This is a genomic window from Pseudomonas lundensis (assembly GCF_001042985.1).
GTDB classification, from domain to species: domain Bacteria; phylum Pseudomonadota; class Gammaproteobacteria; order Pseudomonadales; family Pseudomonadaceae; genus Aquipseudomonas; species Aquipseudomonas lundensis.
Window position 1 is genome coordinate 57,672 of the sequence record NZ_JYKY01000015.1, and the last position, 57,671, is coordinate 115,342.

The 57,671-nt window shown below is 58.3% G+C and carries 50 protein-coding genes, 1 tRNA gene and 4 pseudogenes (2 of these 55 cut by a window edge); 19 read left to right on the forward strand and 36 right to left on the reverse strand.

The genetic code is table 11. From position 1 onward, the window contains the following. Positions 1–189, forward strand: the 3' end of a protein-coding gene (locus TU74_RS13595; RefSeq protein WP_048376839.1) for an ABC transporter permease. The gene continues 930 nt to the left of window position 1, outside the view; 189 of the gene's 1,119 nt are visible here — the last part of the coding sequence; the start codon falls outside the window, past its left edge; the stop codon is at positions 187–189. 92 nt (positions 190–281) lie between these two features. Here the strand turns inward: TU74_RS13595 and TU74_RS13600 are convergent, their stop codons facing one another. Further along, complete coding sequence (locus tag TU74_RS13600) at positions 282–686, reverse strand: flagellar basal body-associated protein FliL (RefSeq protein WP_047291789.1); 405 nt, start codon at positions 684–686, stop codon at positions 282–284. Between the two features lie 249 nt (positions 687–935). Here TU74_RS13600 and TU74_RS13605 point away from each other — a divergent pair, with 249 nt between their 5' ends. The 3 genes and pseudogenes from TU74_RS13605 to TU74_RS23520 all read left to right on the forward strand — a co-directional run bounded on the left by TU74_RS13605 (position 936) and on the right by TU74_RS23520 (position 3,508). Next, on the forward strand, positions 936–2,522 hold the full coding sequence (locus tag TU74_RS13605; RefSeq protein WP_157315166.1) for a hypothetical protein: 1,587 nt from the start codon (positions 936–938) through the stop codon (positions 2,520–2,522). Positions 2,523–2,540: 18 nt separating this feature from the next. Continuing rightward, positions 2,541–3,251, forward strand: a pseudogene (locus TU74_RS23515) (S-type pyocin domain-containing protein); the annotation flags it as partial. Then, complete coding sequence (locus TU74_RS23520; RefSeq protein WP_080963730.1) at positions 3,248–3,508, forward strand: bacteriocin immunity protein; 261 nt, start codon at positions 3,248–3,250, stop codon at positions 3,506–3,508. The pseudogene TU74_RS23515 and the gene TU74_RS23520, both read left to right, overlap by 4 nt. A 263-nt stretch (positions 3,509–3,771) precedes the next feature. Here the strand turns inward: TU74_RS23520 and TU74_RS23140 are convergent, their stop codons facing one another. Next, a complete protein-coding gene (locus TU74_RS23140; protein WP_139048362.1) occupies positions 3,772–4,191 on the reverse strand; it encodes a TonB family protein in 420 nt (139 codons plus the stop codon). Positions 4,192–4,514: 323 nt separating this feature from the next. On the opposite strand from TU74_RS23140, the gene glpT reads away from it, so the two are divergent. Continuing rightward, the gene (gene glpT, locus TU74_RS13615) at positions 4,515–5,858 is read left to right on the forward strand and encodes a glycerol-3-phosphate transporter (protein ID WP_048376841.1); all 1,344 of its coding nucleotides are present in this window, start codon (positions 4,515–4,517) and stop codon (positions 5,856–5,858) included. Here the strand turns inward: glpT and TU74_RS13620 are convergent. Next, on the reverse strand, positions 5,855–6,502 hold the full coding sequence (locus TU74_RS13620) for a gamma-glutamylcyclotransferase (protein ID WP_047272822.1): 648 nt from the start codon (positions 6,500–6,502) through the stop codon (positions 5,855–5,857). The two genes, glpT and TU74_RS13620, sit on opposite strands and share 4 nt — an antisense overlap. A gap of 240 nt (positions 6,503–6,742) precedes the next feature. Here TU74_RS13620 and TU74_RS13625 point away from each other — a divergent pair, with 240 nt between their 5' ends. After that, a complete protein-coding gene (locus tag TU74_RS13625; protein ID WP_169838104.1) occupies positions 6,743–7,222 on the forward strand; it encodes a sn-glycerol-3-phosphate transporter in 480 nt (159 codons plus the stop codon). A gap of 91 nt (positions 7,223–7,313) precedes the next feature. Here the strand turns inward: TU74_RS13625 and TU74_RS13630 are convergent, their stop codons facing one another. The 5 genes from TU74_RS13630 to trxA form a co-directional block, all read right to left on the reverse strand. Next, a complete protein-coding gene (locus TU74_RS13630; protein ID WP_048376842.1) occupies positions 7,314–8,282 on the reverse strand; it encodes a CDP-6-deoxy-delta-3,4-glucoseen reductase in 969 nt (322 codons plus the stop codon). Beyond that, positions 8,282–9,748 carry a 4-hydroxy-3-polyprenylbenzoate decarboxylase gene (gene ubiD / locus TU74_RS13635; RefSeq protein ID WP_047272820.1) on the reverse strand — a complete coding sequence of 489 codons (1,467 nt, stop codon included), beginning with the start codon at positions 9,746–9,748 and terminating at the stop codon, positions 8,282–8,284. Before ubiD ends, TU74_RS13630 begins: the two co-directional genes overlap by 1 nt. Positions 9,749–9,836: 88 nt before the next feature. Continuing rightward, positions 9,837–11,819 (reverse strand): acyltransferase family protein, encoded by a 1,983-nt coding sequence (locus TU74_RS13640; protein WP_048376843.1) that lies wholly within the window; start codon positions 11,817–11,819, stop codon positions 9,837–9,839. 122 nt (positions 11,820–11,941) lie between these two features. Further along, positions 11,942–13,201 (reverse strand): transcription termination factor Rho, encoded by a 1,260-nt coding sequence (gene rho, locus TU74_RS13645; protein WP_047291176.1) that lies wholly within the window; start codon positions 13,199–13,201, stop codon positions 11,942–11,944. A 234-nt stretch (positions 13,202–13,435) separates the two neighbouring features. After that, positions 13,436–13,765, reverse strand: coding sequence for a thioredoxin TrxA (gene trxA / locus TU74_RS13650; RefSeq protein ID WP_016783018.1), 330 nt, complete (start codon positions 13,763–13,765; stop codon positions 13,436–13,438). Positions 13,766–14,040: 275 nt separating this feature from the next. On the opposite strand from trxA, the gene ppx reads away from it, so the two are divergent. Next, positions 14,041–15,543, forward strand: coding sequence for an exopolyphosphatase (ppx, locus tag TU74_RS13655; RefSeq protein ID WP_048376844.1), 1,503 nt, complete (start codon positions 14,041–14,043; stop codon positions 15,541–15,543). A 46-nt stretch (positions 15,544–15,589) separates the two neighbouring features. Here the strand turns inward: ppx and ppk1 are convergent, their stop codons facing one another. Beyond that, positions 15,590–17,821, reverse strand: coding sequence for a polyphosphate kinase 1 (gene ppk1 / locus TU74_RS13660; protein ID WP_047291174.1), 2,232 nt, complete (start codon positions 17,819–17,821; stop codon positions 15,590–15,592). 451 nt (positions 17,822–18,272) lie between these two features. Here ppk1 and TU74_RS13665 point away from each other — a divergent pair, with 451 nt between their 5' ends. Together TU74_RS13665 and elbB are read left to right on the forward strand one after the other, a co-directional pair. After that, positions 18,273–18,890, forward strand: coding sequence for a DedA family protein (locus tag TU74_RS13665; protein ID WP_048376845.1), 618 nt, complete (start codon positions 18,273–18,275; stop codon positions 18,888–18,890). Positions 18,891–19,093: 203 nt separating this feature from the next. Continuing rightward, positions 19,094–19,762, forward strand: coding sequence for an isoprenoid biosynthesis glyoxalase ElbB (elbB, locus tag TU74_RS13670; protein WP_048376846.1), 669 nt, complete (start codon positions 19,094–19,096; stop codon positions 19,760–19,762). Here elbB and TU74_RS13675 read toward each other — a convergent pair whose 3' ends face one another. From TU74_RS13675 to TU74_RS13695, 5 genes are all read right to left on the reverse strand, one after another. Then, a complete protein-coding gene (locus TU74_RS13675; protein ID WP_047272813.1) occupies positions 19,763–20,215 on the reverse strand; it encodes a YaiI/YqxD family protein in 453 nt (150 codons plus the stop codon). Positions 20,216–20,292: 77 nt separating this feature from the next. Further along, positions 20,293–22,188, reverse strand: a complete 1,896-nt coding sequence (locus TU74_RS13680; protein ID WP_048376847.1) for a cytochrome c/FTR1 family iron permease — start codon at positions 22,186–22,188, stop codon at positions 20,293–20,295. A gap of 66 nt (positions 22,189–22,254) precedes the next feature. Further along, positions 22,255–22,887: a LysE family transporter gene (locus TU74_RS13685; RefSeq protein WP_047279809.1), complete on the reverse strand. Its 633-nt coding sequence runs from the start codon at positions 22,885–22,887 to the stop codon at positions 22,255–22,257. A 105-nt stretch (positions 22,888–22,992) separates the two neighbouring features. Further along, the gene (locus TU74_RS13690) at positions 22,993–23,550 is read right to left on the reverse strand and encodes a mechanosensitive ion channel family protein (RefSeq protein ID WP_047272810.1); all 558 of its coding nucleotides are present in this window, start codon (positions 23,548–23,550) and stop codon (positions 22,993–22,995) included. Beyond that, positions 23,550–25,460 (reverse strand): ATP-binding cassette domain-containing protein, encoded by a 1,911-nt coding sequence (locus TU74_RS13695; RefSeq protein ID WP_048376848.1) that lies wholly within the window; start codon positions 25,458–25,460, stop codon positions 23,550–23,552. The genes TU74_RS13690 and TU74_RS13695 overlap by 1 nt, the downstream gene beginning before the upstream one ends. A 50-nt stretch (positions 25,461–25,510) precedes the next feature. Between TU74_RS13695 and TU74_RS13700 the strand changes: the two genes are divergently transcribed. Then, complete coding sequence (locus tag TU74_RS13700; protein WP_047291166.1) at positions 25,511–25,975, forward strand: TIGR02444 family protein; 465 nt, start codon at positions 25,511–25,513, stop codon at positions 25,973–25,975. Here TU74_RS13700 and TU74_RS13705 read toward each other — a convergent pair. Further along, entirely contained in the window at positions 25,972–26,919 is a 948-nt protein-coding gene (locus tag TU74_RS13705) for an AlgP family protein (protein ID WP_048376849.1), read from the reverse strand. The genes TU74_RS13700 and TU74_RS13705 overlap by 4 nt on opposite strands. 259 nt (positions 26,920–27,178) lie before the next feature. Between TU74_RS13705 and TU74_RS13710 the strand changes: the two genes are divergently transcribed. Next, positions 27,179–27,844: an FKBP-type peptidyl-prolyl cis-trans isomerase gene (locus tag TU74_RS13710; protein WP_048376850.1), complete on the forward strand. Its 666-nt coding sequence runs from the start codon at positions 27,179–27,181 to the stop codon at positions 27,842–27,844. Between the two features lie 66 nt (positions 27,845–27,910). Here the strand turns inward: TU74_RS13710 and TU74_RS13715 are convergent, their stop codons facing one another. The 8 genes and pseudogenes from TU74_RS13715 to TU74_RS24580 form a co-directional block, all read right to left on the reverse strand. Then, positions 27,911–28,402 carry an Rsd/AlgQ family anti-sigma factor gene (locus TU74_RS13715; protein WP_047279814.1) on the reverse strand — a complete coding sequence of 164 codons (492 nt, stop codon included), beginning with the start codon at positions 28,400–28,402 and terminating at the stop codon, positions 27,911–27,913. 192 nt (positions 28,403–28,594) lie between these two features. After that, positions 28,595–29,122 (reverse strand): disulfide bond formation protein B, encoded by a 528-nt coding sequence (locus TU74_RS13720; protein WP_048376851.1) that lies wholly within the window; start codon positions 29,120–29,122, stop codon positions 28,595–28,597. A 220-nt stretch (positions 29,123–29,342) separates the two neighbouring features. Then, complete coding sequence (locus TU74_RS13725) at positions 29,343–30,584, reverse strand: heme biosynthesis protein HemY (protein WP_048376852.1); 1,242 nt, start codon at positions 30,582–30,584, stop codon at positions 29,343–29,345. Next, positions 30,581–31,708: a uroporphyrinogen-III C-methyltransferase gene (locus TU74_RS13730; protein ID WP_048376853.1), complete on the reverse strand. Its 1,128-nt coding sequence runs from the start codon at positions 31,706–31,708 to the stop codon at positions 30,581–30,583. Before TU74_RS13730 ends, TU74_RS13725 begins: the two co-directional genes overlap by 4 nt. Positions 31,709–31,724: 16 nt before the next feature. Then, complete coding sequence (locus TU74_RS13735; RefSeq protein ID WP_047279817.1) at positions 31,725–32,492, reverse strand: uroporphyrinogen-III synthase; 768 nt, start codon at positions 32,490–32,492, stop codon at positions 31,725–31,727. Continuing rightward, a complete protein-coding gene (gene hemC / locus TU74_RS13740) occupies positions 32,489–33,430 on the reverse strand; it encodes a hydroxymethylbilane synthase (protein WP_048376854.1) in 942 nt (313 codons plus the stop codon). The genes TU74_RS13735 and hemC overlap by 4 nt, the downstream gene beginning before the upstream one ends. 125 nt (positions 33,431–33,555) lie before the next feature. Next, the gene (locus TU74_RS13745) at positions 33,556–34,302 is read right to left on the reverse strand and encodes a LytR/AlgR family response regulator transcription factor (protein WP_047272798.1); all 747 of its coding nucleotides are present in this window, start codon (positions 34,300–34,302) and stop codon (positions 33,556–33,558) included. Beyond that, positions 34,299–34,445: pseudogene (locus tag TU74_RS24580) on the reverse strand (sensor histidine kinase); the annotation flags it as partial. The pseudogene TU74_RS24580 and the gene TU74_RS13745, both read right to left, overlap by 4 nt. A gap of 241 nt (positions 34,446–34,686) precedes the next feature. Here TU74_RS24580 and argH point away from each other — a divergent pair. Then, positions 34,687–36,081, forward strand: coding sequence for an argininosuccinate lyase (gene argH, locus TU74_RS13750; RefSeq protein ID WP_047291153.1), 1,395 nt, complete (start codon positions 34,687–34,689; stop codon positions 36,079–36,081). Positions 36,082–36,185: 104 nt separating this feature from the next. Here argH and TU74_RS13755 read toward each other — a convergent pair whose 3' ends face one another. Beyond that, positions 36,186–36,845, reverse strand: coding sequence for a glutathione S-transferase family protein (locus TU74_RS13755; protein ID WP_048376855.1), 660 nt, complete (start codon positions 36,843–36,845; stop codon positions 36,186–36,188). 124 nt (positions 36,846–36,969) lie between these two features. On the opposite strand from TU74_RS13755, the gene TU74_RS13760 reads away from it, so the two are divergent. Continuing rightward, positions 36,970–37,254, forward strand: a complete 285-nt coding sequence (locus tag TU74_RS13760) for a hypothetical protein (protein WP_048376856.1) — start codon at positions 36,970–36,972, stop codon at positions 37,252–37,254. 8 nt (positions 37,255–37,262) lie between these two features. On the opposite strand, the gene dibA is transcribed toward TU74_RS13760, so the two are convergent. Continuing rightward, entirely contained in the window at positions 37,263–39,185 is a 1,923-nt protein-coding gene (gene dibA / locus TU74_RS13765; RefSeq protein WP_048376857.1) for a phosphodiesterase DibA, read from the reverse strand. A 149-nt stretch (positions 39,186–39,334) separates the two neighbouring features. Between dibA and desA the strand changes: the two genes are divergently transcribed. Continuing rightward, positions 39,335–40,519 (forward strand): delta-9 fatty acid desaturase DesA, encoded by a 1,185-nt coding sequence (gene desA, locus TU74_RS13770; RefSeq protein WP_048376858.1) that lies wholly within the window; start codon positions 39,335–39,337, stop codon positions 40,517–40,519. Between the two features lie 43 nt (positions 40,520–40,562). On the opposite strand, the gene TU74_RS13775 is transcribed toward desA, so the two are convergent. The 4 genes from TU74_RS13775 to gabD all read right to left on the reverse strand — a co-directional run bounded on the left by TU74_RS13775 (position 40,563) and on the right by gabD (position 44,824). Next, positions 40,563–41,777: a response regulator gene (locus TU74_RS13775; protein ID WP_048376859.1), complete on the reverse strand. Its 1,215-nt coding sequence runs from the start codon at positions 41,775–41,777 to the stop codon at positions 40,563–40,565. Between the two features lie 144 nt (positions 41,778–41,921). Further along, a complete protein-coding gene (gene gabT / locus TU74_RS13780; RefSeq protein WP_047279823.1) occupies positions 41,922–43,205 on the reverse strand; it encodes a 4-aminobutyrate--2-oxoglutarate transaminase in 1,284 nt (427 codons plus the stop codon). 8 nt (positions 43,206–43,213) lie between these two features. Then, positions 43,214–43,345, reverse strand: a complete 132-nt coding sequence (locus TU74_RS24925) for a hypothetical protein (RefSeq protein WP_255164129.1) — start codon at positions 43,343–43,345, stop codon at positions 43,214–43,216. Between the two features lie 36 nt (positions 43,346–43,381). Beyond that, positions 43,382–44,824 (reverse strand): NADP-dependent succinate-semialdehyde dehydrogenase, encoded by a 1,443-nt coding sequence (gabD, locus tag TU74_RS13785; RefSeq protein ID WP_047279824.1) that lies wholly within the window; start codon positions 44,822–44,824, stop codon positions 43,382–43,384. 347 nt (positions 44,825–45,171) lie between these two features. Between gabD and TU74_RS13790 the strand changes: the two genes are divergently transcribed. The 4 genes and pseudogenes from TU74_RS13790 (at position 45,172) to TU74_RS13805 (ending at position 49,514) form a co-directional block, all read left to right on the forward strand. Beyond that, positions 45,172–45,248, forward strand: a tRNA-Arg gene (locus TU74_RS13790). A gap of 241 nt (positions 45,249–45,489) precedes the next feature. Then, positions 45,490–45,993: pseudogene (locus TU74_RS13795) on the forward strand (RNA polymerase sigma factor); the annotation flags it as partial. Between the two features lie 25 nt (positions 45,994–46,018). Continuing rightward, positions 46,019–46,951 (forward strand): FecR family protein, encoded by a 933-nt coding sequence (locus TU74_RS13800; RefSeq protein ID WP_047291181.1) that lies wholly within the window; start codon positions 46,019–46,021, stop codon positions 46,949–46,951. A 115-nt stretch (positions 46,952–47,066) separates the two neighbouring features. Next, complete coding sequence (locus TU74_RS13805) at positions 47,067–49,514, forward strand: TonB-dependent receptor (RefSeq protein ID WP_241485565.1); 2,448 nt, start codon at positions 47,067–47,069, stop codon at positions 49,512–49,514. Between the two features lie 83 nt (positions 49,515–49,597). Here the strand turns inward: TU74_RS13805 and TU74_RS13810 are convergent, their stop codons facing one another. The 7 genes from TU74_RS13810 to TU74_RS13840 all read right to left on the reverse strand — a co-directional run bounded on the left by TU74_RS13810 (position 49,598) and on the right by TU74_RS13840 (position 57,031). Continuing rightward, positions 49,598–51,076, reverse strand: a complete 1,479-nt coding sequence (locus TU74_RS13810; RefSeq protein ID WP_048376860.1) for a YdgA family protein — start codon at positions 51,074–51,076, stop codon at positions 49,598–49,600. A 137-nt stretch (positions 51,077–51,213) separates the two neighbouring features. Beyond that, the gene (locus TU74_RS13815) at positions 51,214–51,858 is read right to left on the reverse strand and encodes an NADH:ubiquinone oxidoreductase subunit N (RefSeq protein ID WP_047272786.1); all 645 of its coding nucleotides are present in this window, start codon (positions 51,856–51,858) and stop codon (positions 51,214–51,216) included. Positions 51,859–51,965: 107 nt separating this feature from the next. Continuing rightward, a complete protein-coding gene (locus TU74_RS13820) occupies positions 51,966–53,411 on the reverse strand; it encodes an efflux transporter outer membrane subunit (protein WP_047291142.1) in 1,446 nt (481 codons plus the stop codon). Then, positions 53,408–54,310, reverse strand: coding sequence for an efflux RND transporter periplasmic adaptor subunit (locus TU74_RS13825; RefSeq protein ID WP_047272784.1), 903 nt, complete (start codon positions 54,308–54,310; stop codon positions 53,408–53,410). The genes TU74_RS13820 and TU74_RS13825 overlap by 4 nt, the downstream gene beginning before the upstream one ends. After that, on the reverse strand, positions 54,307–54,516 hold the full coding sequence (locus TU74_RS13830) for a DUF1656 domain-containing protein (RefSeq protein ID WP_047272783.1): 210 nt from the start codon (positions 54,514–54,516) through the stop codon (positions 54,307–54,309). Before TU74_RS13830 ends, TU74_RS13825 begins: the two co-directional genes overlap by 4 nt. Continuing rightward, positions 54,513–56,603, reverse strand: coding sequence for an FUSC family protein (locus TU74_RS13835; protein WP_048376861.1), 2,091 nt, complete (start codon positions 56,601–56,603; stop codon positions 54,513–54,515). The genes TU74_RS13830 and TU74_RS13835 overlap by 4 nt, the downstream gene beginning before the upstream one ends. Further along, positions 56,600–57,031: a MarR family winged helix-turn-helix transcriptional regulator gene (locus TU74_RS13840; RefSeq protein WP_048376862.1), complete on the reverse strand. Its 432-nt coding sequence runs from the start codon at positions 57,029–57,031 to the stop codon at positions 56,600–56,602. Before TU74_RS13840 ends, TU74_RS13835 begins: the two co-directional genes overlap by 4 nt. 599 nt (positions 57,032–57,630) lie before the next feature. On the opposite strand from TU74_RS13840, the pseudogene TU74_RS23525 reads away from it, so the two are divergent. Beyond that, positions 57,631–57,671, forward strand: a pseudogene (locus TU74_RS23525) (GntR family transcriptional regulator); its annotated part runs 118 nt beyond the window's last position; the annotation flags it as partial.

Sequence of the window (57,671 nt, forward strand, 5' to 3'; positions counted from 1 at the left end):
ATGCCTGAATGGTTGCAGTGGGTGATGCAGTGCTCGCCCTCAACCCACTTCGTGAGTTTGAGCGCAGCGATTCTGTTCAGGGGAGCCGGAGTGGACGTGGTGTGGCCCGACTTACTGGCACTGGCGACCATCGGGCTGCTGTTTTTCGCGATTGCCCTGGCGCGGTTTCGCAAGAGCCTGGCGTCGTAACGTTCGTGCAGGGCCTGAACGAGTGACATCGGTTTTGTTCGCGACGCGATGGGTGCGAACAAAACCACTGCCAGACGAGCGCTGGGCCAGGCTTACTGAACGATCAAGTTATTGAACAGCAGATCATCAACCTGCGGCTTGCCGGTCTCGTCGTTCAGAACCTGCTGGATCTGCTTCAGCGCTTCCTGGCGCAGCTTCTCTTTATTCTCGACATTGCCCAGGGTTTCGCTGGTCTGCTGAGTGAACAGACCCACCAATTGGTTGCGAATCAGCGGATCGTTTGCCTTCACGGCCTTGGCCGCTTCGTCGCCCGTAACGCGCAACGCGATATCGGCCTTGTAGACCTTGAGCTTCGGGCTGCCATCCAGACCGTAATTGCCTACAAACGGCGGGCTCAGGCTGATGTAGCTGACCTTGGCCTCGCCTTCTTTCGCTTCTTCGGCTACCGCTGCCATCGGCAAGGACAGGGCCAGCATCATCAAGATCCACGCTTTCACAATTCGCTCCTTTTTACGGTTGGGGGCAAGCATACGGGTCGTTTGGCCCTGGCCCAAGGGGTATAACTAATTGACGGACATCACCCAGATGGGCTGTTGACATCACTCTTTATGTTATCGGCCGAAATGGGAAAAGCCATAGCACGCTATAAAAACATAATTAAAAACCCATCAAATACAATACATATGTACCCCACTCTTTGCTGAAAGCGCGCGTACGTTTGTCCTCCACACAATAGGAGACAATGTATGAGTGACCCTGACTGGGTACCCGGTAAAACACTGGAGATTGGCGTAACACAAATAAGGGCTTATGAAATAGAACCCACATTTTTAAACTCATTAGGCCGAGGCGATGGCGCCGCGAATCGTTTAGGCCCTCCACCTACAGGACAATTCGGCAGCATAAACACATGGGGGCCTACCACCGGACCGCGCCGTGGAGAAGGTCAAGGAAAAACGATACGAGATCTCCCGGCGCTATCCGCATCTCAAGTGTTTTTTGAAGAGACTGCGGTAATGGCAGACCAAGTAGAGCGCGAGTACGCTGCCCTTGCCCACACACTTTCAGACCACATTAAAAATGAACTGGATGCCGCCAAAGCGCACGTTAAAAAATTACAACTTCCTTCAGCGCTTGAAGACACCAAAAACTTTCAAATGATCGTACTGAGCCTCATCGAACAGAAAATCATTAACTACCAACAGCTGACGCATGCTGCGTTTTCTTTATATGACCAAAATCCTTTTTATTTGATGAAGGAACTGTCTTCGAAACGAGTACAAGAAGCCCTGACTGCCACCACCCGTGATGCACGCGCCACCTTTTACGAAGCCTACCAATCAATAGAATATGCCTACAAAGCAGCACACGAACTAAAACTGCACAGCGGCGCTATTGAGCTACTGAGCAAAGAGCTGCCCGAACTGGCTATCCGCCAGGCCAGTCTCGAGCAAGAAAACGCAACCTTTGACACTGACGTGATCACTCTACTCAATAACAGAACCCGCGTTATTAATAGCGAGCTCAACATACACTTTCAACAGCTCGCTTATTTTCTCCAGGAGGCAATCACCACTCGCACATCTTCTTTGAACAACCTGTCTCACCCACACATCCTCAACCATTATCTATCCACTATTAATCAACTTATCATTCAGCACAACGCCTCTGTTCGCCCTTTTCAAAAAAAGAATCGACAGATCACCTCGCCTTTGAGCAAACCCGAACTAGAAGCGTTAAGTAATCTTGTCAACTTACAAACCACTAAAGTCATTGGTAAAGCATGGGCCGATTACCACAAAGCTTTACTGCATACTGAGTCTGTGCGTCATCTAACAAAGATGGCGAACGCCCTTACAGCCTTGCGCGATCGGGCCAACCGTATCGAGGAAAACCAACATGAGTTCAGCGCCAGGCTGATTGCTCAGCAACAGGCAGCCCAACGCCACGCAGAACAACTGGCTCGCGAAGCCGATTTTGATGCTGCCAATACCTTTTCGGCTTCCGCAAGTATTGCCACCACTCGCCCCCTGATATTGGGTTATGGGCCACGTATCGGGTTAAGTGAATGGGCGAGCGAAGCCTTGCAGACGGCCATTCAAAGAGCCGTCGTGCGCGTGCTGTCCACCCCTTCAATCGCTTCTGCAATTGCGATTGCAGCCTATTCATCGACACTAGGCGACGGCGAGCTTAAAGGCGCAAGTATTCCACTCTATTACCTGATTGACCACGTCCCTAATGATTGGCAGGTGATGAGCGGTCAAACAGCAATTTTGCCAACACGCTTAAGTATTGAAAATCGTAATAACAAAACGACGCTCTATATCGCTTGAACTGCTGAGGGTACGCCGTCACCCCATGTAAAAGTCATGCCCGCACGGTGGGATACTCAAAAAAAATATTACTGGGCCACTCTTGCAGATACAGCACGCACCACTTTAACGTGGTCACCCAGCTCGGCACCAGGAGGTGAAGTTTCACTCTCACCGGGCTTACCTATTGAACAACCTGTTTTGACGGTGTATACCGGGGATGTACTTTCCCCCATAGACCCTACTCTTGAAATCTACCCCGCAGTTGATGATGTAGATTTCAGAGACTACATTATTTGGTTTCCGCAAGACTCAGGCTTACCACCTGTTTATGTGATGCTCAAAAGCCCACGCGATGAACCGGGGGTTGTGACAGAGGTCGGATCGGTTGTTACAGGGCTATGGTTAAATGAAACAACACGTGGTAGAGGAGCCCCTATTCCTGCGTCTATTGCTGACCAACTACGCGACAAAAATTTTGACAGCTTTGATAAATTCAGATCTGCTTTTTGGGCGTTAGTGGGCCGCAACGGAGAGCTATTAATACAATTTTCACCGGGCAACCGAGGGTTAATTAAACGCGGGTTCGCACCAAAAGCTCTCGAAGATGATTGGGCCAGAGGGAGGACAACATTCGAGCTGCATCATGTACATGAAATACAGAATGGTGGTGATGTATACAACCTTGATAATTTAATGATTGTTACCCCAAAAGCACATATTAACTACCACGAAGCGAGCAAACCATGACATTTAAAAACTCTATCACTGACTACACTGAATCTGAGTTTCTAGCATTGGTAAGAGCAATATTTTCACAAAATGATAACCCAACAGAAGCAACTCTTGATTCATTAATCGCTCATTACGTAGCTATTGTCGAGCGCCCCAACAGGGCAGATCTTATTTATCATTGCACAGAAGAAAACTACACCCCTGAAATTGTTACTCGAATCATAAAAGACTGGTATGCCGAAAACGGTAAATCTTGTTTTAAACCAGGTTAACCATGCGACAGCTAAGTTTTAAATAGTGGGAAACAGAGAGTAAGGCTTGCCAACTTCTAATAAAAAATTAAGACTAAATATAAAAACCACATAGCGCATGAACTCATTGAGTCATTCACCAAAATAGGGGACATTATCTTCATCACCAAAGAAGAGAACAGCATCCTAATTGAACATTTTCAAGCCATTACCCCCCCCCCCCCCGGAAGGCCTTGGTTTGACTCTGTGCATCGAAGCAGGGATTGCCAAGGATCCCCAGAACCTCATACGAATAGTGAACGAATGGCGACTGCCTCAAGGAAAACCGGGCTCAAAATCCTTTTGACAAATGTTGATGCCGTCTCTTCAACGGCATCAACCTGCTTGGGGTTGTCACCCTCAAGCGGCCAGCTCGAAAACCGCCACTCACGAATGACATCAAGGGTGGCGCTCGAAAACGCCGGATGAGCGCTGTAACGAATGTTCGGATCAACCACCGAACCCTGCGCGCTCACCATAAAGTGCGCCCGGACTACGCCGCTCATACCCATGCGTTGCAACTCAATGGGGTATTGAGGCTTCACCTGGTAGATGAGCGATGGCACAAACGTATCCGCACCCGCGCTTAAGCACATGAGTAACCCGACCAACAACACAAAACACTTCATTGCCAAGCCCCACATTTGCTGATGCGCCAGGTCCACGCAGAAGCGGTCAATAATAAAAATGTGTAGCTAATTCTTGCAGGTCATAGGCTCCGAACCTCTCGTGGGAGGCTTCCGATCAAACCGCTCGCACTGCGCTTATAAACATCAGAACAGCGGCTTAATCTGCCGGCTTCAGGGCATTTCCCACATTTGAAACCTGTATTGGGCAGCGGGTTGTTTTACACCTGTGCGACATGTTCATAAGTGAACATGTCATGTGGGTTGTTTCCGTTCGTTTCAGTTGAGAAGGCCTGTCATTTTCGGTAACGAAAATGTAACGTTCGGGCCCGCCGATATAACAAGAAATTTGGAGCTCTTGAATGTTTGCTTTTTTCCGACCTGCCGCTCATCAGGCGCCGCTGCCTGCTGAAAAAATAGACAGCACTTATCGACGCCTGCGATGGCAGATTTTCGCCGGTATCTTTTTTGGTTACGCAGGCTACTATCTGCTGCGTAAAAACTTCTCGCTGGCCATGCCGTACTTGATTGACGAGGGGTATACCCGGGGTCAGTTGGGTGTAGCGATGTCTGCAATCGCCATTGCTTATGGCTTGTCGAAGTTCCTCATGGGCCTGGTGTCCGACCGCTCCAACCCGAGGTTCTTCCTGCCGTTTGGCCTGATGATTTCAGCGGCCGTCATGTTCATTTTCGGTTTCGCGCCCTGGGCCACGTCCAGCGTGACCATGATGTTCATTCTGTTGTTCATCAACGGATGGGCACAGGGCATGGGCTGGCCGCCCAGTGGCCGGACCATGGTGCACTGGTGGTCGCAGAAAGAACGCGGCGGCGTGGTGTCTGTGTGGAACGTGGCCCACAACGTGGGTGGCGGCTTGATCGGCCCATTGTTCTTGCTGGGCATGGCGTGGTTCAACGACTGGCACGCCGCGTTCTACGTACCCGCCACCGTTGCGCTGCTGGTCGCACTGTTTGCGTTTATCACCATGCGTGACACGCCTCAATCCGTGGGTTTACCGCCGATTGAGGCGTACAAAAACGATTACCCGGCCGGTTACGACGCCACCCACGAAGAAGAATTCAGCGCCAAAGAGATTTTCGTCAAATACGTGCTGCGCAACAAAATGCTGTGGTACATCGCCCTGGCCAACGTCTTCGTCTACCTGCTGCGCTACGGGGTTCTGGACTGGGCACCGACCTACCTCAAAGAAGCCAAGCACTTCACCGTGGACACCACGTCGTGGGCGTACTTCTTCTATGAATGGGCAGGTATTCCGGGGACGCTGCTGTGCGGCTGGATGTCGGACAAAATCTTCCGCGGCAACCGCGGGCTGACCGGGATCGTGTTCATGTCACTGGTGACAGTCGCGACGCTGGTGTACTGGCTCAACCCGCCGGGCAACCCGACCGTCGACATGATCGCGCTGTTCTCCATTGGCTTCCTGATTTACGGGCCAGTGATGCTGATCGGTTTGCAGGCGCTGGAACTGGCACCCAAAAAAGCCGCAGGTACGGCGGCCGGCTTCACGGGGCTGTTCGGTTACCTGGGCGGTTCGGTGGCGGCCAGCGCGGCCATGGGCTATCTGGTTGACCACTTCGGCTGGGATGGCGGCTTCGTACTGTTGATCAGTGCGTGCCTGCTGGCGATCGCGTTCATGATCCCCACCCTGCGCCACAAGAAAACAGCCAGCGAAGCGCGCAACGCTTAAGGCTTGATTGATCCACAGCGCTTGAGCCGCGCCTCCAGATGACGGTCTGGCATGGCGTGGCTGCGCAGGGCGTTTACGGTCTGCTCCACATAGTCGCGGGTGGTGCCGTAACGCCCGCAGGCGTTGGCCAGCACCTGGCCCAATACGTCATCTGGCAGATTGCCCGCATAGCTGGGCAGGTGCCGCTCCAGCACAAACCCCAACGCTTGTACCTGCGAACCGTCTTCAAGCCGGCAGGTCAGCCAGTGCGGCCGATAAGACGGCACGGGCATCTCCCGCAGCCACAAGGCATAGAGGGCAGCGTCGAGGTTCTCTTCCGGTAGCCGATAGGCAAAGCCGCTGCATGAGCCACCCCGGTCCAGTCCGAACACCAAACCCGGCAATTGCGGGGTACCACGATGTTCGTGTGACCACAGGTACAGCCCACGGTGATAGCCATGCACCCGACCGCGCACGCGTTCAACCGCTGAACACTCCGGGCGCCAGATCAGTGAGCCATAGGCGAACAACCACACCGGTCCGCCTTTATGGCGCGCCATGGTGCCGTGCAGCGAGCTGCGCAATTGTTCGGGGGTCAACGGCGCCCCGAGATCAAGTCGCGGCGGGTAAGCGGGGGTCAAGCAGGTTGATTCGATGACAGTCATAACGAATGGGTACAGGCCTTGCGCACTTGCAGGATGTCCACAACATAACGTGCTGAATCTTATAGCACTGAATGCGAAATGACGCGCTTGGCCTGACATATGGCCACTGGGTCACGCAAACAACGCGATGCCAAACCGTCGGGCGTCGACTTGTTCCGGTCACGTTCAGGTTAACGCTCACCCACCTCTTTATAGTGGCCCGCCACTGGCGCACGCCAAACTGCCGACAGAGGCCCACCCATGAAGAAATCCGGAATCTGTGGCGTGTTGATGTTGGTCAACGCCAGCGCCGCGATGGCGCACGATGAAGCGCAACAGCAGGATCGAGATTTTTGGTATGCACAGACCAGCGTTTACACCCGACATTTTTCGCCCGACCCCGAGCACAACAACCATCAGGACCTGATCGGACTCGAATACCACCACCGCTCAAACTGGCTGGCGGGTGCGGCGACCTTTCGCAACTCGTTCAGGCAACGTTCTTACTACGCATACGGCGGCAAGCGCTTCGACAGCGAGTCTTATCCCCTGTACTTGAAGCTGACGGGCGGGTTGCTGGAGGGCTACCACGGGAAGTATCAGGACAAAATCCCGCTCAATCGTTTTGGCGTGGCGCCGGTGATCATCCCGTCCGTGGGCGTTCATTACGGCCCGATGGCCAGCGAGCTGGTATTGCTCGGCTTCAACGCCGCCATGGTGACCACGGGGTTACGTTTTTAATCCTGGCAGGCGTGAACTCAAGGCGTGCGCGGGCACCCGCCGGTGCAGCCACTGTCGCGGCGCGGGGCTGCGACAGGCTGCACACGATGCATCAGGGCCGTGGGCTGTACGCAAAGACGTCGGCGCGCATCTGGTGGGCGTCCATGCCTGCGGCGACCAACGCGTCCAGGGTGCCGTACACCATGGCCGGGGACCCGCTTGCATACACGTAGACAGCACTCAGGTCGTGGATGTCTTCGCACACGGCTTCGTGCAACAACCCACAACGACCTTCCCATCCGCACAGGTCACTGACCACCTTGTGCAAGTGCAAATTCGGAATGCTCTGCCACGCGTCCCACTCTTCCAGGGTGTAGAAGTCTTCAGGACGACGAACGCCCCAGTACAAATGCACCGGATGCGGGAATCCTTTCTCCCGGCAATGCTCGATCAGGCTGTGCATTTGCGCCATGCCGGTGCCCGCGGCGATCAACACCAGCGGGCCGTCGGGCAATTGGGACAAGTGCGTATCACCGAACGGCATTTCAACCCGGATTATTGCGTTGCGTTGCAGTTGCTCGATCAGGCGGCGGGCGCTGTCTTCGCGCACTAACACATGCAGTTCGAGGTCGCGCCCGGCGTGTGGGGCGCTGGCCAGCGAGAAGGCGGATTTTTCACCGTTCTCACGCTCCAGCATCACGTATTGGCCCGCGTAATAGCGCGGTGGCTTGCCCGCAGGCGCACGCAGACGCACGCGCCACACATCGCCGCCCATTTCGCTGCATTCGGTCAACTGACAGACCACGCTGCGCACCGGCAACTCTCCCAAGGCAAGCACACCGTCCCACAACACGACGCAGTCTTCCTGCGGCTGCGCCAGGCACGTGTAGATCTCGCCATGGTCACGCGTTTCGCCCGCCTGCTGGACGCGTCCTTCAACCAGCAAGGCGGCGCACACATGGCAATTACCGTTGCGACAGCTTTGCGGGCATTCATAGCCCAGGCGCTGCGCCGCATTCAGAATCGGCTCGCCGGGCAAGGTGTCCAACACCGCGCCTGACGGCTGCAAGGTAACTCGCATCAATCTATTCCCAATTGGTTCCAGATGTCATCGACACGGCGGGTCACTGCTTCGTCCTTGACGATGACCCGCCCCCATTCGCGCGTGGTCTCGCCCGGCCATTTGTTGGTCGCATCGAGCCCCATCTTCGAGCCCAGACCGGACACCGGCGAGGCGAAATCGAGGTAGTCGATCGGCGTGTTGTCGATCATCACCGTATCGCGCTTGGGGTCCATGCGCGTGGTAATGGCCCAGATCACGTCGTTCCAGTCGCGGGCGTTGATGTCGTCATCGGTCACGATCACGAACTTGGTGTACATGAACTGGCGCAAAAATGACCACACGCCGAGCATGACCCGCTTGGCGTGCCCAGGGTACGACTTCTTCATGGTCACGATGGCCATGCGATACGAGCAGCCTTCAGGCGGCAGGTAGAAGTCGGTGATTTCCGGGAACTGCTTTTGCAGGATCGGTACAAACACTTCGTTGAGCGCCACGCCCAAAATCGCAGGCTCATCCGGTGGACGGCCGGTGTAGGTGCTGTGGTAAATCGGCTTGATCCGATGGGTAATGCGTTCAACGGTGAAGACCGGGAAGCTGTCCACTTCGTTGTAGTAACCGGTGTGGTCGCCGTACGGTCCTTCCGGTGCCATTTCACCCGGATGAATCACGCCTTCAAGGATGATTTCCGCCGTGGCAGGCACTTGCAGATCGTTGCCGCGGCACTTCACCAGTTCGGTGCGGTTGCCGCGCAACAGACCGGCAAACGCGTATTCGGACAGGCTGTCAGGCACTGGCGTCACGGCACCCAAGATGGTCGCGGGGTCAGCGCCGAGCGCCACGGAAACAGGGAATGGCTGACCGGGGTGTTTTTCGCACCACTCGCGGTAATCCAGCGCACCGCCCCGGTGGCTCAGCCAGCGCATGATGACTTTGTTACGGCCTATCACTTGCTGCCGGTAGATGCCGAGGTTCTGGCGATCCTTGTTCGGGCCCTTGGTAACGGTCAGGCCCCAGGTAATCAGCGGCGCCACATCGCCCGGCCAGCAGTGCTGCACCGGCAACATGGCCAAATCGACATCGTCGCCTTCAATCACGACTTCCTGGCACACCGCGTCTTTAACGACTTTCGGGGCCATGGAAATAATCTTGCGGAAGATCGGCAGTTTCGACCACGCGTCCTTCAGACCTTTCGGCGGCTCTGGCTCCTTGAGGAACGCCAGCAGTTTGCCAATTTCACGCAATTCGCTGACAGACTCAGCCCCCATGCCCATGGCCACGCGCTCTGGCGTGCCGAACAGGTTACCGAGTACCGGGATCGTGTGGCCGGTCGGGTTCTCGAACAGCAACGCCGGGCCTTTGGCGCGCAGCGTGCGGTCACAGATTTCGGTCATCTCCAGCACTGGAGAGACGGGAATCTGGATGCGTTTCAACTCTCCGCGCTGCTCTAGCTGCTGCACGAAATCCCGAAGATCCTTGAATTTCATTGACGTTGGCACCCTCAAAATAGGCGTACATCCTACCTGCAATGCCGCCCGCTGGCAGCTTATCGCTGCTGGGCGGGCGGATTTGAACTCACTTCACGCCCAGCGCCCTGGCGCCTGCCACCTCTTGGAACAGCGGAGCGAGCACAGGAAGCAGTAAGCGGGCACCGATCTCGGACAGGTGGTTGTCATCGGTATACAACGAATGGCCCTCCTGTTCGGCCCGGCACAGGCCCGTGTCATCACACAGTTGCGGCGTAGGGTCCAACACCTTGACGCCGGGGTCGTTGGCAGCGAGTTGAGCGAACAGTTGGTTGATAAACGCCTTCTGCTTGAGGTGCTCGGCCAGGGCAAAACCGGTGCCCGAGGTCGGCTGATGCAACATCGCCAGCCGACTTAAGCGATACGGGGGGTTAAACGGTTGCAACGGGGCTTCTTTCATCAGCCACACCCGGTGGCCGGCCCTGCGCAGCTCGTCAATGCGCGTGCGCAACCCGTCTGCCAGACGCTGCTCAGCGATGGCCCGGTCATAGTGGCCGTCCGCCGCCTTGAGCGCATGGCCCTTGTCGCCCTTGGCGTCGCCGTCGAGGTACAGGCTCCAACGTGCCACCAGCATTACGTCGCCGACCGGTTCGGCATTGAGCGTCTGTTCCACGCGCCGATTGTAGTGGGCACACCGCTCGCCATGTTCTAGCCCTTGCAGCGGCAAACAGCCGGCCGAACTGGCCAACATGACATTGACCCCGTACTGCCGGGCGCTTGCGTCCAGCGCCGGAATCAACGCCGTGGCATGACTGTCGCCCCACACCAACAACTGCGCTGGCGCATCGGGCGTGCCGTAGCGGCAAAACGGGGTGTCTGCCGGGCTTTTATCATCGGTGATGCAGGCCATCAGTTCGGCCCGCCATTTGCTGGCGTTGGCGTATTGCAATGCCTGCTCTGACAAACGGGACGGCAAGCCATCCGTCCAGCGCAGCGCTTGCCCCGCCAGCCCCAACACCACAATGCCTAGCGCTGCGGCGGTCAGAATCTGACGACGCCCGGCCAGCCATCGACGTTCACGGAACGGGGTTTCAACGAATCGCCAGGATAAATAGCCAAGGATCAACGTCAGCGCGATCAGCGCAGCGGTCAACACGGGGCCGAAGTCATCCACACTGGCATAACTGCCAAACACGAACACCGGCCAGTGCCACAAGTACCAGGAATAAGAAATCAGACCCAGCCCGACCATCACGCGGGTGCTCAATACCTGACCGACCCACGTGCGGTGATGCTCGTTGGCCCAGATCAGGGCCACCACGCCCACTACAGGCAACAGCGCTGCGGCACCGGGGAAAGGGGTGCTTTTGTCATAGCCGAAGACTGCCACCAGTATCAGCGCCAACCCCAACAGGCTGAAGCACTGCGCTGCAGCTGGCGTCAGACGTTTCTTGGGTTCAGGCGCGATGGCCAGCATGGCGCCGGCCAATAGCTCCCATGCGCGCATCGGCAGCAGGAAAAACGCTTTCTCCGGGTGATGCGCCACAGCCCAGACGCTCAAGCCAAATGAAATCAGTAACAGGCTGAAAAAGGCCATGCGCCAGTGCCTGAAACGGCTGGAAAACAACGTCAGTATTAGCGGGAAGACGATGTAGAACTGCTCTTCAACCGCCAATGACCACGTGTGAAGTAACGGTTTCAGATCGCTAGCGGCGTCGAAGTAGCCTTCCTGGCGCATAAACAACAGGTTGGACGCGAACATCACTTGGTAGCGCACCGAGCGCCCCAGCTCTTCGTAGTCCTTGGGCGCCATCAGGAACCAGCCCGCCACCAATACCGCCATCAGCAAGACGAACAAGGCAGGCAAGATCCGTCGCGCGCGACGTGCCCAGAACTCGACGAAGCTGAAACGTCCGGCTTCACGCTGACGCCAGATGATTGAAGTGATCAGATAACCGGAAATGACGAAGAACACATCGACGCCCACAAAGCCGCCGGAAAAACCGGGTACACCAAAGTGAAACAGCACGACAGCAATCACGGCGACTGCACGCAGGCCATCAATATCCCTGCGATAAACAAGAGAACTCATCACGCTCGAAACTCGCTAATACATTGTTTTTGTTGACCTGAGTTAAGCACAAACCTCCCTTTTTTATGTTTAAAAAAAATGGCGCCCTCCAGGGGCGCCATTTTTTGAGTCGAGAAACCGTATTACTTGCGTTTCATCGACAGGAAGAACTCGTCGTTGGTCTTGGTCTGTTTCAGCTTATCGATCAAGAACTCAATGGCGGCCACTTCGTCCATCGGGTGCAACAGCTTGCGCAGGATCCACATGCGTTGCAGCTCGTCGTCCGCGGTCAGCAACTCTTCACGGCGTGTGCCGGAGCGGTTGATGTTGATCGCAGGGAAGACGCGCTTTTCAGCGATCTTGCGGTCCAGAGGCAGCTCCATGTTGCCAGTGCCTTTGAACTCTTCGTAGATCACTTCATCCATCTTCGAGCCGGTTTCAACCAGCGCGGTGGCGATGATGGTCAGCGATCCGCCTTCTTCGATGTTACGTGCCGCACCGAAGAAACGCTTTGGCTTCTCAAGGGCGTGGGCATCAACACCACCGGTCAAGACCTTGCCGGAGCTCGGGATCACGGTGTTGTAGGCGCGGGCCAGACGGGTGATGGAGTCAAGCAGGATCACCACGTCCTTTTTGTGCTCAACCAGACGCTTGGCCTTCTCGATCACCATTTCAGCCACTTGCACGTGACGGGTTGGCGGTTCGTCGAAGGTCGACGCAACCACTTCGCCGCGTACGGTGCGCTGCATTTCGGTCACTTCTTCAGGACGCTCGTCGATCAACAGAACGATCAAGTGAACTTCAGGGTTGTTACGCGAAATGTTCGACGCGATGTTCTGCAGCATGAGGGTCTTGCCCGCTTTTGGCGGAGCAACGATCAGACCGCGCTGACCTTTACCGATTGGCGCGCAGAGGTCGATCACACGACCGGTCAGGTCTTCGGTGGAACCGTTACCGATTTCCATCTTCATGCGAACGTTCGGGAACAGCGGGGTCAGGTTCTCGAAGAGAATCTTGTTTTTCGCGTTCTCAGGACGATCGTAGTTGATCGTGTCGACCTTCAGCAGGGCGAAGTACCGCTCGCCTTCTTTTGGCGGGCGGATTTTACCGACGATGGTGTCGCCGGTGCGCAGGTTGAAGCGACGGATCTGGCTGGGCGAGACGTAAATATCGTCAGGGCCGGCAAGATAGGAAGCGTCAGCAGAGCGCAGGAAGCCGAAGCCGTCCTGGAGGATCTCCAGCACGCCATCACCGGAGATTTCCTCGCCGCTTTTCGCGTGCTTTTTCAGCAGGGAGAAAATCACGTCCTGCTTGCGCGAACGGGCCATATTTTCTATGCCCATTTGTTCGGCCAATTCGAGCAGTTCGGTAATCGGCTTTTGCTTGAGTTCAGTCAGGTTCATATAGGAATGACGTAATCATTTATGGAGGGGGGAAATTAAGCTTTTGGCTTAATGAGGCCGCGCCGCAGAGAAGGCGACAGGATCGCGTACTAATTCGATAAGGGGTGCGTCGGCGACGGCTTGCAGGGGGCAGTGGAGAAACCAGTGCGGGGCCGAATGTAACACTTGCTTTTCATAGCGTCTAGTCCTTGAGCCATGAAAAAGCCCCGCATTTAGCAGGGCTTTTATCGACACTTAGATGTTGGCGTCGAGGAATGCAGCCAATTGCGACTTCGACAGCGCACCCACCTTGGTGGCTTCGACATTGCCGTTCTTGAACAGCATCAACGTCGGAATACCACGTACGCCATGCTTGGCCGGGGTTTCCTGGTTTTCATCAATGTTCAGCTTGGCAACAGTCAGCTTGCCTTTGTACGTCTCAGCGATCTCGTCCAGAACTGGCGCGATCATTTTGCAAGGGCCACACCATTCAGCCCAGTAGTCGACCAATACGGCGCCTTCAGCCTTGAGAACATCGGCCTCAAAGCTAGCGTCGGTGACGTGTTTAATAAGATCGCTGCTCATGGAAGTCTCCGTGGTGGTAAGCAAAAACGTAGCACATCATAGCCGTCATCACTGCGTTCAGGAAGCTGACGCTTGATTGACTATAACTATAGTCAGCCATGAGCCGGCGTATGCAGAAGGTTTTAAGGCAGGGGCTGCCATTCAGCCGGTCAGATTACAGCTGACGTGCACTGAGAAAAAAACTTTGATCCCTATCAAGCCATCCGACATCACGCGTTGGCGCGAGCCTGTGATCGTGGCACGATGGCGACGTTATCGACCGAGACCCCTCAACCATGCCCCAATCCCAAGCCAAGAATCCATCCCTGATCGCCGCCATTGATCTGGGTTCTAACAGCTTTCACATGGTGGTGGCCAAGGCTCAGAACGGTGAAATCCGTATTCTTGAACGTCTTGGTGAAAAGGTGCAGTTAGCTGCCGGCATCGACGAAGAACGCAAACTCAACGAAGAATCCATGCAGCGCGGGCTCGATTGCCTGAAGCGTTTTGCCCAACTGATCAACGGTATGCCGCTGGGCGCCGTGCGCATCGTCGGCACCAACGCCTTGCGTGAAGCCCGCAACCGCAACGAATTCATCGTGCGCGCCGAAGAAATTCTCGGGCACACCGTTGAAGTCATTTCCGGACGGGAAGAGGCGCGCCTCATTTATCTGGGCGTTTCACACACCCTCGCGGACACGCCGGGCAAGCGCCTGGTGGCAGACATCGGCGGCGGCAGCACTGAATTCATCATCGGCCAACGCTTTGAGCCCCTGCTGCGTGAAAGCCTGCAAATGGGTTGCGTCAGTTATACCCAGCGGTATTTCCGCGACGGCAAGATCACCCCGGCACGTTATGCACAGGCTTACACCGCAGCGCGCCTGGAGATCATGAGCATCGAGCACGCCCTGCACCGACTGGGCTGGGATGAAGCCATTGGCTCGTCAGGCACCATTCGCGCCATTGGCCTGGCCCTCAAGGCGGGCGGTCACGGTAATGGCGAGGTCAACGCCGAAGGCCTGAGCTGGCTCAAGCGCAAACTCTTCAAACTGGGCGAAGTCGACAAGATCGACTTTGAAGGCATCAAGCCGGATCGCCGGACCATCTTCCCCGCTGGCCTGGCGATTCTGGAAGCCATCTTCGACGCCCTTGAATTGCAGCGCATGGATCATTGCGACGGCGCGCTGCGCGAAGGCGTGTTGTACGACCTGCTGGGCCGTCACCATCATGAAGACGTGCGCGAGCGCACACTCAGCTCGTTGATGGACCGTTACCATGTCGATCGCGAACAGGCCGCACGGGTCGAACGCAAAGCACTGCGCGCCTTCGATCAAGTGGCCAAATCATGGGACCTGAAAGACGGCGTGTGGCGTGAACTGCTGAGCTGGGCGGCGAAGGTGCACGAAGTCGGCCTGGACATCGCCCACTATCACTTCCACAAGCACGGCGCCTACCTGATCGAGCACTCCGATCTTGCCGGTTTCTCACGCGAAGATCAGCAAATGCTCGCGTTGCTGGTTCGCGGGCACCGCCGCAACATCCCTAAAGACAAGTTTGCCGAGTTCGGGGATGACGGCATCAAGCTGATTCGCCTGTGCGTCTTGTTGCGCTTTGCGATTCTGTATCACCACATTCGTGGCGACCAACAGGCGTCCCAAGTCAAACTGCGCGCCGATGGCGATCACCTTGAGGTGATATTCCCCGAGGGCTGGCTGGAACAGAACCCGCTGACCCAGGCCGACTTTGAACAAGAAGCTCAATGGCTGACCCGGGTCGGGATTGTGCTAACGGTGTCCTGAGACTGCGATGGGTGGCTGACGCAACTTGCGCCAGCCACCGGCAGGCTTATACCGACGGGCCGGTACTGACGCTCAATACCGGCAGGCTCAAGCGCTCCAGCAACGTAGCCTGGGCACTGCGCGGGTTTTGGTTGCCTGTTGGCGTGTTGCGGATATAACGGCCGTCCGACTGCAAGCTCCAGCTGTGCGTGTTGTCTGTCAGGTAGCACTCGAGCTCTTTCTTGACCCGCAAAATCAACTTTTTGCCTTCAATCGGGAAGCACGTTTCGACGCGCTTATCGAGGTTGCGCTCCATCCAGTCGGCACTCGACAAGAACATCTGCTCTTCCCCGCCGTTAAGGAAGTAGAACACCCGCGTGTGCTCCAGAAAGCGGCCGATGATCGAGCGCACGTGAATGTTATGCGACACGCCGGGGATGCCCGGGCGCAGGCAGCACATCCCGCGCACGATCAGGTCAATCCGCACCCCGGACTGGCTGGCCTTGTACAACGCTCGAATGATCTTGGGATCGGTCAGTGAGTTGAATTTGGCGATGATGTGCGCAGGTTTGCCTTCCAGGGCGAACTGGGTTTCCCGGGCAATCATGTCCAGCATGCCCTTCTTCAGCGTGAACGGCGCATGCAGCAGTTTCTTCATGCGCAAGGTTTTGCCCATGCCGATCAATTGGCTGAACAGCTTGCCGACGTCTTCGCACAGCGCGTCATCCGAGGTCAGCAAGCTGTAGTCGGTGTACAGACGGGCGTTGCCGGCGTGGTAGTTGCCCGTGCCCAAGTGCGCATAGCGCACGATTTCGCCCGCTTCACGACGCAGAATCAGCATCATCTTGGCGTGGGTCTTGAACCCCACCACCCCGTAGATCACTACTGCGCCCGCAGCTTGCAGACGGCTGGCCAGTTGCAGGTTGGACTCCTCGTCAAAACGCGCACGCAGCTCCACCACCGCCGTCACTTCCTTGCCGTTACGCGCCGCATCCACCAACGCATCCACGATCTCGGAGTTGGCACCGCTGCGGTATAAGGTCTGGCGCACGGCCAAGACATGCGGGTCCTTGGCGGCCTGGCGCAGCAAGTCGACGACCGGGGTAAACGACTCAAACGGGTGCAGCAGCAAAATGTCCTGCTTGCTGACCACGCTGAAAATGTTCTCGCTGTTCTGCAACAGCTTCGGGATGGCCGGCGTAAACGGCGTGTATTGCAGCTCGGGGTGGCTGTCCAGGCTGGTGATGCTGAACAGGCGCGTCAGGTTCACCGGGCCATTGACCGTGTACAGCTCGGTTTCGTGCAGGTTGAATTGCTTGAGCAAGTAGTCGGACAGGTGCTTAGGGCACGTGTCGGCCACTTCCAGACGCACCGCATCGCCGTAACGACGCGAGAACAACTCGCCACGCAACGCGCGGGCCAAGTCTTCGACATCTTCGGTGTCGACCGCCAGATCGGCGTTGCGGGTCAGTCGGAATTGATAGCAGCCTTTTACTTTCATGCCCTGGAACAAGTCATCGGCATGGGCGTGAATCATTGACGACAGGAACACATAGTTGTCGCCCGGCCCGCCAACGTCTTCCGGCACTTTAATCACACGCGGCAACAAACGCGGGGCTGGAATGATCGCCAGACCCGAGTCGCGGCCGAAGGCATCAATGCCTTCCAGCTCCACGATGAAGTTGAGGCTTTTGTTGACCAACAACGGGAACGGATGCGTCGGGTCCAGACCAATGGGGGTGATGATCGGTGCAATTTCATCGCGGAAGAACTTGCGTACCCACGCCTTGATTTTGGTGTTCCAGTGACGCCGACGAATGAAGCGCACCTGATGCTTTTCAAGCTCGGGCAGCAGAATGTCGTTGAGAATCGCGTACTGGCGATCAACATGGCCATGCACCAGCTCACTGATGCGTGCCAGCGCCTGATGCGGCTGCAAACCGTCCGCACCGGCCTGCTCGCGGGCGAAGGTAATTTGCTTCTTCAGGCCCGCCACCCGGATCTCAAAGAACTCGTCGAGGTTGCTGGAAAAGATCAGCAGAAACTTCAGCCGCTCCAGCAACGGGTAGGACTCATCCAGCGCCTGCTCCAGCACGCGAATGTTGAACTGCAATTGCGACAACTCACGATGGATATACAGGCTGCTGTCATCCAGACCCGGAATGGTAATCACCGGGTGCGCCGCGCCATGGCTCTCGACCGGGGCTTGCGCTTGCGGCTCGGGCTGGATTTCGGGGGCCTGCTCAACAATCGGTTGAGGTTCGGTGGCAACGAGTTCTGTCTGTCCTTCGGTATTCATTGATTGTTCCTGATAAGAGCGGGTTTGACTCTCGTAACAGTTAAGCGGCGCGGCCAGTCAAATTGACAGCCAGAATGCCACCAACGCCTGCGGGATTAAACCGCTCAGAGGCGCTTTATGCGGGCTGAGGCCTGGTTAGAGGGTGTTTTAGTCAAATTGTTCTGAGTCTGCGTTGCATCACCACCACCCGACCGTCATCCACTGCGACTTTAGTAGAGCCTTCGGTGCGCAGGGGCACATCGCTTGCGACTGCAAAAACCCCCGATACAGCCTCGGCCTGCACGCGCGCGACCTTTATAACGGCGCGCCATGAACACCAGATGACAACGCGCATGATGTAAGTCAAAACCATGTGCATTGTAGGATTTGTTCACGACCAGACACATTTCGATACTTTCATACACGCGCTTGAAGGCGTAGGCTGCGCGTTCATTTCGCCAGCATCCAGACAATGCTCCAACAATTTCTTCAAGAATTCGGCTACTTCGCCCTGTTTCTAGGGACGTTCTTTGAAGGTGAGACCATTCTGGTACTCGCAGGCTTCTTGGCGTTCCGCGGATACATGGACCTCAAACTGGTGATGCTCGTGGCGTTCCTCGGCAGTTATGCCGGCGATCAGCTGTGGTACTTCATGGGGCGCAAGCACGGCCGCAAACTGTTGGCGCGCAAGCCGCGCTGGCAACTGATGGGCGACAAGGCGCTGGAGCACATTCGCAAGCATCCGGACATCTGGGTCCTGAGCTTCCGTTTTGTGTATGGCCTGCGCACCGTCATGCCGGTGGCGATTGGCCTGTCCGGGTATCCGCCGGGCCGCTATTTGCTGCTCAACGGCATTGGTGCCGCCATCTGGGCCATCGCCCTGGCCACCGCCGCCTACCACTTTGGCGCCGTGCTGGAAGGCTTGCTCGGCAGCGTTAAAAAGTACGAATTGTGGGTGTTGGGTGCGCTGCTGGTACTGGGCGTCTGCCTGTGGATCCGCCGTCGCTTCAAGAATGCGCGCATCGCCCGACAGACCGCGCAGGAAGAAAAAAACAAAGCCGCCGACGCCAACACCCTGCCCGTCGAGTAATACCGCGTGTGCGCCCGCACTCGCACCTCCCGAGGCGCTGCCCATGACAGCGCCTGCGTTCTCTCTTCTAAACTGAACACTGACGCTTGAAAGCGATCCATTAGTCATGCATTCAGCGACGTGCGCCCGACTTGTCCGCTCTGGCATCTGATGCCAAATCAGGCGACATTAACGCCACGTATCACGTTTTGAGGAGAACCCATATGACCCAGAAAAAAGTTGCCGTGATTCTGTCGGGCTGCGGCGTCTACGACGGTGCCGAGATCCACGAGAGCGTCATCACCCTGCTGCGCCTCGATCAGCGTGGCGCCCAGGCGCAATGCTTTGCGCCCAATATCGCGCAAATGCATGTCATCAATCATCTGACCGGCGAAGAGATGCCTGAGTCGCGCAACGTGCTGGTTGAGTCTGCGCGCATCGCCCGTGGCGAGGTCAAGGATATTCGCGAGGCGAACGTTGAGGACTTCGACGCATTGATCGTACCCGGCGGGTTTGGTGCCGCAAAAAACCTGTCTGATTTCGCCGCTAAAGGCGCTGAATGTACCGTGCAGCCTGATGTGCTAGCACTGGCCGAAGCCTTTGCCGAAGCGAGCAAACCCGTGGGGTTGATGTGCATTTCACCGGCCATGGCCGCCAAAATTTATGGCCCTGGCGTGATCTGCACCATTGGCAATGATGCCGACACCGCCGCCGCCGTAGACAAAATGGGCGCCACTCACCAAGAGTGCGAGGTCAGCGAGATCGTCGAAGACACGGCCCGTAAATTGGTGAGCACCCCGGCCTACATGCTGGCGCAATCCATCAGCGAAGCGGCTTCAGGCATCAACAAGATGGTTGACCGGGTGCTGGAACTGACTCACGAAAACGATTAATCAGGCGCGCGTCAGGCGCGTTAATAGACGGTCCAGCGCATTGGCGAACGCCTGTTTCTCGCGTTCGCCATACGCACCCTGCCCGCCGCTCACCTGACCTTGCTCACGCAGGTCCGTAAACAGGTTCCGCACCGCCAACCGCTCGCCCATGTTGTGGGCATCGAACGGTTTGCCGCGCGGATCGAGTGCGGCCACGCCCTTCTTCACCAACCGGTCCGCCAACGGCACGTCGCTGCAAATCACCAGCTCGCCGGGCACCGCGTGCTCAACCAGATAATCGTCGGCAGCGTCCGGGCCGCTGGGCACCACAATCAGTTTGACCAACGCATAGGTCGGCTTGACCTGGCTCTGCCCGGCCACCAGCACCACTTCAAACTGACGCTTTAAAGCGAACTTGATGACTTGATCCTTCGCAGCCTTGGGGCAGGCGTCGGCGTCGATCCAGACCCGCATGGGCAAACTCTCCTGTTAATGAGGTGTCGTCGCTGCCGCGCAGCGACGACACCTGTGAGCATGGCAAGGCGTGAACGTCAGGCAGGTAGTCTGCGCTTTTCGGCCAGTTTGCTGCGCCCGTAAAGCACGATGATCGCCAGCAGTGCAATGGCCTGAGCGCCCAGCGAGTACGCATCCGCATGAATGCCCAGCCAGTCGAATTCGAAGAACGGAACAGGACGCGTGCCGAAAATCCCGGCCTCTTGCAGCGCTTTCACACCATGCCCCGCGAACACGACCGACAACGCGCACAGCAATGCCGCGTTGATACCGAAGAACAACGCCAACGGCAACTTGGCCGAACCGCGCAGGATGATCCATGCCAGGCCAATCAACAGCACCAGGGCCGTCGCGCCACCTGCCAGCACTGCGTTGTGCCCGGCCGGACCTGCTTGCAGCCACAGGGTTTCGTAAAACAGGATCACCTCAAACAGCTCGCGGTACACCGAGAAGAAGGCCAGGATCGCGAAACCGAAGCGCCCGCCACCGCTGACAAGACTGTTTTTGATGTAGTCCTGCCATGCCGCAGCATGTCGGCGGTCATGCATCCACACCCCGAGCCACAGCACCATGACGCTGGCAAACAACGCCGTACAGCCTTCGAGTAGTTCGCGCTGCGCGCCGCTGACGTCAATCACATACGCCGCCAACGCCCACGTTGCCAGACCCGCCAGCAGTGCCAGCCCCCAGCCGATGTTGACGCTGCGAACGGCCGACTGCTGCCCGGTATTGCGCAAGAATGCGAGGATTGCCGCCAGCACCAGAATGGCTTCCAGGCCTTCACGTAGCAGGATCAACAAGCCCGAAATGTAGCTCAGCGACCAACTCAAGCCATCGCTGCCCAGCAAACCGGCTGACTCCTTGAGCAACACTTTGGCCGCCTCGAGCCGCTGCTCAACCTGCTCGACGGGCAAGCCGTCCTGCAGCGATTGACGGTACGCCATGAGGGCTTTTTCAGTGTTTTTCCGCACGTTGCTGTCGACGTTATCGAGCGAGCTTTCCACCAGCTCGAAGCCTTCCAGATAGGCGGCCACTGACAGGTCATACGCTTGTTCACGATCGCCTGCGCGATACGCCGCGAGGCTTTTGTCGAGCGTGGCACCGGTGTAATCGAGCAACTGGCCAGGCCCGCGCACAACCTGTGGCGGCTGCGCGCGCTGCGCACGGAACGTTGCCGCCGCCTGCGGACCATCAGCGGCCAGGACTTCATTCGGCGTTTGCCGGGCGAGATCGGCCAGGTTGTAGGTTTTGTCTGCTTTGGCTGCACCCGGGTCGGCACTCAGGCCCGCGATGTAGGTGGCCAGGTCCCAGCGCTGACGTTCGTCGAGCTGGTCGGCAAATGAAGGCATGTCCGTGCCTTCGACACCCAGTCCCAGCGTGTTGTAAATCGCGTAGAGACTCAGGCGATCAAGCCGTTCGGCGTCGCGCAGGTTGGCAGGCGGCGGCGTCATGCCCACTCCCGCCGGGCCGTCCCCGGCACCCGTTTCGCCATGGCACACCGAGCAATGCTGTGCATACAGCGGCGCCCCACGGGCGGGGTCCGGCGTAATGACCGGCGCCTGGCTGACCTCATAGGCCACGGCCAGTTTGGCCCCCAATTGACGGGCTTCACGGGCGACAGCTGCCCCGTCCTCGCGCTGTTCAATAGCGGTTTGCAACGCATTCACGCCCTGCGCCAGCTCAGCACGCTCAGGACGTTCAGGCAAATCGGCAATCAGCCCCTTGAGAACGGCCAGAAACTCCAGTTGCTCGCGGTATTCGGTCTCGTCGATGACCTTTCCCTGGTCGACCGTGGGCGGGTAATCCGCGCCAATGTAATCAATGAGATGAAGTGCCTGCGAGGCACCTTCCGGGGAGTTGGCAGACACAACAAAGCTGCACAACGCGAGCATGGGCAGCATCAGCCATGCCAAGAAACGCGAGCGGGCGGTCATGGGGAAATCCGGGTGGAAATGAGAAGTAACACATTGTTCACTTCCCTTCCCAATCTCTCAAGGGCTTTACGTCGTAGCGCGGTGCAACGTCGCCAGAAAACCCGCTGCGCCCACAAATAGCCCGGCAAATGTGCGATTCAGGCGGCGCTGTTGTTTAGGGGTGCGTAACAGGCGCAGCACCTTGGATGCCAACCCGGTGTAACCCGCCATCACGATCAGATCGACACAGATCATGGTCGTGCCGAGGATCAAATATTGAGACAGCAAGGGCGCATGCGGATCAACGAACTGCGGCAACACCGCCAGCATGAAGACCAATGCCTTGGGGTTGCTGACATTCACCAGAAAGCCGCGAAACACCAGCGCCAGGGGCTTGCCGATGGGGCGAACGGCGGCGTTGTCGCTGAGGTCAGCGGGCAAGGCACGCCATTGTTTGACCGCAAGGTAGATGAGGTACGCCACGCCGAACCACTTGATGGCGTAGAAGGCCGTAGAGGAGGCCGCAAGGATTGCACCGACCCCGGCAGCCACAATGGCGATTTGCAGGGCCAGCCCCAGTTGCAGGCCGATGGCATTCCAGTAACCGCGCCAGAAACCGTATTGCAGGCCGCATGACATTGAAGCAATGGCACCCGCGCCAGGCGACAGGCTGATGACCCAGGACGCCGCAAAAAAGGCCAACCACGTTTCCAGCGACATCACGCACTTCCCGGACAAAATCAGTAACAAGTCCTTAAAGCTAATGCGCGGGCTGAAATTTAACCACTGGTTTTTTGCTGCAAAGCCTGTGGGAACGCAGACTGTTTAGACGTCACCTTCGCGCCAGCGACGAACAGAACGCTGGAAGAACAGACTGTTGGGCACTTGCACCATGCTGCTGCCACTGCCCGCTTCTGCGGGTTCGATCAGGGTGGTGTAGAGCAAGTTGATTGCCACCACACGGCCTTTGACGCCCGGCTTGTCCAGCGTGTCGAGCAACTCGACCACATCGCCAATCCGGAACGGCCCGACGGTAAAAATCAGCACGGCACACAAGAGGTTGGACAGCACGCTCCACATCGCGAAGAAGGCGATGGCCGCCACTGCGACGAACCCCGAGAGTGCCGTCCACAACACCGTGGCTGACACACCCAGACGCTCCAGCACGAAGATGACCGCGCTGCCCATGATGAACCAGCGCAGGCCGCCGCGCAGGGGCATCAGTAACTGCGGCGGCAGCGGGTAGCGTTCCCCCAACCGCGTGAGGAAGCGCGCAATGACGCGCTGCAGGAAATAGCCCGCCAACAGGATCAGCAGAATCTGGACGCCAATCCACAGCGGCGCAATCAACTCGGCCGGTAAAGGCAGGCCCAATGACTCCATCAGGACAAGGCCTCAAGCTCTGCCTGAAGGGTTTCCAGCACTTCCAGCGCTTCCATCCAGCGCTCTTCCAACTGGCCTTCCAGCACTTTGAGCCGGGCCTGCTCGGCCAGCAGCTCACGCAACTCATCCTTGCGGGCGACTTCGTATACGGCGCTGTCGCCCAGACTGACTTCAATGCTGGCCAGTTTTTCGTTGACCTTGCCCAACTCGCTCTCAAGCTTGTCAGCTTCGCGCTTATGGGGGGCCAACTGCTGGCGCAGTGCAGCGGCGGCCTGGCGCTGAGCCTTTTTGTCAGTCTTGTCCGGATTGACCGGCGTATTGCTGACAGGGGCGTTGCGCAAACGGTAATCGGCCAACCAACGTGCATAGTCCTCAAGGTCGCCGTCGAACTCTTGCACCTTGCCGTCGGCCACCAGCAGAAACTCGTCCGTGGTGCTTTTGAGCAAATGCCGATCGTGAGACACCACCAGTACCGCACCGCTGAACTCTTGCAAGGCCATGGTCAGCGCCAGACGCATTTCGAGATCAAGGTGGTTGGTCGGTTCGTCGAGCAGCAACAGGTTAGGACGACCCCACGCAATCAACGCCAGCGCAAGACGGGCCTTTTCGCCGCCCGAAAAATTCAGCACAGGCTCATCAATGCGCGCACCACGGAAGTCGAAACCACCGAGGAAGTCGCGCAGGGTTTGTTCACGTTCAGTCGGCGCCAGTCGTTGCAGGTGCAGCAGCGGGCTGGCTTTGGCGTCCAGCGAATCGAGCTGGTGCTGGGCGAAGTAGCCTACGACCAGATTCTCGCCACGGGCCAACCGGCCAGCCAGCGGCGCCAGCTCGCCCGCGAGGTTTTTGATCAACGTCGATTTGCCCGCCCCGTTGGGGCCCAGCAAACCGATGCGGGCGCCCGGCACCAGTTGCAGTTTGACCTTCTCCAGAATGGTTTTGTCGCCATACCCCAAACGGGCATCGGACAAATCCAGCAGCGGGCTGGAGAGCTTCACGGCTTCACGGAACACGAAGTCGAACGGCGAATCGACATGGGCCGCGCTCAGTTCTTCCATACGTTCAAGTGCCTTGATCCGGCTTTGTGCCTGACGTGCCTTGGTGGCTTGAGCCTTGAAACGGGCGATGTAGCTTTCCATGTGCGCACGTTGCGCCTGTTGCTTCTCGTAAGCCTGCTGTTGCTGGGCCAGGCGTTCGGCACGGGCGCGCTCGAAGGCTGAGTAACCGCCGCGGTAAAGCGTGATTTTGCGCTGTTCGACGTGGGCAATGTTGTCCACCACAGCATCGAGAAAATCTCGGTCGTGGGAAATCAGCAGCAAGGTGCCTGGGTAACTCTTGAGGAAGTCTTCAAGCCACAGAATGGCATCAAGGTCCAAGTGGTTGGTCGGTTCATCGAGCAACAACAAGTCTGACGGGCACATCAGGGCTTGCGCCAGGTTCAGGCGCATCCGCCAGCCACCGGAAAAGTCAGCGACCGGGCGATCCATTTGTTCGTTAGTGAACCCCAGACCGGCAAGCATTTTGCGCGCTCGTGCGTCGGCGGTATAACCGTCGGCGCTGTCCAGTTCGGCATGCAGACGTGCCTGAGCCGGGCCGTCTTCTGCCAACTCGGCCTTGGCCAGATCAGCTTGCACCTGGCGCAGACGCTGGTCGCCATCGAGCACGTAATCGATCGCAATGCGGTCGAGGGTGTCGATTTCTTGCCGCATGTGGGCAATCCGCCAGTCGGCGGGGAGCAGACAATCACCCGAATCGGGGGTCAACTCACCCAGCAGCAAGGCGAACAACGTAGATTTACCGGCGCCGTTGGCGCCGACCAGACCGGCTTTGTGGCCGGCGTGCAGCGTCAGCTCGGCGTCTTCTAGCAGACGTTGCGGGCCACGCTGTAAAGTCAGGTTCTGAAGTCGGATCATAATGGCGGCGGAGTCTACCAGCTTCCCTCTCAACTGGCGCTAATTGCACGATGCACACTGACCTGTGGAACTACTGTTTACACCTCTACGCGCGGCCCGGCGTCGAGCACGCTTGCCTTGAGCTGCAACACCGGGGGATGGATGTGTGCCTGCTGCTGTGCGCGGCATGGTTGCAAACGCGCGGCGTGACCTGCGATGAGGGCCGACTGACACAGCTTCAGGATTGCGCCGGGCCTTGGCAGCGCGACGTCATACAGCCTTTGCGCCACTTACGGAGGCAATGGCGTGAAGCGGCTGCGCACGATGAGACGCTCGCCACTTTACGCATGCAGGTTAAAACGTTGGAGTTAGAGGCCGAGCGCACATTGCTGTTGCGGTTGGAGTCATTGACTCGCCAGTGGCTACCAGGCCAATGCGCACAGACGTGCGACTGGCTGCGGGAACTGGCCCGCGTTGCTGGCCAACCCGATTGCGACACGCTGCAGGCGCTGCGTGCCGCAATCAAGCACGCTTAAGAAGCGTTGGTTGGCGTAACCGCGGGGGTAGTGGCCGGTGTTTGAGCGGGCGTTGCGGCGGGCGCAGAGGCCGGGGTTGCAGCAGGTGCTGCGGCAGGCTTGGCGGCTGTGGCCGGTTTGGTGGCCGCAGGCTTTCTGGCAACCGGCTTTACAGCTGGTTTGGCCGCTGGTTTGGCGACTGCAGGTTTTGCAGCGGGCTTGACGGCCGGTTTTGCGGCGGCAGGCTTGGCGACAGCGGGTTTAACGGCAGGCTTCGCCGCGGGTTTGGCAGCCGCTCGGGTGGCTGGCTTGGCAGCGGCTTTTACCGGCGCTTTAGCCGCAGGTTTGGCAGCGGCGGGTTTTGCTGCGGCTGTTTTCGCAGCAGGCTTGGCGATCGGGGCTTTGGCGGCCACAGGTTTGGCAGCACGTGCAGGGGCCGGCTTTTGTGCCGCCGCTTTCACCGCAGGTTTCGCAGCCGCTTTTACAGGCGCCTTGGCAGGGGCTTTAGTGGCGGTTTTCGCGGGCGCTTTGGCAGCAGACTTCTTGGCATTGGCAGGCTTGGCTTCGCGGGTGGTCAACGCTTTAGCGACAGCTTCTTTGACCCGACCTACACCTTGAGCGAGCTTCAGGCTTTCTTGAGCGTCGCGCTTGAGTTGCAGGATGTAATCGCGAGTTTCCGTTTGACGCTCTTTCAGGGCATCGAGCAGTTGCTCAAGCTCTTTAACAGCAGACTTGGCTTTGGACTGAGCCTTGGACTTGCCGGAATTAGCCGCGTCTTGCAGTTTGGCGCGAGACTTGTGCAGTTTTTCCTGAGCTTTGCCGCGCTGTTTTTCAAGCTTTGCGAGCAGTTTCTCAGCATCAGCCAACGCTTGGGAGCAAGCGTTTTCCAAATGCTCAAGCAAGCTGCCTGAGAGCTGTTGGAGCAGGTGCAACGGGGTATTAACGGGCTTCTTTTTGGCCGACATGGTTTACCTCCTGGCTGAAGTGAGTGCGGCTCATACTAGACCTCTGCAAGAACCGCCGCTAGATCATGTTGACACTAACGACAGCTATGCGTTGCATGGCGTCGCGAAAGTTGTGCTGGATCAAGGTTTGATCAAGCCCAGCCCTTAATTGCGCGGTGCTTTTACCGGCTCAACACACCTGATTGTGCCGAGCAAATAAATCACGATACCCAGCAACACGGCTGGCATAATCCCCGGCACTTTTGGCCGGAGAGTGACCATGGCTCGCTATCTTTTTTGGACTTTTTTATGGCTTGCTCCGCTGGCCCACGCAGCGCTGGCAACACCACCCGATGCCGCCCATGACCTGGCTTACAGCCTGGGCGCCAGCCTGGGAGAACGCTTGCGCGAAGAGGTGCCTGACTTACAGCTCAATGCGTTGATTGAAGGGTTGCGCGCGGCTTATCAGGGCAAGCCGTTGGCCCTCAGCGATGCTCGCATCGAGCAAGTGTTGACGGAGCATCAGGCGCACATCGATGCAGCCTTCGCGCAGCCAGAAAGCGAGCGAGCGCTCTCGGCCGAACACGATTTTTTGGTAAAGGAAAAAGCGCAGCCACCTACCCGTGAACTGGCGGATGGCATTCTTCTGACAGAACTCAAACCCGGCACAGGTGCAAAGCCTGATGCCCAAGGGTGGGTCAACGTGAATTACGCAGGACGGCTGCCCGATGGCACGGTGTTTGATCAAAGCACGCAGCCACAGTGGTTTCGCCTGGACAGTGTCATAGCGGGATGGCGCAGCGCGTTGACTCAAATGCCCGTCGGGGCGAAGTGGCGACTGGTTATACCGTCCAGTCAGGCTTATGGCGCTGACGGCGCCGGGGATTTGATCGCGCCGTACACACCGCTGGTGTTTGAAATCGAATTGCTCGACACCAAAAAATAAAGCTCAGCATCGCCTTCGATTGCAGGAGCGCAGGCGCTCCTGCAACGTGCACACCGGGACGGTGTGTCAGGCTTGAATGGCTTCAGGGTTGGGCGTGACGATTTGTTTGTGAGCGTTATGCAGCACTTCGATCAGGCAGTCTTCCAACTCGAAGCGCTCATGGAGCAAGGCTCCCAGCTCGTTGAATTTGGCGGCCAGCTTTTCGCAATCAGGACGATGATCCTTGCCGTCACAACGGTCATTGAAGTCCAGAGCGACTTGGGTGATCTTTTCTATGCGCGGATACAGTTGACTGGCCAGTTCAAGCCCGCGCTCATCATCAAATGCTTTCGCTTCTTGATGGAGCTGATCGTAAATCTCGAAGTGGCCCGCCGACACGTAGTCGACCAACACCTGGCAAAACTCTTTTTGGGTTTTACGCTTGGGATTCGAGGACTGATGCTCAACCTTGACGGCTTCGTAAGCCCTCACAAGTTCGCCGCGCTCATGCAGCCAGTTATCAATCAGCTTGTGGACGCCATTGAAACGTTCCTGAGCATTCTTGCAACTCTCTAGCATGGTGATCTCTCTTCCCTTATGGGCTCATGCCACCCAGCGTTGGCCGGGCCTGTCTGAACCCAAAAGTGCGCTAGAGCGCAACGGCATTGGGCGGCATATTCCAGTAATGCGTGCGGGCCAGATTATGCCCGCACGGTGACTGCTTCAAGGTACGCACGAGAGAAAATTCATACAAGCGTTTAATAGACCCTGCTACGCCGGGTCGCAGGGGTGGCTGTGTTTACGGGAAATCAACGTGCAAATGATCTGCGTAAGGCTGAGCAGGCACAGGCCGGTGAATGCCAGCAAACTGAGCTCGGGGATGCTGAGGCCGAAGACCGTCCAGCTCACGTGAACGCACTCCTCGCTTCCTCTGAACAGCGCGGAAAGGGCAGCTTTCAAGGAAAAGTTGTGAAGCATGCAAATGAAGTCGGGTTGGCAGAACATCAGTTGCTCTGGTGGAACCCGCAGTAATATCACTTGGCGCACCGCACTCATCGCCCCCGCAAACCCCAATACCAACGACACAATCGAATAACTCATTACCCGCTTGGGGCGGGAGGCATGCCCATAGGCGATCAAATTCACGATACAAAAGGCCAATAGAAAAAACCGCTGCACCCAACATAACGAACACGGTTTAAGACCGGGCCCGTACTCCAGATACAAGGAGACGCTCAGCACAGTCGAACTGGCCAAAAACATCAGGAGAAATATGAAACGTGAGCCGGCCAAAAACATGGCTTTTCCGTAACAAAATAGACAGGTAATTACGGTAGTGGAAAGCCGCTGGCCCTTTCAAGGTGGGGCTCAGGGGAAGCGTCCTTAAGGCTGTAAGGATTAACCGACAGGCTCTGAAAGATAGTTTGTTACATCTCGTAGGAATTTTACTTTCCGCAAATTTAATACGAGATTTCTTTAAAAAGGGCCGACTTATACTTGCGCACAAGTCGGACCAATCTTAAATACCACTTGCAGTAGCGGGTAGCGGTAACGCTAGCAAACGCTCATCCAGAAGGTTCAAACCTTCTTGAAACAGTTGATTGCTGCGATCGGTTTCGCCCAGTTGAGCCAAAAGCCTGGCCAGCTCTGCACATGCTTCAGGGTTGCGCTGAAGTTTCAGGCTGCCCTCCAGATAATCACGGGCCTTGCCCCACAAACTGTTTTGTAAACACAAGCGACCCAGGGTCAACAGCAGGCTCGGATCTGCCGGATGAGCCTTGAGCCAGCCTTCAGCCGTTTGCAGTTGTTTGACGGGATCCTTGCCGCGCAATAGACCATACAGACGCACCAGATGGCTGTCGTAACTGCGTTTCAAAGCACCGCGCAACACTTCTTCGGCCTCACCTTGAGCCCCCAGTTGTCGCAATTGCTCTGCATACGCCAGCATTAGCGCCGGCTCCTGACGCTGGGCCGAGGTCAATTGCTGCCACGCACGCTGCAACGATTGCAGGGCCGCCTCGCCTTCCGTCTCGCGTTGTGCTGCCAAATTGAGGTTTTGCCCCCACGCCCGGCTTTCCAGCTCGGCAAGTTCTTTGGCGGGCAAGACTTTGTCTTTGCGCAGTTCCGGCAACAGGCGGATCAAGGCTGTCCAATCGCCACGCTGTTGGTGCAGACGCTGTAACTGACGCAGCACCTGCACGTTATGTGGATGACGCTCGTGCATGGTTTGAAGGGTGTTCAGTGCGCCATCGGTGTCGGCGCGGTCTACTTGCAACTGCGCATGGCTCAAGGCAATCGCAAGCTCTGCCTGTGGCTGACGCTGCAACGCACGCTCAAGCAGTTTGTCGCTCTCTTCGTAATGACCCAGCTCGTTGGCCGCCCGCGCTGCGCCCAAGTAAAACAACAGCGGCTGGCGCTCCGCTTCGGCCGCACGTGCCAAATGCTTTTGCGCACTGGCCCAGCGTCCTTCGGCAAGGTCCATCTGGCCCTGTTCGATCGCTATTTGCACACGACGGCTGCGGTTGCGGCGCGACCAGGGATTAACCAGCCCGGTTGAGGCGGTCACCAGTTCGACCAGCAGCTTGATACCCCAGATCAGTAGCCACAGCACAACGATCAGCGCCAGCGTGGCCCACACACTGGACTCATAACGAAAACTTTTATAAGCGATCAGCACGTAGCCCGCGTCTTCGGCGATTGCCAGGCCGATGCAGGCCGCGGCTGCGATCAACAGAAACACAATCACATAGAGGCGTTTCATGGGCTGGTCTCCTGCGCCGGGTTGCCCGCAGCCTGACCCGGTTCATCGGCACTGACGTGGCGACGCTCAAGGTAAGCCTGCACCGCACTCAACGTGCCAGACAGGTCCGGGGTTTTGACGGTGACCGGTTGTTTGCTCAGCTCAACCACTTGCTCCAGCATCTTCTGACTTTGCGGGTTGTCCTGGTTGAAGTTGCCTTTAAGCACCTCTTCAGCCTGCGCCAAAGCCTGGGTGTACACCGGCGCCTGACCATTGAGCGCCGCCCATTGCGCCTGCTCCAGTGCAAGGCTCAAGGCCAGACGCACTTGCGTCAGGCTTTGCCCTGCCAGCAGGGGCCGGACGTTTTTATCCGCGTTGAAATCAATACGAATGTAATGGGAGATTTCGTCCCACCACTGCGCCCATCGGCTGGCGCCATCCCCGTCTGCTGTCAGGCCAAGCAATGAGTCGCCCTGGTCCTGATAAGCCGGGGCCAACGCATTGAGCTGGGCGACTTGATCGCGCAAGGCCGCCAGTCGCAGGAACAGGCCGGTACGGTCTGGCTGTTCGACACTGCGCAAGGCCGCGAGGCTTTTGGCCAATTGTTCCCGCGCAGCAAACGAGCCCGGGTCATTCTGTTCACGCAAAATGGCATCTGCACCTTCCACCAGCGCCTGCGCACTGGTGATGTCTTGCAGTGCCGAGAGGCGCAGGCTGGCCAGACGCAGTAAATGCTCGGCCTCCGCCAAACGCCAATCTTTACGGCTTGCGCCCAGCACGGTTTCAAGGCGCTGATTCAAACGCTGCTGGTCACCCTGCAACTGCACGACCAACTGGCGCTGATCATCCAGTTGGCTGGCCGAAGGCAATTGATTCAGGCGCGTCAGCAGCTTTTGCTCACCTTGTTTGATGGACAGGGTTTGCGCACCCAGGGCTTGCACTTCGCTCAGCTGTTGCGCCGTGTCCGTTTGTAGATGACGGACCTGCCACACGCCCCAACCGCCCACCGCAACACCGGCAGCACCGAGCAACAAGGCGACGATCGCCAGGCCATTGCCCCGGCGCTCAGGCTTGACGACAGGCTTTTCAGCCTGCGTTTGCGGCGCGGGCTGCACAGGTTCTTTAGTCAAGATTGTTTCGCTCACGTATCCATCCTTTGCATTAGAGGGCAGGTACGGGATGCTCCCGTAACGCCGCCAGCAAAGCCGCGGCACTGGCGCCACGACAATCCACAACATGTTGGGCCCCGGCGCTGCGCGCCATCTCAGCCACGCGGGGGCTTGGAACAAACAACGGTAACGCGGACAGTCGGGACCAGGCATCGCCAGCCAACTGCCGTAAATGTTCGAATCCTTGTCCACTGCTGACCACCAGCGCGTTCAGGCGTTCCACTTGAACGCGCTGGCTCAGCGTATGCGGCGGGTAGGACGGCAATTCACGCGCATAGAGCTCAAGGTAGTCGACCTCTGCCCCCAACTGGCGCAAATGGTCGGCCAATCGCTCGCGCCCGCCCTGCCCGCGCATGATTAAAACCTTGCGCCCGGCGCCTTCAACAGCCTGTTTGAACGCCGGCAAGGCCAGCAAGGCCTCACTGTCATCTGCCGATTGAGGGTAGCTAACATCCAGCCCGTAGTCGGCGAGAATCTGCGCGGTGGCGGCCCCGACACTGAACCACTTCTGCCGGGGCGACGGCGGCCCGTATTGATTGACCAGTGCCAGCCCCAAGCGTGCAGCGGGTTTACTGACGACAATGACCGCGCAGTAACGATCCAGCCCGGCAACCCGTGCGCGCTGCGCGTCGCTTAACGCCAGCGGCCGGATCGCCAACAACGGTAAACTGCTGCTGAACACCCCGGCAGTCGCCAACTCGGCCGCCAGTGCCGCCGAGTCCTCGGTTGGCCGGGTCAGCAACACGCGCCAGCCTGTCACTCGTGACCTGCCTCACCATAAACGGCTTTAAGGATGTCGCCCGCGCCCTGAGCCAACAACGCCTCAGCGACCTGCTCACCCAGCGCCTGAGCAGCGCTGCGAGGCGCCCTGGCATCCGCGCTCAACAGGGTCCCGCCGCTCGGCTCGCCCACCAGACCTCGCAACCATAGCTGCTCGCCTTCAAGCACGGCGTAGCACGCAATCGGAACCTGACACCCGCCATTGAGGTGTTTGTTCAAGGCACGTTCGGCCGTAACACGCACGGCCGTGTCGGCGTGATGCAAGGGCGCGAGCAACGCATGAATTTCGGTGTCGGCGCTGCGGCATTCGATGCCTACAGCCCCTTGGCCACCGGCGGGCAGGCTGTCTTCGATGCTGATGGCGGATGTGATGCGCGCTTCAAAACCGAGACGAATCAGACCGGCTGCAGCCAGGATGATGGCGTCGTATTCGCCCGCGTCGAGCTTGGCCAGACGGGTATTGACGTTGCCGCGCAGGAAGCGGATTTCGAGATCCGGACGACGGGTCAACAATTGGGCCTGACGACGCAGGCTTGAAGTACCGACCACGCTGCCCTTGGGCAAGGCGTCAAGGCTGGCGTAGGTGTTGGAAACAAAAGCGTCACGTGGGTCTTCACGCTCACAGATGCAAAACAGACCGAGGCCTTCAGGGAAGTCCATCGGCACATCTTTCATCGAGTGAACGGCAATGTCGGCTTCGTTTTCAAGCAAGGCTGTTTCCAGCTCTTTGACGAACAGGCCCTTGCCGCCGATTTTTGACAGCGGCGAGTCCAGCAGCTTGTCACCACGGCTGACCATGGGCACCAGCGTCACCAACAGACCAGGGTGGGCCTGCTCCAGACGGGCTTTAACGAATTCGGCCTGCCACAGAGCCAGGGCGCTTTTACGGGTAGCGATGCGGATTTCGCGAGAGGACATGGATCAATCCGTACTGAAAAGATACGGCGGATAATAACAGCTCAGCCAAATGAGCTTTGACTTGTATCAGAGGTCAGCGGCCTCCCTGGCCGAAAACGGGGCGCACGCGCCCTTTTTGGCGCGTGCTACAGCTGCTGCATCATTTTGCGAACACCCGCCACATGGCGACGGCTGACAATCAACGCATCACCGTTGAGCCCTTTGAGGAACAACTGAAAGTGCCCCAGCGGCGTACGCTGCAGACGCTCGATCCGATTACGCGCCACCAGCGCATTGCGGTGGATACGCACAAAGCGTTCGCCAAACTCGTCTTCCAACGCCTTGAGCGGTTCATCGAGCAGGACTTCACCGCCTTCATGGCGCAAGGTCACGTATTTGTGGTCGGCAATAAAGTAGATCACCTGGTCGATAGGGATCAGCTCGATGCCTTTGCGGGTACGGGCGCTGATGTGGCTGCGGGGGCCACTGCCCGACTGCGCTGCAGGCCTTGTAAGCGCGGCCAATTGAATGCGGTTGGGCCGATGCGCCTCTTTGAGGGCGGCGCTCAGGTCCTGGGCATTCACAGGTTTGAGCACATAGCTGACGCCGCTGTCTTTGAGGGCTTGCTCGGGGAACTCGTCTGGCGCCACGCAGAACACCACCGATGGCGGCAGTTCGCGCTCGCACAATTTCGCAGCCACTTGCAGCCCGTCCAGGCCCGGCATGCGGATGTCGAGTAACACGACGTCCGGTTTCAGGCTCTCGATCAGGCTTAACGCCTCTTCGCCATCAGTGGCGCCGGGTTCCAGCAATGTGTAGCCCTCAAGCGAGCCGAGCAGTTGGCTCAAGTGCTCGCGGGCCAGGGTTTCGTCATCAACGATCAGGACATTCATATAGCGCTGTATTCCTGCGTGAGTCTCGCACAAGGATAGCGTAGACAGGTGAAGTGACGGCTGTCACGGCGATCGATGCTAAGACTAGCGCGAAGGCCAAAAAGTGCCGCAAACCGCACAGCAATATTCACCTGTGTCTGTTGCTCGTTTTAATTGCGGATCCGTCGAAGCACCAGCAAACATCTGTAACGACTTATCCATACGACCAACTGTAGACGGTTGCCAAGCCGAAGGCGCCCAATCGATACAATTCGTTTCGGTATTTTTTTATACCTCAGTTCGGACTAAAACCAACCGACCTGCGTCAACGCCTTGAACGGCAACCCTGTTATGATTCGCGGTAACTTTTTGTGTAACTCCCCTCAGCCGATTACGAGCGAATCCATGAGCACCGACAAGACCAATCAGTCCTGGGGCGGCCGCTTCAGTGAACCCGTCGACGCCTTCGTTGCGCGCTTCACCGCCTCCGTCACCTTCGACCAGCGCCTTTATCGTCACGACATCATGGGCTCCGTGGCCCACGCCACCATGCTGGCCAAGGTCGGTGTGCTGACCGATGCCGAACGCGACAGCATCATCGATGGCTTGAAGACCATCCAGAGCGAAATTGAAGCCGGTACGTTTGACTGGCGCATTGATCTGGAAGACGTGCACATGAACATCGAGGCGCGTCTGACCGACCGCATCGGCGTGACCGGCAAAAAACTGCACACCGGCCGTAGCCGTAACGATCAGGTTGCGACGGATATCCGCTTGTGGCTGCGCGATGAAATCGACCTCATCCTGGCTGAAATCACCCGTTTGCAAAAAGGGCTGCTGGAGCAGGCCGAACGCGAAGCCGAGACCATCATGCCCGGCTTCACCCACCTGCAAACCGCCCAGCCCGTGACATTCGGTCACCACATGCTGGCGTGGTTTGAAATGCTCAGCCGCGACTACGAGCGCCTTGTGGACTGCCGCAAGCGCACCAACCGCATGCCGCTGGGCAGCGCCGCGCTGGCGGGCACCACGTACCCGATCGATCGCGAATTCACCGCACAATTGCTGGGCTTCGACGCCGTGGGTGGCAACTCGCTGGACAACGTGTCGGATCGCGATTTCGCCATCGAGTTCTGCGCTGCCGCCAGCATCGCGATGATGCACTTGTCGCGCTTCTCCGAAGAGTTGGTGCTGTGGACCAGCGCGCAGTTCCAGTTCATTGACCTGCCTGACCGCTTCTGCACCGGCAGCTCGATCATGCCGCAAAAGAAAAACCCTGACGTGCCCGAGCTGGTTCGTGGCAAAAGCGGCCGTGTGTTCGGCGCCCTGATGGGCCTGCTGACCTTGATGAAGGGCCAGCCGCTGGCCTACAACAAGGACAATCAGGAAGACAAAGAGCCGTTATTCGATGCCGCCGACACCCTGCGCGATTCGCTGCGGGCATTTGCCGACATGATCCCGGCGATCAAACCCAAGCACGCCATCATGCGCGAAGCCGCACTGCGCGGGTTCTCCACGGCGACCGACCTGGCGGACTACCTGGTACGCCGCGGCCTGCCGTTCCGCGACTGCCACGAAATCGTGGGCCACGCCGTGAAGTACGGGGTTGAAACAGGCAAGGACCTGGCTGAGATGAGCCTCGAAGAACTGCGTCAGTTCAGTGACCAGATCGACGATGACGTGTTTGCAGTGCTGACCCTGGAAGGCTCGGTGAATGCGCGTAACCACATCGGCGGCACTGCCCCGGCACAGGTCAAGGCAGCGGTTACTCGCGGCAAAGCCTTGCTGGCCAACCGCTGAAACCTGGAGTCGCTGTCGAGACACGAGGCGGTGATCGGGCGCCGCCCTATCAACTGGCCTCATGCCACTCGCCAGCGACTTCGTCGGGCGCCCAAGGCGTCCGATTATTTCTTGCTACTGATCCACGCCAAAAATTGCGGCATGGCCGCGTCTTTGTCGGCTGCGATCTTCTGTGCGTGCGGGGTTTGCTCAAGCTGCTTGAGTAATGCTTTGGCCGCAGGCCATTCGGCCAGCAAATCCAGTTCAAACACTTTCTGCCCGACAGCACACGCCAGACTCACGCTGTAGAGGAAGAAAATATCCGCCACGGTGAACGTTTCGCCTGCCACATACGGGGCGAATTTGCCGTGCCTGCCCAGAGACGAAATGCCCTGAATCAGCTCGGCCTTGGCTTTTTCCTTGATCACGTCCGGCACGCTCATGCCAAAGAACGCCTCGGGGTAACAGGCGCGGGCAGGCAACTCGATATACACCTCGATTTCCTTGGCCAGCGCCAGCACCTGCGCACGCTCGAACGGATCGACCGGCAACAGACGGGTGCCCGGCTGGGTGTCCTCAATGTATTGAAGGATCACGCTGGTTTCGTTGACGAACCCTTGCTCAACACCCAGCACAGGCACTTTGCCACGTGGGCTGATGGCCAGCGCTTCAGGGGTTTGCGCGGCAAAAAAAGGCACTTCCTCGAAGGGCACGCCTTTTTCCAGCAGCGCCATTTTGACCATGTTGTAGTAGTTGCTGACGGCAAATCCATAAAGCTTGAGCATTGCGAAGCCTCCAGGCCAGGTTGGGGTGGGCAGCGCTTGTTATAGAGCTTCGCCACCGGACTGGCTAGCAGCATCATTGTGCTGAATGCAGTTAAACTGCGGCCTTTACTTAAGGAGCCTGCCCATGAGCGAGCCAACAGACATCGATAACGACGAAGAAGCGTTCGCCGAAAACACCCTGATCGAGGCCATCGAGAACCAGATCGAGGCCGACAATCCACCTGCTGCCAAAGCCACGTTCAACAAGCTGACGCTAGTGGGTTATGAGCGCGATGAGATTTTGAACATGATGGCCCACGTGCTGGCGGTGGAAATTGACGCGATCCTCGAAGAAGACCGCGCCTTCAACACCGAGTGGTACGAAGCCGCGTTACGCGCTCTGCCAGAGCTGCCACCCGAGAAGAACTGAGCCCGCGCTCAGGGGCGAATCGTCGGCGCCCGCTGCCAATCCAGATCACGGGCGGGCACCGGGCGGCCAAACCAGTAACCCTGCCCCAAGTCGCAATGGTGGTCGAGCAGGAACTGCGCCTGTTCGACATACTCGATGCCTTCAGCATGCACTTGCATGCCCATGCTCTGAGCCAACGCGATGACGGCGCGCACAATCGCCACATCGTCATCGTCACCGGGTAGGCCGGCGACAAATCCCTGGTCGATTTTTAGCTTTTGCACGGGCAAACGCTTGAGGCGTAACAGCGAAGAGAATCCAGTGCCGAAGTCATCAATCGCCAGCCGCAAGCCCAGCTCACGCAGACGATGCATCTGCTCGAGCGCCACCTCCGAATTGTCCATAACCGCACTTTCGGTCACTTCCAGCTCCAGCAACGCCGGGTTCAGACCGGTGTCGGCCAATACCGTGGACACCAACTGATACAGCTCGGGCCGTGCAAACAGACGGCTGGAAATGTTCACAGCGACAAACGACAAATCCACGCCCGCCGCTTGCCATTGGCACATTTGCCAGCACGCTTGTTCAAGCACCCACGCATCAATCTCGGCAATCAGCCCCGTGCGCTCGGCAATCGGGATAAATTCGCCTGGTGCCACCAGACCGCGCTGCGGATGCTGCCAGCGCACCAGCGCCTCCACGCCCACCATGCGGCTGGTGGTCAGATCGTGGACCGGCTGGAAATACACCCGCAGCTCTTGCTGCTCCAGGGCACGCCGCAAATCACTGGCCACTTCGATGCGGTATTGCGCGTGAGCGGTCAGCTCTTCGGTGTACAACGCGTAGCCTTCGCGGCCTGCACTTTTGGCCTTGAACAGCGCCGAGTCGGCATTGCGCAGCAGTTGTTCGGCATTCAGGGCGTCATTGGGGTACAAGCTGATGCCCACGCTGGCGCTGATAAACAGCTGGTGGGTTTCTAGGATGAACGCGCCCTTCATGACTTCGAGCACTTGCTGAGCAAAGCCGGCAGCCTGCGCAACTTGGGTGCAGTTTTCCACCAGCACGGCGAATTCATCGCCGCCCAGGCGAGCCACGGTAAAGCCTTTGCCAAACACCGCCGTCAGGCGCTCGCCAACCGCCTTGAGCAACAGATCGCCCACGTTGTGGCCCATGCTGTCGTTGATGATTTTGAAATGGTCGAGGTCGATCATCAGCAGCGCGCAACCCGACTTGTGACGCTGTGCGTAAGCCAACGCCTGCTCGGCACGGTCAGTAAACAGCAGGCGGTTGGGCAAGTCGGTCAGCGGGTCGTGATGCGCCAGACGCATCAACTCGCTCTGGGTATTTTTGATCGCGGAAATATCGGAAAACACGGCAACGTAATGCGTGATCTGATCTTTATTGTCGCGAACAGCCCGGATTGTCTGCCATTGAGGATAGATCTCACCACTTTTGCGTCGATTCCAGATTTCACCGTGCCATTCGCCGGTTTTTTCCAGCGATTCGAACACAGCCTGATAAAATTCCGGCCCATGATGCCCCGACTTGAACATATTGGGCCGTTGACCCAGCACTTCCTCGGGCGCATAACCGGTGATTTTTACCAAGGCCGGGTTCACGTGCACGATGACTCCATTGTGGTCGCTGACCAGCACCCCTTCCCGGGTACAGTCGAACACCACCGCAGCCTGACGCAGACGCTCTTGATCCAGACGCTGGCGGCGCAAGCGAGCGCCCATGCCCAGAAAACTGAACAACCGGGCACGCGCAAGGAATATCAGTCCCGCACTGACACCCACCCACACGTAGCTATTTACCCGCTGCCAGCGTGCCAGTTGGGCTGAATCATCAAGAAAACTGTTCAATAAGTGATCAGTGAGAAACAGCCATAAAACCGACAACAGCCCGTATAACAGGGCTGCACGCATGGCATCACGATAAGAAACCGACATAAGACAGTTAAAACGCCTACAAAAAAAGAGGAATTATAGTGTAAGAAACATCCGGCGACTGTTATCTGAAAGGCCGACTGGTTTTATCCGGCTGCATAGTGATAATGCGTGTTGCAGTTTTTTTCATCTTCCCGAGGGCCAAACAGCCTATGTGGTACAACGGTTTACTTGACCTGTCAGCCTGGCAACTGGTGGCAGTCACTCTGTTGATGACCCACGTGACCATTATCGGTGTCACGGTTTATCTCCATCGCTACTCAGCTCACCGCTCCCTGGAGCTCAATGGTGGCCTGAAACACTTCTTCCGCTTCTGGCTGTGGCTCACCACCGCACAGAACACCCGCGAGTGGACAGCCATCCACCGCAAGCACCACGCCAAATGCGAAACCGCCGATGACCCGCATAGCCCGGTCATGAAAGGGTTATCGACCGTTCTGCGCAAAGGTGCAGAACTTTATCGCGAAGAAGCACAAAACCCCGAAACCCTGCGCATCTATGGCAAGAACTGTCCCGAAGACTGGATTGAGCGCAATCTGTACTCGCGCTACAAATTGTTGGGCGTTGCGATCATGCTCGCTATCGACCTGCTGCTGTTCGGCGCCATCGGCCTGACCATCTGGGCGATCCAGATGATGTGGATTCCAGTCTGGGCCGCCGGTGTGGTGAACGGTCTGGGCCACGCGGTGGGTTATCGCAACTTCGAATGCCGCGATGCGGCGACCAACCTGGTGCCGTGGGGCATCATCATTGGTGGCGAAGAGCTGCATAACAACCACCACACCTACCCGAACTCGGCCAAGATGTCGGTGAAAAAGTGGGAGTTCGACCTCGGCTGGGCGTGGATCAAAGTGTTCAGCTTTTTACGCCTGGCCAAAGTGCAGCGTGTTGCGCCCATCGCCCACCGGGTCGAGGGCAAAGGCAGCCTGGACATGGACACCGCCATGGCCATTCTGAACAACCGTTTCCAGATCATGGCGCAGTACCGCAAGCTGGTCATCGCACCGCTGGTTCAGCAAGAGCTGGCCAAGGTCGATCATTCGGTACGTCATCAGTTCCGCCGCGCCAAGCGCTTGCTGTCGCGCGAAACCAGCTTGCTGGAAGACCGTCATCACCAACGTATCGAGACGCTGCTGGAGCACAGCCAGTCGCTGAAAGTGATTTACGAGAAGCGTCTGGCCTTGCAACAGATCTGGGTCAAGACCAGCTCCAACGGGCACGACATGCTGGCGGCGATCAAAGAGTGGGTTCACGAAGCCGAAGCCAGCGGGATTCAATCGTTGCGGGATTTCGCCAAGCAATTGAAAACCTACTCGCTGCGCCCCGCAGCGGTCTGATCGGGAACGCGTCACTGCTGCTTGCGGTAGCAGTGACGCGCACTCAAGCCTTTTTGACCAAACGCTCCAGCTCCGGCACGCCGACTTTCAACAGGCGTGCCGTTTTGCTTTTTGCCACCGCGTCCACCCCTTCTTCAGGCTGCAAACTGGCCACCTGCCCCGCCAGATTCATCAACAACGCCTCCCGCGAATACACCCCGCCACCCAAGTGATAGATCGCTGCGATCAGCTCACGCAGCTCCAGCGGCAAGCGCCAGCGCGTGCGCAATGCTGAACCATAGGCCGCACCGAACTCCGCCAGCGACTCGTCAATGGCTTGCGTGTCCAGCGCACCGCCAGCCTGTAGCCACTCTTGCAGACAGCGCAACAGCGCCAGATCACCCAGACGGTGCAATAATCCGGCGCAATAACAGCGCTCCTGATCCAGGCTCAACATGCGCGCCAGCGTGCGCCCGTATTCAGCCGTGTGCAGCGACGCGTTCCAGTAATGTTCCGCGTAATCGGCCAGGCAAGGATCGCTGAGGCGAGCGCTGCGCTTGAGGGTCAACCCGAGCACCAGGTTCATGCTTTGTGCGGGCCCGAGGCGCTGCAACGCCTGCGCCAGCGTCTGCACCGGACTGGCCCGATGCTGGGCCGCGCTGTTGGCGGCCGCAATCAACACCGCCGTGATTTGCGGATCGGTGCGTACTTCTTGCTCAAGCAGTTTGAGGTCCAGGCCACCCGGATTGAGGCTGCGTTTGACCGCCAGTTGCACGTCGGCCAGCAAAGGCGCGCCATCCGATGAAGCACGCCGGTGTTCCAGAAATCGTTTGAGTGTCATGCCGGGGGTCAGCGGCGGAACATCACACGCCACCTCTTGCCCCGCACTCAGCAGCAGGCCTTGCAGGCGCTGTGTCAGGCCGGGCATGTCCAGCGGCTTGGTCAGGTAAGCCGTGGGCGCCAGTGGCAGGGCTTCACGCACGCTGGCACTGTCGTTGCGATTACTGAGCAAGATAAACGGCAACACGGGGCTGCGCCGACGCTGGCGCACATGCCGCAACAGGTCGAGGCCACTGACGCCAGAGAGGTCCCAGTCGGCAATCACCAGATCGTAGCGGGTGTCACCCAACAGCGCGATCGCCTCCTGACCTTCGCCACAGACATCCAGTCGCGCATCGCAACGCACACTCAGTACCACTTGTTTGAGCAGATCCCGAGACCACGGGTCGGTCTCGGCAATCAGCACGCTCGGCGCAGTGGATACATCAACAGCAGTCATGATTACGCTCCGGCAAATGTCCATGCACCTTAGTCAATGCCACGCGTCGGATACAGGCAAAAAGCCTTATTTGCGCTGTACAGACGCAAAAAAACCGCCGAAGCGGTTTTTTTGTGTCACAGGTCACATCTCAGACGCCGGGGCTCACGCCAGTTCAGCGAAGCACTCTTCGATGATGGCCAGGCCTTTGTCCAGTTGCTCGTCAGGCGATGTCAGCGGCACCAGCACCCGCAAGACGTTGCCGTAAGGACCGCACGACAGCAGGATCAGACCTTTCTCACGCGCTTTGGCGACTACTTGCGCCACAGCCGCTGCATTTGGTTTGTGGGAGTCGCCGCCTTCGAACAGCTCGACCGCGATCATGGCGCCCAACGCACGCACATCACCGATGACCGGGTACTTGGCCTGAATCGCCTTCAGACCGGTGACCAGACGCTCGCCCACTGCTTTGCAGCGGTCCAGCAAGTGCTCTTCTTCAAACACTTCCAGCACGGCCAACGCGGCCGCACAGGCAATCGGGCTACCAGCATACGTGCCACCCAGACCACCCGGTGCGATAGCGTCCATCAGTTCAGCCTTGCCGCACACACCGGCCAACGGGAAGCCGCCTGCGATGGATTTGGCGAACGTGGTCAAGTCGGCGGTGACGCCCATCTGCTCCATGGCGAAGAACGTACCGGTACGGCCTGCGCCGGTCTGTACTTCGTCCGCGATCAACAGGATGCCGTGCTTGTCGCACAACTCACGCAGGCGCGCCATGAACGCTTTCGGCGCCACGTAAAAACCACCTTCGCCCTGTACCGGCTCGATGATGATGGCGGCGATGTCTTTTGGCTCGGCGTCGTTTTTGAAGATGCGCTCGATGCTGGCAATGGAGTCATCAACGCTGATGCCATGCAGTTCGCACGGGTACAGCGCGCGGAAGATACCGCCCGGCATCAGGCCCATGCCTGCCGAGTAAGGCACGACTTTACCGGTCAGGCCCAACGTCATCATGGTGCGACCGTGGTACGCGCCAGTGAAGGCAATTACACCCGCACGGCCCGTGGCGGCACGGGCGATTTTCACGGCGTTTTCCACGGCTTCAGAACCGGTGGTGACCAGCAGGGTTTTCTTGTCGAAGTTGCCCGGCACCTTGGCGTTGATTTTCTCGCACAGCTCAACGTAGGGCTCATAGGCCAACACCTGGAAGCAGGTGTGGGTCAGTTTGGTCAATTGCGCTTGAACGGCGGCAACGATTTTCGGGTGCAGGTGACCGGTGTTGAGTACGGCAATACCGCCTGCGAAGTCGATGAATTCACGGCCTTCAACGTCAGTGACGGTAGCGTTCTTCGCAGATTCGGCGAAGATCGGGTGAATCTGGCCAACACCGCGCGGGACAGCGGCTTCACGGCGTTTCATCAGGGATGCGTTGGTCTTGTTGCTCATGGGTGTCCTCATTCGCCGCTCATCAAACGGCGTGGTTCAAGGCTGACGCGCCGGGCAGACAACCAGGCCAGCATGCGATGATCGACTGGCATGGCGCTCCCGGCCACAGGAATTAACACGTTGAAACGCAGAAGAAGCATCGCTCTCGTGCCCCCTCTGCTGAACCACCCGCCGGGTTAGATGCCCAGGCAGAGATATTTTATTTCCAGGTAGTCTTCGATGCCGTATTTGGAGCCTTCACGGCCCAGACCCGACGCCTTGATACCCCCAAACGGGGCGACTTCATTGGAGATCAGACCCGTGTTCACACCGACCATGCCGTATTCCAAGGCTTCTGCTACACGGAATACACGGCTCAGGTCGCGTGCATAGAAGTAGGACGCCAGACCGAACTCGGTGTCGTTGGCCATCGCGATCACTTCGGCTTCGTCTTTGAAGCGGAACAACGGCGCCAGCGGACCGAAGGTCTCTTCCTTCGCCACAGCGGCATTTTTCGGCACGTTAACCAGAATAGTCGGCTCGAAGAAGCTGCCTTCCAGGCTGTTACCACCGGTCAGCAGGGTGGCGCCTTTGCTCACGGCGTCTGCAATGTGCTCTTTGACTTTGGCCACGGCCTTGTCATCGATCAGCGGACCGGTGGTGGTGCCCTCTTCCAGACCGTTGCCGATCTTCAGCTTGCCCACAGCCGCTTTGAGTTTTTCAGCAAACGCGTCGTACACCGAATCCTGAATGTACAGACGGTTGGCACAGACGCAGGTCTGACCGTTGTTGCGGTATTTGGAAATAATCGCGCCTTCGACGGCCTTATCCAGGTCCGCGTCATCGAACACGATAAAGGGCGCGTTGCCACCCAGCTCCAGCGACACTTTTTTGATGTCCTTGGCGCATTCAGCCATCAACTGGCGACCAATTTCAGTCGAGCCGGTGAAGGACAATTTGCGCACGATCGGGTTGCTGGTCAGCTCGCCGCCGATGTCGCCAGCGCTGCCGGTGACCACGCTCAACACGCCCTTGGGAATGCCTGCACGGTGCGCCAGCTCAACCAGTGCCAACGCGGAAAAAGGCGTTTGCGAAGCCGGTTTGATGACCATGGTGCAACCGGCCGCCAACGCGGGGCCTGCTTTACGGGTGATCATGGCCGCCGGGAAGTTCCACGGCGTGATGGCCGCTGTCACGCCAATGGGTTGCTTGATCACGATCAGGCGCTTGTCGGGCTGGTGGCCCGGGATGACGTCGCCATAAATGCGCTTGGCTTCTTCAGCGAACCACTCGATGAAGGACGCGGCGTATACGATCTCGCCCTTGGCTTCGGCCAGCGGTTTGCCTTGCTCCATCGTCATCAGGCGACCCAGGTCATCCTGGTGCTCGATCAGCAGCTCGAACCAGCGGCGCAGTTTGGTGGCACGCTCTTTGGCGGTCAGGGCACGCCAGGCGGGCAACGCTTTGTCGGCAGCTTCAATGGCGCGGCGGGTTTCCGCAGCACCCATTTTTGGCACAGTGCCGAGAATTTCGCCGGTGGCCGGGTTGTTAACATTGATCGTCTGGCCGCCGTCGGCGTCTACCCAAGCCCCGTCGATGTAGGCTTGCTGGCGGAACAACTGTGCGTCTTTGAGCTGCATGTGGGCTTTCCTTAACAGCACCGCGCGGGCGCGGAGCAAATTATTGAGTGTAGAAAGGCGCCAAAGGTGGCTGCCGTCAGGAAGTCATTCACTGCCAAAGTGTTCAAAAAACGCACAACACACACGGCGTGCGGTTTAGCACTCAGACAAGAGCGTTTGAAATCTCAAACGAATCCTAGGAGCAAAGGGGGTAAAGGACAATAGGCTGTTCGAAAAAAAGAACAAGCGGCGTTCCTCTCCCTTTTCTCACACGGCCGTCATTAATAGCCCATATCGGCTTGAGAAACACCCGCTCAATCAGCGGCATGGACGGGTGACACGCAGATGAGTATCATGGCGCCCGCGCTGCACCAGTAGCTCAGCTGGATAGAGTACTGCCCTCCGAAGGCAGGGGTCGTGGGTTCGAATCCCGCCTGGTGCACCATCTTCTTTCCCTTGCTCAAGGGAACCGCTTTACCCCTCCGTTGTTATTGACTCCCCGCACGCTATCGCTTGAAGCACTGCCGCGCCTGAATTTGCACCCGGACGTGCAGGTAGAAGGGCGGGTGTACTCCATTCTGGCGCCCTCCCTTTCAGGGACTTGCCCGCAGGGACGTTGCGCTGGGGCGAGCAATCATGAATGATACGGCTTCTCATTCACGCCCTTGCCCGCTTGAGTCTCTGTGATGCCCTCGCCTTCCCCTTCCCGCTTGCTGGCCAGTTTTCAGGAGCATTACGACGATCTATTGTCGTTCCTGACACGCCGCCTGCGAGATCGCCACCGGGCGGCGGACGTGGCACAGGAAACGTGGATTAAATTGGCGAAGATCGATCCTCACTCGATCACGGTGTTGAATGATCGGCACTTTATTTTCAAAGTCGCGGGCAATCTGGCCATTGATGCGTTGCGGATCGATCAGCGCCAGACCCGCAATTTGAGCGCCGAACCGCCCTCGGTTGAACTGGTCGATCCGGGCCTGCCGCCTGAAGGGCTGCTGCTGGCCAAGGAACGCATCGGGATTCTCGACCAGGCGTTACAGCAGTTATCGCCCAACGCCCGGCAAGCACTGCTTATGAGCCGCATCGACGGGATGACACAAGCCCAGATCGCCGCCGAGCTGGGCGTGTCGCCAAGTATGGTGGCAAAATACATCGGCCAGGCGTTGCGCCACTGCCGTGACTGGCTCAAACACAACCATGCCTGAGCCCGCCGCAATGCCTCCTTGCCCCTCCACTGACGACCTCGACGATCAGGCCATTGACTGGCTAACCCGGTTGCACTCGGGTGACGCCACGGCCCGAGAGCGACTGGCGTATGCACAGTGGCAACACCTGAGCCCGGCACACAAAGCAGCGGCCCAAGAGGCCGAAGCGCTGTGGGCAGACATCGGCTTGACCCCTACGGCCCACACGCACGTCGACACACCTCGCCCACGCCGCAAGGCTGCTCGCTGGGCCAGCGGACTGGCGGCCGGGCTGGTGCTGGCGATATTCGGTTACAGCGCGGCCGAGGGCGTGCCGGGCTGGTTCGACACCCATCACACCGGCGTTGGCCAGCGCCAGCAATGGGTGTTGAGCGATGGCTCGCGGGTCACGCTCAACAGCGCCAGCGCGATCACGGTTGATTTCAATGAACACCGGCGCACGCTCTCACTGCGCAAGGGCGAAGCCCTGATTGAAGTGGCTGAAGATCCGTCGCGGCCTTTTATCGTCGAGGCCGGCGCCGATCGGGTGCAAGCCAAGAGCGCCACGTTCAGCGTGCGCCGCGACCCGGATCAAACACGGGTGCTGGTGGCCACCGGCGCGGCACAGGTCGAGCATCAGGCCCAAACCCTGGAGCTGCGATCCAATCAGTTAGCGGTTTACCGGGCCGGACAGACGCTGGCCGAGCGCGATCAGGTGGACGCCCATGCGCTCACGGCCTGGCATCGCGGCAAACTGATCTTCAACCGCAAACCGTTGCAAGAAGTGCTGGCCGAGCTGGAGCGCTATCAATACGGGCACATCATCGTTCCCGATGCCGGGCTCGGCGCACTGCAAATCAGCGGTGTGTTCGACCTCAACGACCCGCACAACCTGCTGCATACCCTGGAGCAGCGTTACGGCCTGAACATCACCTATTTGCCGTTTGTGGCGTGGGTGCGCTGAAAATAATTCTTCGCGGGCACTGCAAGATCCACTCGGGCATATCGTCGTAGTAAGACTGAGAGCGAAATACGTTCTCATTTGCGACATAAAAACCCGAAGAAGGATTGCAAAAGCGATGGTCGAGCACGTCAAAAAGCCGCGTGACGCACAACGAAAAGAACAGCGATTGCGTCAGGTGTTGATCGCCACCACTGTGCTCGCCAGCCTGGGCGGCACCGTGCAGGCCACGGCTCAGGCAGCGACGACGCAGGCCGCAGCCGTCAGCACACGTCAGGTCACTGTCAGCGTCCCGGCCCAAGACCTCGACCAGGCCTTGACCCAATTCGCCGATCAGGCCGACTTGCACCTGCTGTTCACGTCTGCGGAAGTCGCCGGTCTGCACAGCCCGGCGCTGCAAGGCCAGATGAGTGTCGAGCAGGCGTTGCAGACCTTGCTGGCGGGCAGCGGCCTGAACTGGCAGTTCAGCGACGCACGCACGGTGATTCTGCGCAAGCCCCAAGCGCCTGCCCAAAGCCTGCAACTCAAGGCACTGGAAGTCAGCGTGGGCGCTCGCACCAGCACCGCGATCAGCGAAATTCCGGGCACCGTGTGGGTGGTCGATCACGTGCAGTTGCAAGAGCAACTCGACACTGGCGTCACCCTGAAGGAGGCCATCGGCAAGCTGGTGCCGGGGCTGGATCTGGCCCCCGAAGGGCGCAGTAACTACGGTCAAAACATGCGCGGGCGTAACGTGCTGGTGATGATCGACGGTGTCAGCCAGAACAGCTCGCGCGGGTTGTCGCGACAGTTCGACAGCATCTCGCCGTTCAACGTGGAGCGGGTCGAAGTGTTGTCCGGCGCCAGCGCGCTGTACGGCGGCGGTGCCACGGGCGGGATCATCAATATCGTGACCAAAAAAGGCACACCCGGCCCGGCTCAATTCGAGACCGAACTGTCGGCCACCAGCGGCTTCAACAACAGCGACGACCTGTCCAGCCGCATCTCGCAATCGGTGAGCGGCGGCACGGAGCGCATCTATGGTCGGCTGGGGATTTCAGGCGAGCAGAACGAGGCCTTTTACGATGGCAAAGGCGATCAGGTGTTTATCGACAACACCCAGACCGACCTGCAGTACAACCGCACCCTCGACCTGATGGGCAGCCTCGCGATCAAGCTCGACGATGAGCAAGACCTCGACCTGTTGGCGCAGTATTACGACTCGGGCAACCACGGCAACGTGGGAATTTACTTCCCCAACCTGCATGACAAGGCGCCGTCCAACCTGGACGATGCCCAGATCCGCAGCGGCTACGACACCGACCTTGAGCCGCGCTCCAAACGCCTGCTGTTCAACGCCAACTACCATCACAGCGACGTACTAGGGCAAGACTTCTACCTACAGGGTTCGTACCGAAAGGAAGACAACAACTTCTTCCCGTTTCCTTACTACAACACCGGCAAACCCCAAGGCTCAAAAGGCGTTTACTTCGCCGCCTCGCAGCAAAACTTTGAAGTCACCAGCCTCAAGGCGCTATTCGCCAAACAGTGGGACAGCCTGAAGCTGACGTATGGCGTGGACCTGGATCGCGAGCGCTTCAACGCCGAACAAAGCGTATTTGATTCGGCCATGTCCTCGCAAAGCGGCGGCCTTGATCTGGTCACCCAGAGCAAAGCCCCGCGCTATCCCAGTTATCGCGTGGACGGGCAGTCGGTGTATGCGCAGCTGGACTGGAAACTCACCGACGCCCTGACCGTGTCGGGCGGCGCGCGGCGCCAGCAAATGGACGTGGATGTGGGCGTGTTCAAAAACGTCCCGGGAGGCAGCAACGACTACGCGGTCAATCTGTTCAACCTGGGCACCATCTACGATTTCCAAAACGGCCATCAGACCTGGATCAACTACAGCGAAGGCTTCGATCTGCCGGATCCGGCCAAGTACTACGGCAAGCCGGGGCTGAGCGTTAAAGACAACCCGCTGGCCGGGATCAAAAGCCGCCAGGTGGAGACCGGCTGGCGTTTCGCGGACGTGGATTGGGATGCGCAGGCCGCGATTTACTACATCTGGTCGGACAAAGTCATCACCACAGACGCCGCCACGCTGACGATTGATGTCACGGACAAGAAGAGCCGCGACTTCGGCTTCGAAGGCGCGTTGACCCGTCACTTCAGCGACGGTTGGGAGGTGGGTGGCACCTTGCACATGGTGCGTTCGGAGGAAGAAGACGCCAACGGCGACTGGATTAAGCGCGATGCGCGTTACGCATCTTTGTCCAAGTCCACCGCGTTCGTGGGCTGGCACGGGGATGGACGTAACGTACGCCTGCAAGGCAACCATGCGTTCACCCTCAAGGACGATTCCGACCACAAAATCAGCGGGTACACCACGTTCGATTTAATGGGCAGCCAAGAGACCGAATTTGGCACCTTCAGCGCCGGTATCCAGAACCTGCTCGACAAGGAGTACAGCACCGTGTGGGGCCAGCGTGCCGCGCTGTTCTACTCACCCACCTACGGACCTGAATACTTGTACGACTACCAGGGCCGCGGCCGGACCTACAGCCTGACGTGGTCATTGGCGTACTGACGCTCGCGCTACCTGTCAGCGGCGACAGATTTTTCTGTTGCCGCTGACAGGTATGAGTCGCTAAGCCACGAGCCGCCGGTTCATTACTGAATCGGCGCGTTGAAGCGCTGAGTCATTTGGGTAATGAAGTCTTCAAGGCTCATTTTCTGGCCGTTGAAATCCACTTGCCCTGCTGCATAGTCAAGCGACGCGACAATGTTGTTGCCTTCCACTTTTGCCAGACCGGTGCCCACAGCGATGTTGCCGACCATGTCGCTGGTCATCGTGCCGACCTGCGCCAGGGTCTGCGGGTCGGTTTGGCCTTCCAGTTGCGCCTGAACACCGGCGAGGTCGGCAATCATAGGTTTGGACAGCTGCAACTTGGCAACCAGCGAGGTCAGCAGTTGCTTGGTGATTTCCACGGGCGGCTGGTCAAGGGCCGCAGGCTGAGCCAATGCCATCGCAAGGTTAAACTCGCTTTCGCCATGTGGCGTTTTCACGGCCAATTTCTCGACGGCCATCTGTGGCTTACCCGCCAGCAAGGTATCCAGACTGGTTTGCAGTTGAACTTGCTCAGCCGGGGTCAGCTCACTCGCGGGCAGGGCGCCGTCCGCTTTTGGCTGAAACTTGGTCTGGTAAATCTGCAACATCGATTGCATCGCCGGGATGTCCAGGCTGCTGGCGCTCAAGACCAGTTGCGCGCTCCCCACCGGGGTGTTGTTGAGCGAGACATCGCCGACTTTGTAGTCCAGGCGGCCCGACAGCAGTTTGCCGTTGGCGGAAGTGGAACCGGTGTATTCGAAGTTATTGACCTTGAGCAGCGACTGACGAATGCCAAAGGTGATTCGGCTTTCACTCAAACCCAAGAAGTTCTGGCCAAGGAAGAAGCCAAATTCGCTTTTGTCCAAGTCACTGGCCACGGTCAGCCCGTTGAGTTCAATCAGCAACGGCGGCTTGTTCAGCGACACGGCGTGCAGCTTGAAGTGATCCATGTAGCCTTTGCCTTTGAGGTTTTGGCCGTCGGCATCGGCCGTCCCTTCCATGGTCATGCCCGAGAAGCTGAGGCTGGAGTTTTCGTCCAGTGCGACCTCAAGGGGCAGAAACTCCATGCGGCCTTCGACCGAGCGGTTGTAACTCAGTGTGACCTGACCCTGAAGCGGGGATTGATCTTTGGCGGCAGCAAACCATTTTTCAGTGAAGGGCGTTTTTTCCAACGCGTACGTGGTGGTCGCCATGACCGGCATCCACTTAAAGGTCTTGAGGCGCGACCACGGCAACGGGCCATGCTCGATGTCAGCCACAAACAGCAACTCGACAGGCTCGGCATCCGGCCTGGCGGAGTCATCTTCAACCTTTACGCGGTAGTGAGCAGTGCTGCTGTAGAGGTGGCGGTCAAGCGAGACCAGCTCGACTGAACCGTGGGTGGGCGTGCCTTGCAACTGAGACGCCAGTTCCTTGTTGGCCTCCTGAATCGACGTTTGCAACACGCCTTCCAGTTTGGTTCCGGTGTACCACGCGCCTGCGGTATTCAGAGCACCTGCAATAACAACAATCCCTACTAACACGCCTAATGGTTTATTCATCAGTTGACCCGTTCAATGTCCGTTGTGTTGAAAGTAAAAGCGGTCTTTGCCAAGCCCGTCATGGGCCGAAAAGTGGCAGCAGGGTATCACTGGCAACTGGCCACACGCTTCTTTCGGACATTTTCAGTCACGTAAATTCAGGCTGAACGGGCCATGAGGCGCTCTATTTCGTCCAGGCGGTGATCGAAATTTTTGAGGATGGCGCTCCAGGTGTACACCAAGACTTCCAGGTCATGGTCGACGCAGATTTCGCCCACAGAATTCACAGAAGAATCGGAGTAATCCAGCTGATACCGCTCTCGGGCCATGGCAGCGGCCACGTCAGCTAACTCACGCGCGTTATCGAGCCATTGACGCTCTTCGCTGGGCAAAGCTTTATCGAGTTGCAGGCATTGGGATTTAAGGGCATCCAGGCTTTTTTCGAGGGGCGTGCCGGTCAGCTCGCCCATGAACGCCTCAAACGTGCGTCCTGGCTGCCAGTAGCTACCCCAGAAGTAGCGATCGAAGACTGTTTCAACGCGGCGTAACGCGATTTTGGTGTCCCAGATCAGAACCCGGGTCTGACCGGCTTCAACCTGACGTTTCTTGATTTGCCGGGTTTGCAGCAACGCCCAGGCCACCACTGCAATGGCCAATACCGCAATCAGCGCGCTGGCGCTGTCGAGGAAGAACAACGCTGTGTCGATTTGGTGCGCCAGCATGATGCCGTAGAAGTACGTCGCTGACAGCAGCACCACCGCGACGACCGCACACCAGAAACCGGGAGCATAAGGGTTTTTCATTATTAGAATCCCCATCGAGCCATTTTGCGCGATGGGGAGGGGCTAAAAGTGTCTCGACGCCCTGAGCCATCGTTTTGATACCGACCTCTCAGAGCATAGCAACGCCCTCAGGGTTTCGCGTGGGTCGCCGCTTGCGTTCGTCCGCTTTCCCAGCCGCCACCGAGGGCCAGAAACAAGTCGATCTGGCTCATGGCAACCTGGGTGTTGGCCGCGGACAATTGTGCGCGCATATCCGTGTAAACACGGGTCGCTTGCAGGTCCGCCAGGAACGATTCGCGCCCCGCCTGAAAGAATTGGTGAGTTTGATCGGCGGCAGTCCTGGCTGATGCTTCGGCCTCGGCCAAGGCATCGCGGCGCTGCAGCAACGCGGTGTATTGCACCAGGCTGGTCTGGGTTTCGCGGATTGCGTTCAGCACCACGCCGTCGAATTTGGCCAGGGCGCCTTGGGTGGCCGCTTCGGCTTCACGGATACGCGCACGCGAGCCGTTGGTAGGAATCGTCCAGCTCAACAACGGGCCAAAGCCCCAGCGATTGGTTGGCGCTGTGCCAAGGTTGTCGATGATGCCGACCGTGCCAATGCTCGCGCCGATGCTGATGTCGGGGTACAGGGCGCCTGTGGCCACACCGATCTGGGCGGTGGCTGCTGCCAGATGCCGCTCGGCCTGACGCACATCGGGACGGCGCTTGAGCAACGCAGCCCCGTCACCCACCGGCAGCAACTGCGCGATCTGCGGCAACTCGGCACACGTGGCAACGCCCGAGGGCAATTGATCCAGCGGCTTGGCCAGCAACATCGACAGCCGAAACAGCCCGGACTGGCGCAAGGCTTCGTAGCGAGGCAGTTCGGCGCGCAACGATTTGAATTGCGTTTCAGAGCGTGTGACCTGGGTTTCGTCGCCGCGCCCTGCGTCGCGCAGTTGCTGAGTCAGTCGTGTACTTTGCGCCTGCAACTGGAGTGACTGTTCGGCAATGTGGTGCTCTTCGTTGGCCGCGCACACTTGGGTGTACGCCCGCACCACGTCTGCCACCAGGGTAATGCGAGCGGTGTCAGCCGCGGCCTGGGTGGCGTCGGCATTGGCCTGCGCCGCCTCGATACCGCGCTGCAAAGTGCCCCATAAATCGAACTGATACGACGTGCTGATGCCAAGGTCGCCGACGTTGGCCACCGGCACCTTATCGGCCAGCAGGAACGCTTCGCCCGACTCCTGCAAACGCTGGGCACCCGCCTTGGCCGAACCGCTCCAGCCGCCCGCTGATTGCGCTTGCTCAACCTGAGCCCGTGCCCGTGACAGATTAGCCGCCGCAACCCGCAAATCTGTGTTGGAGGCGAGCGCCTGACGCACCAGCTCGTTGAGTTTCGGATCCTGATAGAGCTTCCACCAATCGGCAGGCACGGGAGCCGATATCACGTTGGTCCCCTCGCCCGCGAATTCGCCTTGTACATCGGGACGCTGCAACGCGGCGTCTTTGGGCAGGTGATAATCCGGCCCCACCAGTTGGCATCCGGCCAGCAACAACCCCAGCCCCACGGCCGCCAGGTGAGCGGGTTTCATGGCGCGTTCTCCTTCGCAGGTCGCGTTTGAGGTGTGTCTTCGATAATCGACACCGTGGCCGTGCGCCCGGCGATCATGCGGAAATCTTCCGGCACTTCATCGAACACAATGCGCACCGGAATCCGTTGCGCCAGCCGTACCCAGCTGAATGCCGGGTTGACGTTTGGCAGCAGGTTCTGGCCGCTGCTGCGGTCCCGGTCTTCAATACCGGCGACGATGCTTTCGACATGCCCGCGCAGACGCGCGTTGTCGCCAATCACGCGAATGTCCACGCGCTGACCCACGTGAATGCCATCGAGCTTGGTTTCCTCGAAATAGCCGTCGATGTGGAAGGAGCTGCTGTCGACAATCGACAACACCGGGCGCCCGGCCGTGACGAACTCGTTGACGCGCGGCGCCCGATCGTTGACGTAACCGTCCACCGGGCTGCGCACGACGGTGCGGTCAAGGTTGAGCTGAGCGCTGTCCACCGCCACTTGGGCCTCGGTGAGCGCGGCCTGGGCACGCATTTCGCGGGACTGACTTTCTTCCAGTTGTTCGCGGGCGACCAGATTGCCCAAGCCTTTGTTACGACGACTTTCACGCTGGGCCTGCGCCAGGGTTTCCTTGCGATCAGCCAGTGTGGCTTGGGCCTGGCGCAAGGCCAGCTTGAAGCGTTCCTGGTCGATCACAAACAAGACCTGATCGCGGGTAACCGGCTGGTTGTCACGCACCTCGACCTGTTTGATCAGGCCCGACACATCGGGCGCAATTTGCACGATGTCGGCACGGATGTGACCGTCCCGCGTCCACGGCGCAAACATGTAGTACATGGTCATGCGCCAGACCACGACGCAGGCAAACGCCACCACCAGCAAGGTGAGAACGACGCGGCCCAGGGTCAATAACGGTTTTTTCATGTCATCAAATATCGACTTAACGAATCCACAACGCCGAGAAGCAGAGCGTAGAGACCGACGTTGAACAAAGCCCGGTGCCAGACCAGGCGGTAAAAGTGCACACGCGTCAGAACCGCGTGTACCACCAAAAACAGTAAATAGGTAATGCCCATCAACACCAGAAAGGTGGGCAGGAACACCCCGCTGATATCCACATCACCGATCATAGCGGCGCTCCATCAATGCCTTGTACGTGGGGCTGGGGCAGGTCTTCGTTGTCGACGATAAATTCAACGCCGGGCAACAGTGCCAGCCGCAGACCGCTGAGCGCGTGCAACAAGTGAACACGGGCATCGCCTTCGTCCTGCAAGTCGTTGGCATTGAGCGCACGACGCGTGCGGTCCATGGTCATCTGCAATCGCGCAGGCACGGGCAGGCGCTCACCCGCCTTCAGGCAACTGCGAAAATAATCGCCCACGTCACTGACCACTTGGCGCAGCAGCAGTTGCGGGCCGCCGGTCACCCGCGGTGCATACGCGAGCAAGTCCAGCAGATTAAGCGCGACGCGCAACTCGCGGACTGCAATGCCGGTGTCTTGCCCGGTCATGGCCAGACGCGGCAAATGCTGCATCAGGCGATCGAGCATTTGCGCCCCCATGTGCCGGTGTTCGGCCAGCGTCGCGGGTTTGGTGAGCCGCACAATGTCACGCCAGCTGAAACGGGTCAGACGCTTGGCCGCCAGTTCAGCGCCGAATGGCCGTGCGATCAAGGTCCAGACAAACGCGAACAATAAGCCGATCGGGCCGGCAAGGTTGGCGTTCATGAACACCATGAAGTCAGCATCGTAGGCGCCTTGAATGCTGATGAAGGACGCGGTGTTCACAATCGTCAATAACGTGCCCAGGTAAAACCGAGGCTGCACGGTGAGCGTACCGACACAGATAAAGGGCACCGCGAACGCCAGTACCAGCATGGGGAAATCATGCAGGTTGGGCAGGATCACAAACAGATACAAACTGGCAAACAGTACCGACAACGAGGTCCAGAAAAAGAAGCGGTAGATTTGCGGGGCCGGGTCGTCCATTGCAGCAAAGAAACTGCAAGCGACGGCGGCCAGAATCACGGCACTCGCCCCGTCCGTCCAGCCCAGCAAAATCCACAACACGCAAGCCACCACGATGGCGGTCACGGTCGAAAACGCCGAATAGAGCATCAGGCCGCGGTCCAGAAACGGCGTCAGGCGACCCAGCCGCCAGTGCCGATACACCGCCCGCCAAACGTCTTGATTACCCGTCGTAATAGCGTGCTGCAAACTTTTGCAGTCTTGCCAAAGATCGATCCACTCACCCAAGCGGTACAACACGTTGGACAACAGCAACTGACGCCGGTCATCCAGGGCCGCCGCGCTCGGTTGCAAGGCCTCAAGTTCGTGGCGCAGGGCCTTCCACTGCTCAATCGGTGCGCCCTCGCGGGTGCTTTCAAGCCATTGCTGCGCGCGGTCCAGCAAGGGCGTGACTTTCTCAACCAGCTCGGGCGTGCGCCGCTCTAGGGCGTACAGCGCGTCATCCAGCGCGTCCACCACGGGCAGCAGGTGGATCATGCGCCCGCGCAATTCTTTGGTGTTACGCACGGTTTGCGGGTGCGCGCCTTCGTGAGGTAATTGGCCGATCATCAGCTCAAGGGTGTTGAACGTGGCCACCATCGACGAACGCAGTCCGCTGGCCTTGTTGGGTTCTACGTCACGGGCCAGAAAGTGTTTGCTGTAATTGGCCGCATCACCAAACCACTTGCCCGCCGCATCAATGAACACGGGGGTCAGGCGACGTGGCCAGAACATGCTGCCCACGACGGCGGCACACACGATACCAAGCATGATTTCTTCGGTACGTGAAATGGCAATGTCGAAGACGTTGAGCGGGTTATCCACAATCGGCAGCGCGATCATCGGCATCGTGTAGCCCGCCAACATGAACACGTAGCTGTTGGCGGTGCGCAAGTGCAGCGACAGGAACAACAGAATGCCGGTCCAGAGCGCAATCACCAGCACCAGCAAAAACGGGGTCTGCACAAACAAGGGCACAAAGAATACGGCCGCCGACGCGCCCAGCAAGGTGCCAAGCGCGCGATACACCGCCTTGGAGCTGGTAGGGCCTACGAAAGGACTGGAAACGATGTAAACCGTTGCCATCGCCCAATACGGACGCGGCATCTCCATGAGCAGGGCAATGTACAGCGCGATCATCGACGCCGCGAATGTGCGTACGCCGTAAAACCAGTCGCGGGCAGGCGGCATGCTGCTGAAAAAGCCGTTCAAGAGGCGGCTCCATCAGGCAGTTGACCCGCCGCTTCGAATGCGTTGATCACCCGCAACGCGGCTTCTTGATCGGCGACTGAAACGTCCGCCAGCGCCGCGCGGCGCAATTGAACCAACTGCGCCTCGATCGACTGCGCAAGGGCGCGGCCGGCGTCTGTCAGGCTCAAGGTTTTGGCGCGACGGTCACTGGCGTCTTCGCAACGACGTACATAGCCGTCTTTGCACAACTGATCGAGCAGGCGCACCAAGGACGGGCTTTCCATGCCGGCAGCGTGGGCCACGGTAACCTGACGCACGCCCTCGCCCAAGCGGCCGATAATCAGCAGCGGCATGGCGCAGGCTTCGGAGATCCCGTAGTTGACCAGCGTGGTCTGGCACACACGACGCCAATGACGGGTCGCGACCACCATGCCAGTGCTGATGCTCATTTGTAGTGAATCAAGGGTGTCAGACAAAAGAAGTGTCACATAATGTTAGTTTGCTAACTATTAATATTGCGCGGCGAGTGGATTTCAGTCAAGAGTGTTGCAAATTAATTCTTAGAGAAAGGTCGATGACGACGTCTTGAAAAGGCAAATGATCCATACGCCGGCATTCGGTTGTGAGACCGCTCAAATATAGTCGACCCTGGGTGTCGTCAATGATCACGTCTTGAACCTTCGTCGCACCCAATAGCCGTCCTAGTAGAGCCAAAAAACGCCCGGCTGCGAGCAGCAAAATGTCCCCTACGAAGCAAACCGGCTAACAGGTTGTGGGAAGGTTCTTAGACGCGTATCAGATACTCGCTTACATCGTTGCTACTGAATACGCCCATCCTTCACCTGTTCAAGACTAAGACGGCATAGCGGGCAGCTGTAATCCTCGCAGGTGTAGGCCACAAACTGCGCGAAATGCTGGGTTGCTTCCGGTCATTGGGGGTCCAGTCACGCTAGACTTGTTGTTACAAGGTTTGACAAGGATTTGGTCTGTACCTACTTTCAATTGGATCCAAATAGGCAAGCTGAATGTCAACCGCAGGTGCGCGAACGTGGCCGTAAAACGTAACCCTTTAAGCAGTATTGAAGTCCA

Excerpts from the sequence above, each read along its gene's own strand:
- TU74_RS24925 (WP_255164129.1), bottom strand. The coding sequence starts at position 43,345 with ATGCTTCTTCTGCGTTTCAACGTGTTAATTCCTGTGGCCGGGAGCGCC.
- desA (WP_048376858.1), top strand. The coding sequence starts at position 39,335 with ATGTGGTACAACGGTTTACTTGACCTGTCAGCCTGGCAACTGGTGGCA.
- gabD (WP_047279824.1), bottom strand. The coding sequence starts at position 44,824 with ATGCAGCTCAAAGACGCACAGTTGTTCCGCCAGCAAGCCTACATCGAC.
- TU74_RS13690 (WP_047272810.1), bottom strand. The coding sequence starts at position 23,550 with ATGGAGTCATTGGGCCTGCCTTTACCGGCCGAGTTGATTGCGCCGCTG.
- TU74_RS13630 (WP_048376842.1), bottom strand. The coding sequence starts at position 8,282 with ATGCGAGTTACCTTGCAGCCGTCAGGCGCGGTGTTGGACACCTTGCCC.
- ppk1 (WP_047291174.1), bottom strand. The coding sequence starts at position 17,821 with ATGAATACCGAAGGACAGACAGAACTCGTTGCCACCGAACCTCAACCG.
- TU74_RS13755 (WP_048376855.1), bottom strand. The coding sequence starts at position 36,845 with ATGCTCAAGCTTTATGGATTTGCCGTCAGCAACTACTACAACATGGTC.
- TU74_RS13705 (WP_048376849.1), bottom strand. The coding sequence starts at position 26,919 with ATGTCGGCCAAAAAGAAGCCCGTTAATACCCCGTTGCACCTGCTCCAA.
- TU74_RS13675 (WP_047272813.1), bottom strand. The coding sequence starts at position 20,215 with ATGCGGGTCTGGATCGACGCCGACGCCTGCCCCAAGGCTGCGAAGGAT.
- TU74_RS13840 (WP_048376862.1), bottom strand. The coding sequence starts at position 57,031 with ATGAGCATCAGCACTGGCATGGTGGTCGCGACCCGTCATTGGCGTCGT.
- TU74_RS13745 (WP_047272798.1), bottom strand. The coding sequence starts at position 34,302 with ATGAATGTCCTGATCGTTGATGACGAAACCCTGGCCCGCGAGCACTTG.
- TU74_RS13775 (WP_048376859.1), bottom strand. The coding sequence starts at position 41,777 with ATGACTGCTGTTGATGTATCCACTGCGCCGAGCGTGCTGATTGCCGAG.
- TU74_RS13605 (WP_157315166.1), top strand. The coding sequence starts at position 936 with ATGAGTGACCCTGACTGGGTACCCGGTAAAACACTGGAGATTGGCGTA.
- TU74_RS13665 (WP_048376845.1), top strand. The coding sequence starts at position 18,273 with ATGCTCCAACAATTTCTTCAAGAATTCGGCTACTTCGCCCTGTTTCTA.
- TU74_RS13685 (WP_047279809.1), bottom strand. The coding sequence starts at position 22,887 with ATGTCGCTGGAAACGTGGTTGGCCTTTTTTGCGGCGTCCTGGGTCATC.
- glpT (WP_048376841.1), top strand. The coding sequence starts at position 4,515 with ATGTTTGCTTTTTTCCGACCTGCCGCTCATCAGGCGCCGCTGCCTGCT.
- gabT (WP_047279823.1), bottom strand. The coding sequence starts at position 43,205 with ATGAGCAACAAGACCAACGCATCCCTGATGAAACGCCGTGAAGCCGCT.
- TU74_RS13715 (WP_047279814.1), bottom strand. The coding sequence starts at position 28,402 with ATGCTAGAGAGTTGCAAGAATGCTCAGGAACGTTTCAATGGCGTCCAC.
- TU74_RS13725 (WP_048376852.1), bottom strand. The coding sequence starts at position 30,584 with ATGAAACGCCTCTATGTGATTGTGTTTCTGTTGATCGCAGCCGCGGCC.
- hemC (WP_048376854.1), bottom strand. The coding sequence starts at position 33,430 with ATGTCCTCTCGCGAAATCCGCATCGCTACCCGTAAAAGCGCCCTGGCT.
- TU74_RS13820 (WP_047291142.1), bottom strand. The coding sequence starts at position 53,411 with ATGAAACCCGCTCACCTGGCGGCCGTGGGGCTGGGGTTGTTGCTGGCC.
- TU74_RS13680 (WP_048376847.1), bottom strand. The coding sequence starts at position 22,188 with ATGACCGCCCGCTCGCGTTTCTTGGCATGGCTGATGCTGCCCATGCTC.
- TU74_RS13815 (WP_047272786.1), bottom strand. The coding sequence starts at position 51,858 with ATGAAAAACCCTTATGCTCCCGGTTTCTGGTGTGCGGTCGTCGCGGTG.
- TU74_RS23520 (WP_080963730.1), top strand. The coding sequence starts at position 3,248 with ATGACATTTAAAAACTCTATCACTGACTACACTGAATCTGAGTTTCTA.
- trxA (WP_016783018.1), bottom strand. The coding sequence starts at position 13,765 with ATGAGCAGCGATCTTATTAAACACGTCACCGACGCTAGCTTTGAGGCC.
- TU74_RS13720 (WP_048376851.1), bottom strand. The coding sequence starts at position 29,122 with ATGTTTTTGGCCGGCTCACGTTTCATATTTCTCCTGATGTTTTTGGCC.
- TU74_RS13805 (WP_241485565.1), top strand. The coding sequence starts at position 47,067 with ATGGTCGAGCACGTCAAAAAGCCGCGTGACGCACAACGAAAAGAACAG.
- TU74_RS13830 (WP_047272783.1), bottom strand. The coding sequence starts at position 54,516 with ATGATCGGTGATGTGGATATCAGCGGGGTGTTCCTGCCCACCTTTCTG.
- ubiD (WP_047272820.1), bottom strand. The coding sequence starts at position 9,748 with ATGAAATTCAAGGATCTTCGGGATTTCGTGCAGCAGCTAGAGCAGCGC.
- TU74_RS13800 (WP_047291181.1), top strand. The coding sequence starts at position 46,019 with ATGCCTCCTTGCCCCTCCACTGACGACCTCGACGATCAGGCCATTGAC.
- ppx (WP_048376844.1), top strand. The coding sequence starts at position 14,041 with ATGCCCCAATCCCAAGCCAAGAATCCATCCCTGATCGCCGCCATTGAT.
- TU74_RS13700 (WP_047291166.1), top strand. The coding sequence starts at position 25,511 with ATGCACACTGACCTGTGGAACTACTGTTTACACCTCTACGCGCGGCCC.
- dibA (WP_048376857.1), bottom strand. The coding sequence starts at position 39,185 with ATGTCGGTTTCTTATCGTGATGCCATGCGTGCAGCCCTGTTATACGGG.
- TU74_RS13695 (WP_048376848.1), bottom strand. The coding sequence starts at position 25,460 with ATGATCCGACTTCAGAACCTGACTTTACAGCGTGGCCCGCAACGTCTG.
- rho (WP_047291176.1), bottom strand. The coding sequence starts at position 13,201 with ATGAACCTGACTGAACTCAAGCAAAAGCCGATTACCGAACTGCTCGAA.
- TU74_RS13825 (WP_047272784.1), bottom strand. The coding sequence starts at position 54,310 with ATGAAAAAACCGTTATTGACCCTGGGCCGCGTCGTTCTCACCTTGCTG.
- TU74_RS13710 (WP_048376850.1), top strand. The coding sequence starts at position 27,179 with ATGGCTCGCTATCTTTTTTGGACTTTTTTATGGCTTGCTCCGCTGGCC.
- TU74_RS13625 (WP_169838104.1), top strand. The coding sequence starts at position 6,743 with ATGAAGAAATCCGGAATCTGTGGCGTGTTGATGTTGGTCAACGCCAGC.
- TU74_RS13640 (WP_048376843.1), bottom strand. The coding sequence starts at position 11,819 with ATGAGTTCTCTTGTTTATCGCAGGGATATTGATGGCCTGCGTGCAGTC.
- TU74_RS13810 (WP_048376860.1), bottom strand. The coding sequence starts at position 51,076 with ATGAATAAACCATTAGGCGTGTTAGTAGGGATTGTTGTTATTGCAGGT.
- TU74_RS13760 (WP_048376856.1), top strand. The coding sequence starts at position 36,970 with ATGAGCGAGCCAACAGACATCGATAACGACGAAGAAGCGTTCGCCGAA.
- TU74_RS13620 (WP_047272822.1), bottom strand. The coding sequence starts at position 6,502 with ATGACTGTCATCGAATCAACCTGCTTGACCCCCGCTTACCCGCCGCGA.
- elbB (WP_048376846.1), top strand. The coding sequence starts at position 19,094 with ATGACCCAGAAAAAAGTTGCCGTGATTCTGTCGGGCTGCGGCGTCTAC.
- argH (WP_047291153.1), top strand. The coding sequence starts at position 34,687 with ATGAGCACCGACAAGACCAATCAGTCCTGGGGCGGCCGCTTCAGTGAA.